The organism is Streptomyces sp. NPDC054841, from assembly GCF_053611045.1.
This window is the reverse complement of record NZ_JBSGZO010000016.1, coordinates 1-47,115: the sequence shown is the minus strand read 5'-3', so window position 1 is coordinate 47,115 and position 47,115 is coordinate 1. Positions and strand designations below refer to the sequence as shown.

The following is a 47,115-nucleotide window of genomic DNA, read 5'->3' as shown; positions in this document are numbered from 1 at the left end:
GTTCGGTGCGCTTGTGCGTGGCGCCACGACCTTCGTTGCGTGGCGCCACGACCTTCGTTGGCCGGGGGCGCTACGAAAGTGGGCCGCGGGCGGCGCCGGTCACTGTCTAGGGTGCGGGCGTGGACGCGTCATCGAACATATGGGCTGGGGTACGGGCAGGACTGCGGTGGCTTGCCCCGCCGGGGATGTGGTCCCGGCGCAGGATCGCGGGCGAGACCGTCCTCGCGCTCCTCCTGGGGCTCATCGGCGCCGGGCTGGCCGATGTGCTGGGGGCCACCGGGTGGGCCGCGCTCGGCGAGGGCGCCGCGACGGCCCTGCTGTCGCTGCTGCGGCGCAGGCTGCCCGCGAGCGTCCTGGTGGTGACCTCCGGGCTGGCGCCGGTGTGCTACGGGTTGCTGCCACTGATGTTGCTCGTCGGCTGGTCGGCCGGCCGGCGGATCGCGGGCGCGGGCCGAGCACTGATCGCGTTCAGCGTCGCGTACGCGCTCCACATCGCCGTCACGCTCATCAGCGAGTGGCCGCCGCACATCCCCATGATCATCGTCCTGTTCACCACGCTCGCCTTCCTGGCGACGACGGTCGTGCCCGGTCTGGCCAGCCGCTACTGGACGCAGCGCAGGACCCTGCTGCAGACCCTTCAGGAGCGCAACACCCAACTGCTCCGTGAACGCGCCATGGTGGCCGGGCAGGCGCGGCTGCGCGAGCGGCAGCGGATCGCCCAGGACATGCACGACAGCCTCGGGCATCAGCTGGCGCTCATCTCCGTGCACACCGGCGCTCTGGAGGTCGACCGTGAGCTGACCTCCCACCAGCGGGAGGCGGTCGGGGTGCTCCGCGAGGCCTCGGTGACCGCGATGCACGAACTGCGCGAGGTCGTAGGGATCCTCAGGGACGGGGTGGAGGCGCCCGCGCCCGTGGACGAGTCGGGGCGTGCCGCGCGCGGGACAGCCGGGATCGAGGGGCTTGTCGAGGCGGCCCGGGCCGCGGGCACCATGGTGGAGCTGCGGCGTACGGGAGAGGGCAGGCCGCTCGCGGCGGCAGCCGACCATGCGGCGTACCGCATCGCCCAGGAGGCGCTCACCAACGCGTACAAGCATGCGCCCGGCGCTGCCATCACCGTGGAGCTGCGGTACGAGCCCGACTCCTTCGTCGTCGAAATCGTCAACGAGCCTGCGTCCGCCGGTGGCGTGGGCGAGGTCGTCAGCGGCGGCCAGGGGCTGACGGGCCTGCACGAGCGCGCTCGGCTGGTCGGCGGCATGGTGCACGCGGGGCCGGCCTCAGGTGGCGGATTCCGGGTGGCGGGCGTGCTGCCCTACGGCGTCGTGGAGGCCGCGCGCCCCCTGGGTGCCGAGCCCTTCGTCGATCAGACGGACGACTTCCGGCAGCAGTCGGCGGTGGTCCCGCTCGGGAACGGTGTTCCGGTCATGGACTGGACCCTTTCGGAGAAGGAGTTGGCGATGGGCGGCAGGATCGGGACCCGGAGCAGGAGCGGCGGGATTGCGCTGGGGTGCGGCATCGCGGTGGCAGCTCTGGTGCTACTGGTCGTGGTGGGTGTCTTGGGGGTGTTCTTCCTGATGGGTTCCATGAACGACGCGATCATCGACCCCGGCAAGTACGAAGCGGTCGAGGTCGGCATGTCGGAGAAGGCCGTACGCGACAAGCTGCCGAGCGGCGACTCGATGGCGACGGCGGGGCTGTACGACAAGGGGCCGAAGAAGCCGGAAGGATCGCGGTGCCTGGTGCTGATGTCGTCCGAGACGGGAGACAGCCTGGAGGAGGAGCCGGTGTTCCGGTTCTGCTTCAAGGACGGCAAGCTGATCGAGAAGAAGTCGTACAGCGTGAAGCGTTAGCGACGTGGAGCGCTGACGACGTGACGTGCCGGCGATGTGAAGTGCTGGGCCGGCGCTCGGTCTTGGGCTTGGCCGTGGGCCGGGCAGTGAACCGGTCCACGGCCCGGGTGGTGGGCCGGTCCACGGCCCGGGTAGTGGGCTGGGGCGTGCGCCCGGCAGAATGCCAGGCCCGGGCGCCGCGGTGTCGCCTCGGGTGGGAGCAAGTACTGAGGATGCAGAGGGAGTTCCTGTGACCGGTTCGCCGATCCGGGTCGTGATCGCCGACGACGAGCCGCTGATCCGCGCCGGCATCCGGATGATCCTCACCTCCGACCGGGAGATCGAAGTGGTGGCGGAGGCGGCGAACGGCCGCGAGGCCGTCGACCTGGCTCGGTCGCACAGTGCGGACGTGGTGCTGCTCGACATACAGATGCCGGTCATGGACGGTCTCACCGCGCTGCCGGAGCTGCGCCGAGCGGTGCCGGCGACACGGGTGATCATCCTCACGACCTTCGGCGAGCGGGAGAACGTGCTGAGGGCGCTGGAGCACGGCGGTGCCGGGTTCCTGCTCAAGGACACCGCGCCCGCGGAGCTGATCCGCGCGGTGCGGGCGGCGGCCGCCGGAGACGCCTATCTGTCGCCCGGCGCCACCCGGCATGTGGTGGACCAACTGGCCTCGGGGCGGGCGGCGGCGCGTGGCGAGGAAGCCAGGGCGAGGGTGACGGCGCTGAGTGAACGGGAGCGGGACGTGCTGGCGCTGCTCGGCGAGGGGCTGTCCAACGCGGACGCGGGGCGGCGGCTGCACATGAGCGAGGCCACGGTGAAGACCTATGTGAGCCGGATCCTGGCCAAGCTGGAGTGCGAGAACAGAGTGCAGGCGGCGTTGCTGGCGCGGGACGCGGGGCTGTAGCGGCGCCGGGTCCGGCGCGGCCCTGGCTGCGACGGCCACTGGCTGTGGTTGTGGGCGTGGCTGCGCCGTGGGCGTGGCTGTGGCTTTGGGGCTGGGCTGGGCCGTGCCGGGCTGGGGCGCGGGCTCTTGGTCGTACGCTGCGATGTTTCACGTGGAACATCGACGGCGGAGGGGCAGGGACGGCTGAGCCGCCCCCGCCGTAGCCGTCACGCGGCGAGTCGTGCCGCCAGTTCCTTGGCCTTCTGCGTGGCCTCTTCGAACGCCTTGGTGCGGGACGCCTCTGCGAGCGGGATCAGCTGGGCCATCTCCGGCTTGGTCGGGGCGAGCGTCAGCTCGGGAACGATGAAGTCGACCTCGGCGCCGAGCATGCCGGTGAAGACCTTCTCCAGGTAGTTCTGGACGAACTCGAAGTCCTCACGCGGAGTGCCGGGGGCGTACGAGCCCCCACGGCTGGCGACCACGGTGACCGGGGTGCCCGCCACAGGCCCGTCCGGGCCCGCGTTGTGGCCCACGATGATCACCTGGTCAAGCCACGCCTTGAGCGTGGAGGGGATCGTGAAGTTGTACATGGGTGCCCCGATCAGTACGGCGTCGGCCGCGGCGAGTTCGGTGGCGAGCTCGGCGCGGAGCGCGTTGCCCGCTCCTGCGGAGACCGCGGCGAAGTCCAGGTGGGGCAGCGGGTTCGCGGCCAGATCGCGGTAGACGACCTTGCCCTCCGGGTGCTCCTCCAGCCAGGCCTTCACAAAGGCGGCGGTGACGTCGCGCGATGCGGAGCCCTGGGGGAAGACGGCGGAGTCGATGTGCAGCAGCGTGGCCATGAGTTTCTCCATGAGGGGGCGGGCGGCGAATGGAGGGCGCACCCGTGGATAGGTTCCGTGCGTAACTACAAATACCATAGGTACTTACTTTTCCTCACCCCCTCACGGGATGGCAGTACTCTGGATCCATGGCTGAACACGGGGAGCACACGTGCAAGAAGGTCGACGGGGGGATCACGCGCGTCTTCGGGCTGTTCGGCAAGCGCTGGACCGGGCTCATCGTGGCCGTGCTGATGCAGCGGCCCGTGTACTTCGCGGAGCTGCGACGGGCGATCCCGGGCATCAGTGAGCGCATGCTCTCCGACCGGCTGACCGAGCTCGGCGCGGCCGGGCTGGTCGTGCGGGAGGTCGACGAGGGGCCGCCTCTGCGTGTCGCCTACCGCCTGACGGAGGCCGGTGCGGCGCTGGAACCCGCGCTCAAGGAGCTGGGGCGCTGGGCGGAGGCGTATCTGCCGGACGGTGTGCGCGGCGGCGGAGCGTGCTGACCTGACCGGACGCGGCTCTCGACCTGTTGGGGCGGGGTGTTCGCGAGGTTATCCACAGGGGGAGACGGCTGCCGGGCTGGACGGTACGGTCATGGGCGGTTGATGTTGTACGGCGACGGGGGAGGCGGTCCCGCCATGGGTGAGGTGGAAGCGGTCATGCCGGTCCAGCGGACGGCTTCGGGAGACGTGCGCGTTCCGGAGGTCCCTGGCTTCGCCCCGCGCATCGCGGGCACGGTGCCGGACTCGCCGAAGGAGGCCGGCAAGGCGCTGCGGGACCGGGTGCCGCGCTCGTCGCACGATTCGCTGGTGATGCCGGCGGGGCGGCCGGACGCGGTGCGGGCCGTGGAGGAGTCCAGCCGCGGCCGGGTACCCGAGCTCGCGCCGATCCGGGTGGGACGGATGGCTGCGACCCCCTTCGCCTTTCTGCGCGGCGCTGCCGGGCTGATGGCACACGATCTGGTGGGCACGCCGGTCACCGGCGTCCCGGCGCAGATCTGCGGCGACGCGCACGCGGCGAACTTCGGCCTTTACGGCGACGCGCGCGGACGCCTTGTGATCGATCTGAACGACTTCGACGAGACCGTGACCGGGCCGTGGGAGTGGGACCTCAAGCGGCTCGCCACCTCGATCGTGCTGGCGGGGCGCGAGGCGGGCGCCGACGAGGAGACCTGCCGCAAGGCCGCGTTCGACGTGGCCGGGGCGTACCGGCGGACCATGCGCCTGCTGGCCAAGCTCCCGGTCCTGGACGCGTGGAACGCGATCGCGGACGAGGAGCTCGTCTCCCACACGGACGCACGGGACCTCCTCGGCACGCTGGAGCGGGTCTCGGAGAAGGCCCGCAGCAACACGAGCGCGCGGTTCGCCGCCAAGTCGACCGAGGCCGGGCCGGACGGGGGCCGCCGGTTCGTGGACGCCCCGCCCGTGCTGCGCCGGGTGCCGGACGCGGAGGCGGCCGCTGTCGCGTCGTCGCTCGGCTCGTATCTGGAGACCCTCTCCGAGGACCGGCTGCCGCTCCTCGCCCGGTACGCGATCCACGATGTGGCGTTCCGCGTCGTCGGCACCGGAAGCGTGGGGACCCGGTCCTATGTGGTGCTGCTGATAGACCACCGGGGCGAGCCTCTTGTGCTCCAGGTGAAGGAGGCGCGGGCGTCCGCTCTGCTGCCGTATCTGAAGGCCGCCGGCTTCGACGCATCCGAGGTGGAGCACGAGGGACGCCGCGTGGTGCTGGGGCAGAAGCGGATGCAGGTCGTCAGCGACATCCTGCTGGGCTGGACGACGGTGGAGGGCCGGCCCTTCCAGGTGCGGCAGTTCAGGAACCGCAAGGGCAGCGTCGACCCGACAGCCCTCGCGGCCGACCATGTGGACGACTACGCACGCATGACGGGCGCGCTGCTGGCCCGCGCGCACGCGCACAGTGTCGATCCTCGGCTGGTCGCCGGCTACTGCGGGAAGAACGAAGAGCTGGACGAGGCCGTGGCGGGCTTCGCCGTGGTGTACGCGGACCGTACGGAGGCGGACCACGCGGAGCTGGTGGCGGCCGTGCGCAGCGGTCGGATAGCCGCCGAGCTCGGGGTGTGACGGGCTTGAGGCCCGGCCGCCCGCCGGGGCGGCCGAGCCTCTGCCATACGCTGGGCAGGTGACCCAGGACGCTCCCGGGGGCCCGACGACCCGGAACGACGACGAGCAGGACGACCACCGCGTGGACGAGCAGAACGTGCAGGGCGCGCAGAACACGCAGGGTTCGCATGGCGTGCGGGATGCGTCGGCGGGCGGTGAGCGCCCCGAGGCGCGGCTGGAGAAGGCCGTGCGCGCGGCGGAGCAGGCGCTGATCGAGTTCGAGATCGCGGTGGAGACCTTCCGGGTCGAGGTGGAGAACTTCTCCCGCCTGCATCACCAGAAGCTCGGCCCGATGTACTCCCGGCTGGACGAGCTGGACGCCCTGATCGCGGAGGCCCGCGCGGCAAGGAGCGGCGACCCGGAGGACCTGCGCAAGGCGCAGGAAGCCCGGGCCATCGTGATGCCGATGCCCGGCGTCGAGGAGCTCTTCCACAGCTGGATCGATTCGGACGGCCTCTCGGCCGAGGCCGCCGCGATGCTGACCGACCGGGCCGTGCAGCCGCCGAAGCGGGTGCGGCCCACCGAGGAGGTCCGCAAGCTCTACCGTGAGCTCGCCCGCAAGGCCCACCCGGACCTGGCGCAGGACGAGAAGGAGCGGCAGCGCCGGGAGGAGTTCATCACCCGGGTGAACGCCGCGTACGGTCGAGGGGACGAGGCCTTGCTGCGGGAGCTGTCGCAGGAGTGGGATGCCGGACCGGTGCCGCAGGAGCCCCGGCTCAGCGAGAGCGAGGAGCTCTACGCCCGCCTTGAGTGGCTGGCGCAGCGCAAGGAGCTGCTGACCGTGGTCGCCCGGGAGCTGGAGGAGAGTGCGATCGGCGCGATGCTGCGGATGGCGCCCGACGACCCGGACCGGCTGTTGGAGGAGATCGCCGAGCAGCTGCTGGCGCAGGTCGCGGAGCGTGAGTCCGAGCTCGCCGGACTGGTGGAGTAGGTTTCCAGGGAGGTTCCGCACGCGCCTCGCGCGTGCGGAAGGGCACGAGACAGCCACGACAGGTACGAGAGAAGGCCAGACCCATGAATTTCGCCCCACTGCCCTCGGTGGACGTCGCGTCCGTGCCGGCCGACGGTCTGGTGCTCGACGTCCGGGAGGACGACGAGTGGGCGGCCGGTCATGTCGAGGGTGCGCTGCACGTTCCGATCAGCGATTTCGTCGCCCGCTTCGGTCAGGTCACCGAGGCCGTGGCCGAGGGTCGGCGCGCCTATGTGATGTGCCGGGTCGGCGGCCGGTCCGCCCAGGTCACCCAGTATCTGGTCCAGCAGGGCATCGACGCTGTGAACATCGACGGCGGGATGCAGGCCTGGGACGCCGCCGGACGCCCGATGGTCACGGAGGACGGCAGCCCGGCGTTCGTCCTGTAGCTCCCGCGCCTGAGTGAGGGCGCTGCGGCGCCCGGGGCCGTCAGCCCAGGGGATGGGCGGCGAGCAGGTCCCCCAGGGCCTCCTCGTGGGCCGCGGCCGGACCGAGTGAGAGCTCCAGTTGCTTGGCCCAGGCGTGGTACCGGTGCAGGGGGTAGTCGGTGTCCGCGCCGAATCCGCCGTGCAGATGCTGCGCGGTCTGGACGACCCGGCGCACGCCTTCGGACGCCCAGATCTTCGCCACCGCCACATCGCCGGACACGGGCAGCCCGCTCCCTGTCGCCGTGCCCTGCTGCTGGGAGACGCTCAGCCGCCAGGCGGCCTGCCAGAGGGTGGCCTCCATGGCGCGCAGATCGATATAGCGGTCGGCGGCCTGCACGGCGACGGCCTGGAAGGTCGCGACGGGGAAGCCGAACTGCTCGCGCTTGCCCGTGTATTCACTCGTCATCGCCAGCACGCGTTCACCAAGGCCGAGGGCGAGGGCACAGGTGCCGGTGGCGAGCAGTCCCCGCAGCCACTCCCAGGCTCCCTCGACGTCGATCAGCTCGGGGCCGTCGATGCGTACAGCGTCGAGCCGGACTTCCGCGAACAGTTCGCCGTTGGTGGAGATCTGCTCGGCGAAACCGACCCCGTCCAGGCCGCGAGGGACCAGGGCGACCACTGCGCGGCCGTCCTCGGCGTGGGCGGGCACCGCGATCCGGTCCGCGCTCTGTGCCCAGGGCACCCCGGTCTGGACTCCGTCGAGGGTCCAGGCGGTGCCGTCGCCGGGCTCGCGGCGGGCGGTGACGGCACGCTCGGCAGGGTCGTGGCCGGTGCGGCCGTTGGCGCCGACGGTCAGCACCAGTTCGCCGCGGCCGACCCGGGGGAGAATGCCGGCGCTCAGCTCCGCGCTGCCGTAGCGCTGTACGGCCATCGCGACCGCGCTGGTCTCCAGGAGCGGCACTCGGGCCAGCACCTTCGCCGATTCGCGCAGCACCAGGCAGAGTGCGATGGGGTCCAGGCCCGCCCCGCCGTGCTCCGGTGCGAGCACCAGGCTCAGCAGGTCGGCGTCCGTGAGCCTCGCCCACAGCGGCCGGTCGAAGTCCTCGGCCACCGCGCCCTGGGTGAGCGCGGGGCTCGGCACTCCGTCGGGCGCGACGCCCGAGAAGACCGCCTGAGCCGCCTCGACGGCCGCCTGCTGCTCCTCGGTGAAGGTGAAGTCCACAGCCCTGTCCTCCCACGCACCGGCACCTGACGGGTCGTCAAGATAGAACAGGTTCTATCGGAAGGGAATGGTGCCGACGGCGCGGAGCGGAACAGTGCTGTCAGCGGTCGAAGTCCAGCTCCACCTCGGACGTCACCGGATGCGACTGGCAGGCCAGCACATAGCCCGCCTCCGTCTCCTCCCGCTCCAGGGCGAAATTGCGGTCCATTCGCACGTCTCCCGAGACCAGGAATGCCCGGCAGGTCCCGCACACCCCTCCCTTGCAGGCGTACGGCGCGTCGGAGCGGGCCCGTAGGACCGTCTCCAGCAGCGACTCCCCTTCCTGCACCGGCCATTTGCCCGAGCGGCCGTCCAGCGTCGCCGTCAGCGTGCTGTGCGCGGGCGCGGCGACGGGGGCCGGAGCCGGTGCGCTGTCCACATGGAAGATCTCCTCATGGATACGGCTCCGGTCGACGCCCAGCTCGCGCAGCGCCCGCTCGGCGCCCTGGACCAGACCGAACGGCCCGCAGAGGAACCAGCCGTCCACCTCCGGTACCGGAAGCAGCGCGGGCACCAGAGACGTCAGCCACTCCTGGTCGAGCCGGCCGGACGGCAGACCCGCCTGCTGCTCTTCCCGGGAGAGCACCGTGACCAGCTGAAAACGGTCCGGGTAGCGGTCCTTGAGGTCGGCCACATCGTCCAGGAACATCGTCGAGGCCGCGGTGCGGTCGCTGCGGATCAGACAGAACCTGGCCTCCGGCTCCCGCGCCAGCAGCGTCGCCGCGATCGACAGCACCGGCGTGATTCCGCTGCCACCGACGATCGCCGCGAAGTGCCCGGCGCGCGGCTCCAGGACGAACCGGCCCATCGGCTGCATGACCTCGACCGTGTCCCCGACCGAGAGCTCCTTGAGCGCGTATGTCGAGAACTCGCCGCCGTCGACCAGCCGGATACCCACGCGCAGCACAGGATCCTCGCCGGCAGGGGCGGCCGGTGCGCAGATCGAGTACGTACGCCGGATCTCCTCGCCGTTCGCCCCCGTCCGGCGGATGGCGATGTGCTGGCCGGGCGTATGGCGGAAGGCGTCGCGCAGCTCGGCGGGGACCGCGAGGGTGACGGCCACCGAATCGTCCGTCAGTCGCTCGACCTCGCTGACCCGGAGCGGATGGAACATCTACAACTCCTTGAAGTGGTCGAACGGTTCGCGGCAGGCCGTACAGCGGCGCAGTGCCTTGCACGCGGTGGAGGAGAACCGGCTCAGCAACTCCGTGTCCGTGGAGCCGCAGTGCGGGCAGCGCACGGTGAGAGTGAGCGGGACCGGCCCTTCCGTGCCGCCCGGGCGGGGCGGGGCTATCCCGAACTCCGTGAGCTTGCGCCGTCCCTCCGCGCTGATGTCGTCCGTCGACCAGGCGGGGGAGAGCACTTTGACCACAGACACTTCCGGTATGCCGTGGTCGTGCAGCACCCGCTCGATGTCCGAGGACATGGCCTCGATGGCGGGGCAGCCGGTGTATGTAGGGGTGAGCTCGACCTCGACCCTGCCGGGTCCGAGTATCTGCACTCCGCGGAGCACGCCGAGCTCCTCCAGAGTCAGCACGGGCAGCTCGGGGTCGGGCACGGACCCGGCCAGCCTGCGCAGCTCGGCTTCCAGCAGTGTGTCGGTCACCATGACGCCCCCGGGTGGCTACGGTGCAGATGCTGCATCTCGGCCAGCATGCGCCCGAACGGCTCCGTGTGCAGTCCCTGCCGGCCGGCACCCGCCGACCAGGCTCCGGTGTCCGCCGTGTCCGGAACGGTCAGCGTGGCGCGCTCCAGTACGGCGGTGACCGACTCCAGCCAGCCTGCCCGCAGCGCCTGCCAGTCCACCTCCAGGCCTTCCACCGGCTGGAACATCTCGCCGGTGAACCGCCACAGTGCGTCACAGGCCCGCTGCATCCGCTCATGGCTCTCGGCCGTGCCGTCGCCCAGCCGCAGGGTCCACTGCTCGGCGTGGTCCTGGTGGTAGGCGACTTCCTTGACCGCCTTCGCCGCCAGACCCGCGAATTCGCTGTCGCCCGTCGCGAGCGAGCCGAACAGCAGCCGCTGGAAGGTGGAGAAGTAGAGCTGGCGGGCGATCGTGTGGGCGAAGTCGCCGTTCGGCTGCTCGACCAGCTGGAGGTTGCGGAAGGCCCGCTCCTCGCGGAGGTAGGCCAGCTCGTCCTCGTCGCCGACGAGGGAGAGCAGCGTCCTTGCCTGTCCCAGCAGGTCGAGGGCGATATTGGCCAGGGCGACCTCTTCCTCCAGGACCGGGGCGTGCCCGGCCCACTCCCCCAGCCGGTGCGAGAGAACCAGTGCGTCGTCGCCCAGTGCGAGTGCGGCGGTCACAGGTGCTTCACTCCTTCCGGGATGTCGTAGAAGGTCGGGTGCCGGTACGGCTTGTCGGCGGACGGCTCGAAGAACGGGTCCTTCTCGTCCGGGGACGAAGCGGTGATCGCCGCGGAGGGCACCACCCAGATGGAGATGCCTTCATTGCGCCGGGTGTAGAGGTCGCGGGCATTGCGCAGGGCCATCTCGGCGTCCGGCGCGTGCAGGCTGCCCGCGTGGGTGTGGGACAGTCCGCGGCGGGAGCGCACGAACACCTCCCACAGCGGCCAGTCGGTCGAGCTGCTCATGCCGTCGCCTCCACCTGCGCCTCGTCGCGCTTCTCGTTCGACACGGTCTTCGCGGCATATGCCGCGGCCGCTTCACGGATCCAGGCGCCTTCCTCGTGGGCCTGGCGCCGCTGGGTGATCCGCTGTTCGTTGCACGGGCCGTTGCCCTTCAGGACCTGCCAGAACTCGTCCCAGTCGATCGCGCCGAAGTCGTAGTGACCGCGCTCCTCGTTCCATCGCAGATCCGGGTCCGGCAGGGTCAGCCCCAGGGCCTCCGCCTGCGGGACGCAGATGTCGACGAAGCGCTGGCGCAGCTCGTCGTTCGAATGCCGCTTGATCTTCCAGGCCATGGACTGCGCCGAGTGGGCCGATGCGTCGTCCGGTGGGCCGAACATCATCAGGGACGGCCACCACCACCGGTCCACCGCGTCCTGTGCCATCTCGTGCTGCGCGGGGGTGCCCTGCGAGAGGGCGAGCAGCAGCTCGTACCCCTGGCGCTGGTGGAAGGACTCCTCCTTGCAGATCCGGACCATCGCGCGGGCGTACGGACCGTAGGAGCAACGGCAGAGCGGCACCTGGTTGGTGATCGCGGCGCCGTCGACCAGCCAGCCGATGGCGCCGACGTCGGCCCAGGTCAGCGTCGGGTAGTTGAAGATCGACGAGTACTTCTGGCGGCCGGAGTGGAGCTTGTCCAGCAGCTCGTCGCGGCCGGCTCCCAGCGTCTCCGTGGCGCTGTACAGATACAGGCCGTGGCCCGCCTCGTCCTGCACCTTGGCCATGAGGATGGCCTTACGGCGCAGGGAAGGCGCGCGCGTGATCCAGTTCGCCTCGGGCTGCATGCCGATGATCTCGGAATGCGCATGCTGCGCCATCTGGCGGATCAGCGATGCGCGGTAGTCATCGGGCATCCAGTCGCGAGGCTCGATGCGCTCGTCGGCGGCCACGGCGGCATCGAACCGCGCCTGGTGCGTCATAGCCGCAGTCGTCTCTGCAGTCACTGCCGTCATCGGGCCCCCTACCGACCGATCGTTCGGTTGAATGACTTCAATGGTGAGTCGACGGCCCGTAAGGTGTCAACCCTGTGGATAACCGCGGTGGACCAATGGGGATCGGGGCGGGATGGACTCGTACGACGACGAGGGCGCCAAGCGCGTCGAGGCGGCTTCGGCTGCCGGGTCCGGAGAGATACGCGAAACGGGCGGGACTGACGGGACCGACGGGGCGGACGAGGCAGGTGCCAGGGGCGGAATAGAGAGCCTCTCCCTGCCTTACCAGGTGGTGGCCGCGGTCGCCCTCGCGCTCGTCGGAGTCCTCGCCTGCATCCACCTGGCCATGGTCTTTCTGCACGTCGCGCCCTCGAACACCATGACCAAGCAGCACGGCAAGTTCGTCGACGGCTGGATCTACCCCGAGTTCGAGCAGAACTGGAAGCTCTTCGCCCCCAACCCGCTGCAGCAGAACATCGCCGTGCAGGTGCGCGCCGAGGTCGCCGGCGATGACGGCAGCCGCAGGACCACCAAATGGATCGACCTCTCGGCCGAGGACGGCGAGGCGATCCGCGGCAATCTCCTCCCCAGCCATGTCAACCAGAACGAGCTGCGCCGCGGCTGGGACTTCTATGCCAACTCGCACACCGACGACAACAAGCCCAATGGTCTGAGGGGTCAGCTCTCCGAGCGCTACATCCGCCGCATCGTGATGCTGCGCCTGGAGAATCATGGCCTCGGCGGCCGCGTCGAGCGCATCCAGCTCCGCTCCGCCACGCGCTCCGTGCACGCACCGGTGTGGAGCGAGGAGAAGACGGACACCCGGCCGTTCTACCGGGTGCTCCCCTGGTGGACGGTGACCTCCGCGGACCTGCCACTCGGCGCGCGGAACAGCACGGCGGCAGGCTCCGGCAGCACGGAGGCGGGCAAGTGACCCAGACCCTCGACCGCAGGCTGGCAGGCGCCATCCAGCGCGTGACCTCGACGGCCCTCGGCCCGTACCAGAGCGCCGTCGTACGCATCGGCTTCTCCGCCACCTGGCTGTTCTTCCTGCTGCGTGAGTTCCCCCACCGCCGGGAGCTCTACGGACCCGAGGGCCCGTGGGGCTGGGACATGGCCCAGCAGCTGATCGCCGGCAACCACGCCTTCACCGCGCTGATGTGGTCCGACAGCGTGGTCTGGTTCGAGGCCGTGTACGCCGTCGCCGTGCTCTCCAGCGCGCTGCTGATGCTCGGCTGGCGTACCCGCGCCATGTCGGTCCTGTTCATGGTCGGTGTGCTGTCGCTGCAGAACCGGTCCATCTTCATGGGCGACGGCGGCGACAACGTGATCCATCTGATGGCGATCTACCTGGTCTTCACTCGCTGTGGTCAGGTGTGGTCCCTGGACTCCCGGCGCTCGGCGCGTGGTGCGGCACGGGACTGGGCGGGGCCGGTGCTGTGGTCGGGCCTCGGCGTACTCCTCCTCGTGGGGACGGTCCTGGACCGGATCGGCAGCGAGTGCTGGATTCCCCTCCTGCTCTGGGCGGTGTGGGTCTTCCACGGTGTCTGGTGGGCGGTCGATCGTCACGCGCCGCAGAGCGAGCCGCGAAGGCTGCTCGACGTTCTCGCCAACCTCATCCACAATGCCGCGCTCGTGGTGATCATGGCCGAGGTCTGTCTGATCTACGCCACGGCCGGCTGGTACAAGATCCAGGGCTCGCGCTGGCAGGACGGCAGCGCCCTGTACTACCCGCTCAAGCTCGACTACTTCACGCCATGGCCCGCGCTCTCCGACATCCTGGGTGCCAGCGGTCTGATCGTCATGGTGCTGACGTACGGCACGGTCATCGTGCAGGTCGCCTTCCCGTTCACGCTGTTCAACCGGAAGGTCAAGAACGTCCTGCTGGTGGCGATGATGCTGGAGCACGCCGGAATCGCCCTGCTGCTCGGTCTGCCGTTCTTCTCGCTCGCGATGATCGCCGCCGACTCGGTCTTCCTGCCGACCTCCTTCCTGCGCCGGCTCGGGGGCTGGGCGGCACGGGGCCGGGACCGCGTGCTCTCACGTCCGGCACGGGTCCCCGAGCAGCGCGGCGCGCCCGAGGACCAGGACACCCGTACCCTCGTCGGGTGAGCAGCGTGACCCAGGAACCCGTTCAGTACGACGACGGCTACGGCCCCGAGATCGGCGTCGGCCCCCATCCGCGCCCCTGGCCGGAGGGCGGTCACTACGACCCCGAGCTGCTCGCCGACGGGGACCGGCGCAATGTCGTCGACCGGTACCGGTACTGGACGCGGGAGGCGATCGTCGCCGATCTGGACACCCGGCGGCATGACTTCCATGTGGCCGTGGAGAACTGGGGCCACGACTTCAACATCGGCTCCGTCGTCCGGACGGCCAACGCCTTCCTGGCGAAGGAGATCCACATCGTGGGGCGGCGGCGCTGGAACCGGCGGGGTGCGATGGTCACCGACCGGTACCAGCATGTACGCCACCACCCGGACACGGAGTCGCTGACCGCCTGGGCGGCGGCCGAGCAGCTGCCGATCATCGGGATCGACAATCTGCCGGGCGCCGTACCGCTGGAGCGGACCGTGCTGCCCAGGCGGTGTCTGCTCCTCTTCGGACAGGAGGGCCCCGGGCTGACCGAAGAGGCGCGCGAGCACGCCTCGATGGTGTGCTCGATCGCCCAGTTCGGCTCGACCCGCTCCATCAACGCGGGGGCGGCTGCCGCGATCGCGATGCACGCGTGGGTGCAGCGGTACGCGGACGTGCCGGCGGCGCTGTAAACCAAGCGGTGAATCCCGCGGCGTCCGGGGCGGGGATTCTCTCCCTTGCCCCGACCGCCCTCATATCTGGGGTCTTCACCCCGGAACCCCGCGCTCCGGCGTCCCCTGTGCCCTGCGGGGTGCAGGGGACGCCCAGTGCAGCGGGCGCTCTCAGGCGCCGGCCGCGGTCCGCGGGGTCATGCCTGGCGGCGGACCTCCACCACACGGAAGCGGTTCGAGACGAAGGCGCCGTCGCACAGCGCCGCGTTCGCCGCCGGGTTGCCGCCGGAACCGTGGAAGTCGGAGAAGGCCGCCGTCTGGTTCACATAGACCCCGCCCGTCAGGTTCAGCGAGAGCTGCGCGGACTCCTCCAGGCAGACCTCCTCGACAGCCCGCTCGGTCTCCGCCGAGGTCGTGTAGGCGCCGACGGTCATCGCGCCCTTGTCGCGCACCGTGCGGCGCAGCAGCTCCACCGCGTCGGCCGTCGAGTCGACCGCGACCGCGAACGACACCGGGCCGAAGCACTCCGACATGTACGACGCCTCGTCGTCGGGCTTGGCGCCGTCCAGCTTCACGATCACCGGTGTGCGCACCACGGCGTCCGGGAACTCCGGGTTGACGACCTCGCGTGAGGGCAGGGCCACCTCGCCCAGACCGGCCGCCTCCTCCAGCCGGGCCTTCACATCGGGGTTGACCAGGGCGCCCAGCAGCGCGTTCGCCCTGGCGTCGTCGCCGAGCAGGCCGCCCACCGAGGCGGCGAGGTCGGCCACCACCTCGTCGTAAGACTTCTGGCCGTCGTCCGTGGCGATGCCGTCGCGCGGGATCAGCAGATTCTGCGGGGTGGTGCACATCTGGCCGCTGTACAGGGAGAGAGAGAAGGCCAGGTTGGCCAGCATTCCCTTGTAGTTGTCGGTGGAGTCGACCACCACCGTGTTGACACCGGCCTTCTCGGTGTAGACCTGCGCCTGGCGGGCATTGGCCTCCAGCCAGTCTCCGAAGGCGGTGGAGCCCGTGTAGTCGATGATCTTGATCTCGGGGCGGACGGCGAGGGTCTTCGCGATGCCTTCACCCGGGCGCTCGGCGGCCAGCGCCACCAGGTTGGGATCGAAGCCCGCCTCGCCCAGCACCTCGCGCGCGACCCGCACCGTCAGTGCCAGGGGCAGGACCGCACGGGGGTGCGGCTTGACGAGGACCGGGTTGCCGGTGGCCAGAGAGGCGAACAGGCCCGGATACCCGTTCCACGTCGGGAACGTGTTGCAGCCGATCAGGAGCGAGATACCGCGCGGCGCGGCGGTGAAGGCCTTCCGCAGCTCCAGAGGGTCGCGCTTGCCCTGGGGCTTGGACCAGTCGGCCGCCTGCGGGGTGCGCGTCTGCTCCTCGTAGGCGTACGCCACCGCCTCCAGGCCACGGTCCTGGGCGTGCGGGCCGCCCGCCTGGAACGCCATCATGAAGGCCTGGCCGCTCGTGTGCATGACAGCATGCGCGAACTCATGAGTGCGCGCGCTGATCCGCGACAGGATCTCAATGCAGACCAAGGCGCGGGTCTCGGGGCCCGCCTCGCGCCAGGCCGCCATGCCCGCGCGCATCGCGGGCAGCAGGACGTCGATGTCCGGGTGCGGATACTCGATGCCGAGCTCCGGGCCGTAAGGCGACACTTCGCCGCCGGTCCAGCCGTCGGTGCCGGGCTGGTCGAGCTCGAAACGGGTGCCGAGCAGGGCCTGGTACGCCGCGAGGCCGTCGGAGGCGCTCTGGGAGCCCCCCTCGCCGTACGCCTTCGGATGCTCAGGATGCGGTGACCAGTACGCCCGCGAGCGGATCGCTTCGAGGGCCTGGTCGAGCGTCGGCCGGTGGGTCTCGGTCAGCTGCATGAAAGACCAACTCCTCGATGAGCTGGGCAGGGGAACGCGGACAGAGTTAGAGTAACCGAACGATCGGTCGGGACAAGGGGGGTCCGCGGAACCTGTGGACAAGTCATAGGGGAGGATCACAGCCATGACCGTCACCGATGCCACCACTGGCACCAGCGGCACCAACGCCATCGCGCCGAGTCGTACCGTCGCCGTCGTCGGCGCCGGGACCATGGGCCAGGGCATCGCGCAGGTCGCGCTGCTCGCCGGCCATCGTGTGCGCCTCTACGACGTGGTCCCCGAGCAGGTGGAAGCGGCCGCCGGTGCGATCCTCGCCCGACTGGAGAGGCTGGTCGAGAAGGGGCGGCTGGCCGAGGACGCGCGCGACGCGGCGGCGCTGCGGCTGGAGCGGACGACCGACCTCGCGCAGCTCGCCGACAGCGCGCTCGTCATCGAGGCGATCGTTGAACAACTCCCCGTCAAGCAGGAGCTCTTCGGCGCACTGGAGAAGACCGTCGCCGACGACTGCATCCTCGCCACCAACACCTCCTCCCTCTCCGTCACCGCCATCGCGGGCGCCCTGCGCCGGCCCGGCCGATTCGTCGGACTGCACTTCTTCAATCCCGCCCCGCTGCTCCCCCTGGTCGAGGTCGTCAGTGGATTTGCCACCGACGCGGACGTGGCCACGCGCGCGTACGCGACGGCGAAGGCCTGGGGGAAGACCCCGGTGCGCTGCACCGACACCCCGGGTTTCATCGTCAACCGCATAGCCAGGCCCTTCTACGCGGAGGCCTTCGCCGTCTACGAGGAACGCGGCGCCGATCCCGCCACCATCGATGCGGTCCTGCGCGAGTGCGGCGGCTTCAAGATGGGCGCGTTCGAGCTGACCGACCTGATCGGTCAGGACGTCAACGAGGCGGTCACCCGCTCCGTGTGGGAGGCGTTCTTCCAGAGCGCGAAGTTCACGCCGTCCCTCGCCCAGCGCCGTCTGGTGGAGTCGGGCCGCCTCGGCCGCAAGTCGGGCCGGGGCTGGTTCTCGTACGAGGAGGGGGCCGAGCGTCCTGAGCCGCATACCGCTCCGGCGACCGAGCCGCCCTCGCACATCACCGTCGAGGGCGACCTGGGCCCGGCCGGGGAGCTGCTCGCGATGTGCCGCGAGGCCGGCATCACCGTGCGTGAGGAGGAGGAAGACCGGGGGACCCGCATCCTGCTGCCGAGCGGCGGGCAGCTGGCGCTCGCCGACGGTCAGACGTCCGCCGAGTTCCGCGATGTCGTCTACTTCGACCTGGCGCTCGACTACCGGGCGGCGACCCGGATCGCGCTGTCCGCGTCCGAGGTCACCGAGTGGGAGACGCTACGGCAGTCGATCGGCCTGTTCCAGGCTCTCGGCAAGAGCGTCAGTGTCATCGGCGACGTACCGGGCATGATCGTCGCGCGTACGGTCGCGATGCTGGTGGACGTGGCGGCCGACGCCGTCGCCAAGGGTGTCGCGTCCGCCGAGGACATCGACACGGCGATGCGGCTCGGCGTCAACTATCCGATCGGCCCGGTCGAGTGGGGCCGCAAGCTTGGCCGCGCCTGGGCGCACGAGCTGCTCGACGAACTCCACGCGCGCGTGCCCACCGGCCGCTATGCGCCATCCCTGGGGCTCTACCGCCTGACGTACGTCGAGATGAAGGGCGAGTAGGTCCTATGACGACCGCCAAGCGCGACACGTACACCCCCGAGACGCTGCTGTCCGTCGCCGTCCAGGTCTTCAATGACCGCGGCTACGACGGCACCTCCATGGAGCACCTCTCCAAGGCCGCAGGGATCTCCAAGTCGTCGATATACCACCATGTGGCGGGCAAGGAGGAGCTGCTGCGGCGCGCGGTCAGCCGGGCGCTCGACGGGCTCTTCGGGATTCTCGACGAGCCGGGCGCGGTGCGTGGGCGGGCCATGGAACGGGTCGAGTACGTGACCCGGCGCACCGTCGAGGTGCTGATCGCCGAGCTGCCCTACGTGACGCTGCTGCTCCGGGTGCGGGGCAACACCCGGACCGAGCGCTGGGCCATGGAGCGACGCCGCGAGTTCGACCACCGCGTCGCCGATCTGCTGAAGGCCGCCGCCGCGGAAGGCGATCTTCGCGCCGACATGGACATGCGGCTCGCGACCCGGTTGCTCTTCGGCATGGTCAACTCCCTGGTGGAGTGGTACCGGCCGCAGGCCGGCAGCGGATATGACCGGGACCAGGTCGCCGACGCGGTCGTACGGCTCGCCTTCGACGGGCTCCGCACCAGCCACTGAGGCGGGCTCCGCACCGGCCACTGAGGCGGGCTGCGCACCTGTCCTGACCCCTGTACCTGTATCCGTACCGGACCCGGCCGACCCGCTCAGCGGGTCGGATCCGGGTCCAGGTCCGTCTCCTCGAAGACCAGCAGCGTGCGTGTGGAGAGCACCTCGGGGATCGACTGGAGCTTGGTCAGGACGAGCTCGCGCAGTGTGCGGTTGTCCGGCGTGTGGACCAGCAGCAGGACGTCGAAATCGCCGCTGACCAGGGCGATGTGGGCAGCTCCAGGCAGCGCTTGAAGTTGTTCGCGCACCGTCCGCCAGGAGTTCTGCACGATCTTGAGCGTGATGTACGCCGAGGCGCCGTGCCCGGCGCGCTCGTGATTCACGCGGGCGCTGAAGCCGCGGATCACTCCGTCGTCGATGAGCCGGTTGATCCGGGCGTACGCGTTGGCGCGCGAGACATGCACCCGCTCCGCCACGGAGCGTATCGAGGCGCGACCGTCCGTCTGAAGGATGCGGAGGATGTCGCGGTCGATCGCGTCCAGTGTCCGCGGCGGGGGGCCGTGCCCGGCCCCGGGCACGGCTTCGTACACGGTGCGGTCCCCGTCATCGGCCATTTGTTCAGCTGTCACGTCCCCCCGCCTCTCTGACATGGACGACCTGTTCCTATCCCAGGCTGTGGAGAACCGTTTGTCCACAGGCTGAAGGTGCCTGTAGCCAAAATGCGCCCACGACCGAACAATCGGTAGGTGAGGCGCCTCACACTCAGCGCCCTTCATGGGTCCTTATGCCCGCTCCCACGAGGAGGTGCTCGCGTTGAAGAAGAGCAGCATGACGGTCCAGGAGCGGCCGGGTGCGGCCTACAGGCCCACCCCGCCCCCTGCCTGGAAGCCGCGCACCGACCCTGCGCCGCTGCTCCCCGACCCGGAGCCGTACCGGGTCCTCGGCACCGACGCCGCGGCCGGGGCCGACCCCGAGCTGCTTCTGCGGCTGTACGCGGAGCTGGTCCGCGGCCGCAGGTACAACGCGCAGGCGACCGCACTCACCAAGCAGGGCAGGCTCGCCGTCTACCCGTCGAGCACCGGCCAGGAGGCGTGCGAGGTCGCCGCCGCGCTCGCCCTGGAGGAGCGCGACTGGCTCTTCCCCAGTTACCGGGACACCCTCGCGGCCGTGGCCCGCGGCCTCGACCCCGTCCAGGCACTGACGCTGCTGCGCGGCGACTGGCACACCGGCTACGACCCGCGCGAGCACCGCATAGCGCCGCTCTGCACGCCGCTCGCCACCCAGTTGCCGCACGCCGTGGGCCTGGCGCACGCCGCGCGCCTCAAGGGCGACGACGTCGTCGCGCTCGCCATGGTCGGCGACGGCGGCACCAGCGAGGGCGACTTCCACGAGGCGCTCAATTTCGCCGCCGTATGGCAGGCCCCGGTCGTCTTCCTCGTACAGAACAACGGCTTCGCGATCTCTGTCCCGCTCGCCAAGCAGACCGCAGCGCCCTCGCTCGCGCACAAGGCGGTCGGCTACGGAATGCCCGGACGCCTCGTCGACGGGAACGACGCGGTGGCGGTGCACGAGGTGCTGACCGAGGCGGTCGCGCGGGCGCGGCGAGGCGGCGGCCCGACCCTCGTCGAAGCCATCACCTACCGCATCGACGCGCACACCAACGCCGATGACGCCACCCGGTACCGGGGCGACAGCGAGGTCGACGCCTGGCGCGAGCACGACCCGATCCGGCTGCTGGAGCAGGAGCTGACCGGGCGCGGGCTGCTCGACGAGGACACCGTACGGGCGGCCGGCGAGGCCGCCGAGACGATGGCCGCACAGCTGAGGGAGCGGATGAACGCGGATCCGGTGCTCGACCCGATGGACCTGTTCGCGCATGTCTACGCCGAGCAGACCACCCAACTGCGTGAGCAGGCGGCACAGTTGCGCGCCGAGCTGGACGCCGAGGATGCCCACGGCGGCCACAGCGCGGAGGGTGACGCACGATGAGCACGGCAACCGTCAGGCCGTCCAAGCCCGCCACGATGGCGCAGGCTTTGCAGCGCGCGATGCGCGACGCGATGGCCGAGGACCCGTCCGTCCACGTCATGGGCGAGGACGTCGGCACGCTCGGCGGTGTTTTCCGGGTCACGGACGGTCTCGCCAAGGAGTTCGGCGAGGACCGCTGTACGGACACACCGCTGGCCGAGGCGGGGATCCTCGGGACGGCCATCGGCATGGCGATGTACGGGTTGCGCCCCGTCGTCGAGATGCAGTTCGACGCCTTCGCCTACCCCGCCTTCGAGCAGCTGATCAGCCATGTCGCCCGGATGCGGAACCGCACGCGCGGCGCGATGCCGCTTCCGATCACCGTGCGCGTGCCGTACGGCGGCGGGATCGGCGGAGTCGAGCACCACAGCGACTCCTCCGAGGCGTACTACATCGCGACTCCGGGGCTCCATGTCGTCGCGCCGGCCACGGTCGAGGACGCGTACGGGCTGCTGCGGGCCGCGATCGCCTCCGACGACCCCGTCATCTTCCTGGAGCCGAAGCGGCTGTACTGGTCGAAGGCCGACTGGTCGCCGGAAGCTCCGGCCGCCGTGGAGCCGATAGGACGCGCGGTGGTGCGGCGCCCGGGGCACAGTGCCACGCTCATTACGTACGGGCCGTCCCTGCCGGTCTGTCTGGAGGCCGCCGAGGCCGCGCAGGCCGAGGGCTGGGACCTTGAAGTCGTCGATCTGCGCTCCCTCGTGCCCTTCGACGACGAGACGGTGTCCGCGTCGGTGCGGCGCACCGGCCGGGCGGTCGTCGTCCATGAGTCGACCGGGTTCGGCGGGCCGGGCGGGGAGATAGCCGCGCGGGTCACCGAGCGCTGCTTCCACCACCTGGAGGCGCCGGTGCTGAGAGTTGCCGGCTTCGACATCCCGTATCCGCCGCCGATGCTGGAACGTCACCATCTGCCGGGTGTGGACCGGGTACTGGACGCCGTGGCGCGGCTGCAGTGGGAGGCGGAGAGCTGATGGCCCAGGTGCTCGAATTCAAGCTGCCGGACCTAGGTGAAGGCCTCACCGAGGCGGAGATCGTGCGGTGGCTGGTCGCCGTGGGCGATGTCGTCGCGATCGACCAGCCGGTCGTCGAGGTCGAGACGGCCAAGGCGATGGTGGAGGTGCCCTGCCCCTACGCGGGCGTGGTGACCGCGCGCTTCGGTGAAGAGGGCACGGAGCTGCCCGTCGGGGCTCCCTTGCTCACCGTCGCGGTGGGTCCGGCGGAGCCGGTGCCCGGGCCCTCCGGGACGACGTCGTCGACGTCCGGGGCGACCGGGGCGGCCGGGGAAGAGTCGTCCGGCAATGTGCTCGTCGGCTACGGCACGGGTGCGCCGGCGGCGCGCCGCCGTCGGATCCGGCCGTCCGCGCTGTCGGGCGCCGCGCCCGCCGCCGCCGGTCCTGTGGGCGCGGCGAACGGGGCGACCGCCCCGTCACCCGCCGCGTCCGGCGCGGACCCGCGGACCGGGGCGGCGTCGTCGGACACGGCCGCCTTCGCGGGCCATGAGCCCGCCTGGGACAGCGCTGTGGAGAGCCCGGCGCCCGATGCGCCGCGCGGTGGTGCGGTGTGGAGCGCTGCCGTCGCTCAGCCGACCGGGCGTGCCGCCGAAGGTCCCGTGGCGGTGATTTCGCCACTGGTGCGGCGGCTGGCCAGGGAGAACGGCGTCGATCTTCGCGAGCTGCAGGGGTCGGGCCCCGACGGACTGATCCTGCGCGCAGACGTGGAGCACGCGGTCCGGGCCCTTGCCTCCGCCGCCGGGCCGCAGCAGGTCGCGCCGCAGCCGGTCGTGCCCGCTTCGGCGCCCGCCGCAGTGCCCGTCACGGCAGGCGTCGAGCGGATCCCGCTGCGCGGGGTTCGCGGGGCCGTCGCCGAGAAGCTGTCCCGCAGCCGGCGCGAGATACCGGACGCGACCTGCTGGGTGGACGCCGACGCGACCGAGCTCATGGCCGCGCGCCGGGCGATGAACGCCGCGGGCGGGCCGAAGATCTCGCTCCTCGCGCTGCTGGCCCGGATCTGCACGGCCGCGCTCGCCCGCCATCCCGAGCTCAACTCCACGGTGGACCTGGACGCCAGGGAGATCGTGCGGCTGCCAGAGGTGCATCTCGGCTTCGCGGCCCAGACCGACCGCGGCCTGGTCGTTCCCGTGGTCCGGGACGCGCACGGCCGCACGGCCGAGTCGCTCACCGAGGAGTTCGCGCGGCTGACCGACAAGGCCCGGCAGGGCAGCCTCACACCCGCGGACCTCACCGGCGGCACGTTCACCCTGAACAACTACGGGGTGTTCGGCGTCGACGGGTCCACGCCGATCATCAACCACCCGGAGGCGGCGATGCTCGGGGTCGGCCGTATCGTGCCGAAGCCCTGGGTGCATGAGGGCGAGCTCGCGGTCCGGCAGGTCGTGCAGCTCTCGCTCACCTTCGACCACCGGGTGTGCGACGGCGGCACGGCGGGCGGTTTCCTCCGGTACGTGGCCGACTGCGTCGAGAGTCCCGCTGTGCTGTTGCGCACGCTGTAGCTCCTGCCGGTTCTCCGTCGGTTCCGTATGGGTGATCGCGGCCCATACTTCTGGAGTGACTGCGGATGCGGAGTACGACGCGATCGTGCTCGCCGGAGGTGCTGCCAAGCGTCTCGGCGGGGCGGACAAGCCTGGAGTGAGCGTCGGCGGGCGGGCGCTGCTCGACCGGGTGCTCACGGTGTGCCGCGGCGCCGGCCGCACCGTTGTGGTCGGCGGCCGGCGGGCGACCGCGCGCCCGGTTCTCTGGGCGCGCGAGACCCCGTCCGGCGGTGGGCCGCTCGCCGCGCTCGACGCCGGGCTGCGGCAGACGTCGGCGCCCACCGTTCTCGTGCTCTCCGCCGACCTTCCCTTTCTCGGGGAGGGGACGGTGCGGCAGCTGCTCGACGCGCTGGGCACGGGTGAGCAGGAGGCGGCGCTGCTCACCGACGCCGAGGGCCGCGACCAGCCGCTCGTCGCTGCCTACCGGGCCGAGCCGCTGCGCCGGGAGATGGCCCTGATCGCCGCCGAGTACGGCAGCCTCGCGGGGCTGCCGCTGCGGTTGCTCACGCAGGAGCTCGACCTCGACCGGATCCCCGCGGAGCCGCTGGCCGCCTTCGACTGCGACACCTGGGAGGACATCGCCGCCGCCCGGGCGCGTATCAGGGAGCATGGAAACGTGCTGGACGAATGGATCACCGCAGTCAAGGACGAACTCGGCATCGACCTCGACGTCGACACCGGCGTACTGCTCGACCTGGCCCGGGACGCCGCCCACGGTGTAGCCCGGCCCGCCGCGCCGCTCACCACCTTCCTGGTCGGCTATGCGGCGGCCAAGGCGGGCGGCGACGGCGTCCAGGCCGTGGCCGAGGCGGCCCGCAAGGCCACGGCGCTCGCCGCGCGCTGGGCCGCAGAGGCCGCAGAGGCCGCAGAGGCCGCAGCGGCCGACGAGGCCGCCGGCAGCGGGCAGGGGAAGGCCGAAGGGCCCGCCGACCCAGGCCCGAACGACGAGGCGGGCACCTGATGTCAACGTGGGAGCGTGGACTCGACGCTCCGGGTGTCGCCGTGCGGGGCCACGGACCGGACGCTCCGGGTGCCGCCGGACACGGCGACACTCTCGACCGTTCGGGCGCTGCCGGGTACGGCGGCGGACTCGACGTGCCGGGCGGTGCCGCAGAGGCTGGTGCGGGTCCGGCGGACAACGGTCGCGCTGAGGCCGGTACCAGTCCGGCGGACAACGGTCGCGCAGAAGCCGCGGCGACGCCCTCAGGTGCCGCTGACGCTGACGACGGCGTCGAGGACGCGCTCGCCCTGGTGGGGCGGCAGCCGGGCTGGTCATCGGGCTCCGGGGACGGAAACCCGTCGGCAGCCGGTCAGGGACGCCCGCCCGCCGAACGGCACCCTGCCGCACCCTGGGGCAAGGCTCGTGCGCTCGCCGCGCGTGCCGGCCGTGCCACCGCGCTCCGTACCCGCCGCGATCCCCTCGACGGGGCGCTCGGACGGGCGCTCGCCGCGCCGCTCGCCGCGCTCACCGATCTGCCGTCCTTCGACACTTCCGCCATGGACGGCTGGGCAGTCGCCGGACCCGGCCCCTGGACCGTGGAGAGCAGCGACAGCGGCATCCTCGCCGGACACGGCGAGCCGGAGCCGCTCGCCGACGGCACGGCCGTACGGATTGCCACCGGCGCCCGGATCCCGCCCGGCGCCACCGCCGTGATCCGCAGTGAGCACTCCCGCACCGACGACAGCGGCCACCTCCACGCACAGCGCCAGGTGACCCACGGTCAGGACATCAGACCGCGCGGCCAGGAGTGCCGCTCCGGCGACCAACTCCTCCCCGCCGGAACGCTGGTGACCCCCGCCGTGCTCGGACTCGCCGCGGCCGCCGGCTACGACGCGTTGCACACGCTCATGCGACCGAGCGTCGAAGTGCTCGTACTGGGCGATGAACTGCTCACGGAGGGACTGCCCCAGGACGGTCTGATCCGCGACGCCCTCGGGCCGATGATCGGTCCCTGGCTGAGGGCGCTCGGCGCCGACGTTGTCGCCACCCGACGGATCGGTGACGATGCCGACGCGCTGCACCGGGCCGTCACGAACTCCGAGGCCGACCTCGTCATCACCACGGGCGGCACGGCCGCCGGGCCCGTCGACCATGTCCATCCGGTGCTCCGCAAGACGGGCGCCGAGCTACTGGTCGACGGTGTCGCCGTGCGCCCAGGGCATCCGATGCTGCTGGCCAGGCTCGCGCCCGGCCGGCACCTGGTGGGACTGCCAGGGAATCCGCTCGCTGCCGTCTCGGGGCTGCTCACACTCGCCGAGCCGCTGCTGCGCGAGAGGTCCGGGCGGGCAACCCCGGCCCCTTATCGCGCGTCCCTACGGGACGAGGTGCATGGTCATCCGTATGACACCCGGCTCGTGCCCGTGGTGCGTCGTGGCGACAGGCTCGTACCGCTGCACTACAACGGTCCGGCCATGCTTCGGGGCATCGCGGCCGCGCACGCTCTCGCCGTCGTTCCGCCTGGCGGGGCGCGCTCCGGAGACGAGCTGGAGGTCCTCGATCTGCCCTGGTAGCCGACCACCGAAGGGTGTTTCACGTGAAACTTCCCGGTCATGACGTCATGGCCCGGAATGCCGAGGAACAGCTGGCCGCTGCGCGGGTCAACATGCCGCGCCGTGTCGTCGAGCGTCCCCTGCGCCAGGTCGGCAAGCGCCTGCTGATGGCGCTGTTCGTGCTGGTGCTCACGGTGTTCATCGTCTGGCTCGACCGTGGCGGCTACCACGACAACGCCGACGGGCGAGTCGACTTCCTCGACTCCGTCTACTACGCGACCGTCACCCTCTCCACCACGGGTTACGGCGACATCGTCCCGCACAGCGACAGTGCCCGGCTGGCCAATGTGCTGCTGGTGACGCCGCTGCGCGTGCTGTTCCTGATCATCCTGGTCGGCACCACTCTTGAGGTCCTCACCGAGCGGACCCGGGAGGACTGGCGGCTGAGTCGCTGGAGGGCCACTTTGCGTGACCACACCGTAGTCATCGGCTTCGGTACGAAGGGACGTTCCGCGCTTCAGACCCTGTGCGCGACGGGTCTGAAGAAGGAGCAGGTCGTCGTAGTGGATCCGAGTTCAAAGGTCATCGAGGCGGCCAACGCGGATGGGTTCGCGGGGGTCGTCGGCGATGCGACCCGCAGTGATGTGCTGATCCGTGCCGAGCTGCAGAAGGCGCGCCAGATCGTCATCGCCACTCAGCGCGATGACACGGCGGTCCTGGTCGCGCTGACCGCGCGGCAGCTCAACCGGGGAGCGAAGATCGTCGCAGCGGTGCGCGAGGAGGAGAACGCTCCTCTGCTGCGCCAGTCCGGTGCCGACGCGGTGATCACCAGTGCCAGCGCGGCGGGCCGGCTGCTCGGGCTGTCCGTGCTGAGTCCGTACGCGGGCACGGTGATGGAGGACCTGATCCAGCAGGGCAGCGGGCTCGATCTGGTCGAACGGCCAGTGATAAAGAGCGAGGTCGGCAAGAGCGTCCGGGAGACGGACGACCTGGTGGTGAGCGTGCTGCGGGGGCACCGGCTGCTGGGTTACGACGACCCCAAGGCCAGCCCGTTGCAGCTCACGGATCGCCTGATCACCATCGTGCGGGCGGAGAACAGCCATCATCCGGTGCCCGGCACGGACTGACAACGCGCGACCCGCGCGGACCGAGCCGCGTTCGGCACGGACTGACAACGTGCCCCGCGCGGACCGAGCCGCGCCCGGAATGGACCGAGCCGCGCCCGGCACGGACCGCCCCCGGGCCGCGTGGTCTCGGCGGGCGCGGCAAGGTCGCCCGGCGCGTACCGGGTGGTCGGAGTAGCCTCGCGGCCATGCATGCGATCACGATTCCCGAACCAGGTGGTCCCGAGGCGCTGGTCTGGGCGGAGGTGCCCGACGCTGTGCCCGGCGAGGGGGAAGTCCTCGTCGACGTTGTCGCGAGCGCGGTCAACCGCGCGGATCTGCTGCAGCGACAAGGCTTCTACGAACCGCCGCCCGGCGCGTCCCCGTACCCCGGGCTGGAGTGCTCGGGCCGGATCGCGGCGCTCGGTCCCGGAATCTCCGGGTGGCGTGTCGGCGATGAGGTGTGTGCGCTGCTGGCCGGCGGCGGATACGCGGAGAAGGTGGCCGTTCCGGTGGGACAGCTGCTGCCGGTGCCGGAGGGCGTCGACCTGGTCACGGCGGCGGCGCTGCCGGAGGTGACCTGCACGGTCTGGTCCAACGTGTTCATGGTGGCGCATCTGCGGCCCGGTGAGACGCTGCTGGTGCACGGCGGCGCGAGCGGGATCGGCACGATGGCGATCCAGCTGGCGAAGGCGGTCGGGGCCCGGGTCGCGGTCACGGCGGGCGGCCCGGAGAAGCTGGCGCGGTGCGCGGAGCTGGGCGCGGACATTCTGATCGACTACCGCGAGCAGGACTTCGTCGAGGAGCTGCGGAAGGCGACGGACGGGGCCGGGGCGGACGTCATTCTCGACATCATCGGCGCGAAGTATCTGGACCGGAATGTGCGGGCGCTGGCCGTCAACGGCCGTCTCGCCGTGATCGGGCTGCAGGGTGGCGTGAAGGCCGAGCTGAACCTCGGGGCGCTGCTGGGGAAGCGGGCGGCGGTGACGGCGACGTCGTTGCGGGGGCGGCCGCTGACCGAGAAGGCGGCGATTGTGGCGGCGGTGCGCGAGCATGTGTGGCCCCTCGTCGAGGCCGGGACGGTTCGAGCGGTGGTTGATCGCACCGTGCCGATGCCGGAGGCGTCCGAGGGGCACCGGGCGCTGGATTCGGGTGCCCACGTGGGCAAGGTGGTGCTGGTCGCGCCCACGGCTGAGGGGTGACCCACGGCTGAGGGGTGACCCACGGCTGAGGGGTGACCCACGGCCGAGGGGTGACCCATCGCTGAGCTCTGAGCAGAGGGGCAACGAGCCCCGACAACGCCGCGGGCCCCGTTCCCCCCGAGGGGAGCGGGGCCCGGCCGCTTGCGTCGCCGGAGGTACGTGCGTGGCTGGAGTACGTGCGTCGCTAGAGGTAGGGGCCCGAGCGGATCGCGCCGTGGGGGTTGTCGTCGTCGTGAGGGGCACCCGGGGGGAGGGCGCGGCGCATCTGTTCGAGCTGGGCGCGGGCCGCCATCTGCTGGGCGAACAGCGCCGTCTGGATGCCGTGGAACAGGCCCTCCAGCCAGCCGACCAGCTGGGCCTGGGCGATGCGCAGCTCCGCCTCCGAGGGCACCGCCTCGTCCGTGAACGGGAGCGACAGGCGCTCCAGCTCCTCGACGAGCTCCGGAGCGAGGCCGTCCTCGAGCTCCTTCACCGAGCTCGCGTGGATCTCCTTGAGCCTGACGCGGCTCGCCTCGTCCAGAGGCGCCGCCCGCACTTCCTCCAGCAGCTGCTTGATCATGCTGCCGATGCGCATGACCTTCGCAGGCTGTTCGACCATCTCCGTCACCGGGACCTCGCGCGACTCGTCGTCACCGTCACCGCCGCCGAGCGCCATACCGTCCTGTCCCAGGATGAGGACATGGGGGCTCTCCTGCGACCGTTCATTCCTCGGCATCTCCATGCCGTCCATTCTCTCGCACAAGTGGTTCACCACACGGTGTGCCCCCGTACCGGGGTGATCCACCCTGGTACGGGGGCACAGGTCCATCACGGATGGGCTCAGGTCGCCGCGCGGCGGGCCAGGGCCCCGCGGGAGCGGGTGACCAGGGCCGCCAGGACGGCCGCGCCGAGCGGGACGGCGATCAGCAGGGCGGCGAGGGTCTCCCAGGGGAGGATGATCGGGACGTTCGGCGGGCTGTCGACCCCGCCGAAGCCCGAGTCGAGGGCCTCCTCGTACCACTTCAGCTCCTGGCGGTGCTCGGTCAGTCGCAGTCCGACCGCCGGCAGCACACCCGCCGCCGAGCCGAGCACCACACCCATCGCCGCGACCACACCGCACTGGAAACCGCTCAGCGTGCGACGGACCCGCGGCGGGGCGCCGACGGCAGCCAGCGTCTTCAGGTCCGCCTCGGCATCGGCCTGGGCGAGCCCGGTCGCGATACCGGCCGCACCGATGGTGATCAGCCCGGCGAAGACGGTGAGCGCCAGCAGCACGATGCCGCTGTCGCTGGTGTAGCCCTCCTCGATGTGGAGGGCGACATCGGCGCCGGTCTTGTCGAGCTCACCGTCCAGCTTCTGCCGCTGCTCGCTGCTCGGCATCCGGTCGGTCGAGTAGTACGCCCCGAAGGGGACGGCGGTGATGCCGGAAGCCTTGGCTGCGGCCGGCGGAAGGATCAGCGACAGCCCGTACGCGTTCACGTCTCCGGCGACCTGGTGAGCGGGGAAGGTCTTGACCGGTCCCGGAGCTTCCTTGCCCTCCTCCATCGCCTTGTCGGCGGCTTCGTTGTCGGTGATCAGACGGATGCCGATCGAGCCGCTCTTGTCGACGTTGCGCTTGTCGAAGGAGACGATCTTGCCGTCCGCCAGGGCCTTCGCGGCCGCGGGGTCGTCGATCGCGAGCACCTTCAGCAGCTTCGCGTCACCGACGATCACACCACCCGGCAGGGTGATCAGCCCTTGGTTCTCCTTGCAGCGCCAGTCCTTGGCGAGCGCGCGACGCTGGGCCTTGGTGAATTTCTCGGCCGGGTCCTCATTCCCGGTCGAACTCCACAGCGGGCACTGGTGCGCCTTGGGTACGACGACCTCGTAGCGGCCACAGCCCTCGGTACCGCCGCCGTACTGCCCGCAGTTGACGTTCCCGACGACGATGCGGTCCACGTCGGCCTGCACATCGACCGGCAGGTATTTCTGCACGGCCGCCCGGGCCGCCGGGACGTCCCGGCCGCCGGGCTCGTCGAGCCCCAGAAAGACCGCGCCGTGCGGCAGCTCCGCCTCGTAGGCGGCTTCCTCCTGGGCGTCCTTGCTCGCGGCGTACGTGGCCACGGCGACGGTTCCGGCCACCGCGGCCAGTACCGCGGCCACTGCCGGAGCGGTGCGGCCCCGGTTGCGTACGGCGTCGCGCAGCGCGAGCCGCGGCGAGAGCGGCAGCCAGCGGCCTGTCCGGCCGAAGAGGCCGACCAACGCGGGGGTGAGGGCCACGATGCCCAGCTCGGCGAGCGCGCTTCCGCCGGCGACGACGACGAACTGGTCCGTGTAGACGGACCCGTACAGAGCGATCGCCGCCCCGAGCAGTACCGCGACCAGCCCGATCACGGGAAGCACCCTGCTGCTGCGGCGGACGCCCCGACGCCCTGTGAGGGAGGCCAGAACGGTCTGCCGGGAGGCGGTGACCGCCGGGACGATCGCGGCCAGCAGACCGGTGATCACCGCGAGCAGCCCGATGCCGAGCAGCTCCAGCGGCCGGATGTCGAAGTCGCCGAAGCGCGCACCCATCTGCTCCTCGAGCAGGGGGCGCAGGGCAAAGGTCAGGACAAGACCGAGGACCGTGCCCACGACCGCCGCCGCGAAGCCGATCACCAGACCGCCGGACAGGACGATGGCGCGGATGTGGTGGCGGGCGCCGCCATTGGCACCGACCAGTCCGAGCTGGCGGCGCGACCGCCGGGCGCCCACGGCGAAGGCGGGACCGGCCAGCAGGCAGATCTCCAGCATGGCGAGGCCGACGACGGTGCCGACCGCGGCGAGCGCCGCCGCCTGCGCGGCCGTGCTCTCCACGTAGTCGCCGCCCCCGTCTTGCTGGTCGTAGAGCGGTACGTCCGAGTCGGCGGGCGGGGCGAGCTGAACGGCCCGCGACATCACCGTCACACCCTTGGCGTTGGCCTCCTTGACCATGTTCCACGTGAAACTGCCCGGAACGCTCACCAGATAGCTCGTGTTCTTCTCGGCGCCGGGCAGCTTGTCCGCTGCGAGCGCCTTGTCGAGCGGGTCGAGCAGGGCGCCGGGGACCGCATTGACCTGATCGGTCTTGAGAGAGTTGGGCAGCTCGTACGAGCCGACGATCGTGTACTCCCGGTCGAGGCTGCGCGCCGAGAGCTTCGAGCCCACGCTCAGCCCGCTGGACTCCAGGAAGTGGGTCGTCGCGGCGACCTCGTCCGTCCCCTTGGGGAACCGGCCGTTGACGAGCGTCATGATTCCCGCGGCCATCGGGTCCGCGGCCTTGAGCTCACGGATCTCGGTGTTCAGCAGGCCGTGCGCCGTGCGGAGCTTGCCGAAGCCGTTCGAGTCCTCCAGCCACTCGGTGCCTGCCGGGAAGGCCTTCTTGACGTCGTGGTCGCCCGTCGGCCACGGCTTGTCCTCGAAGTCCCCCACCGGGGCGTAGTTGTCGCCGTTGGGGCTCTGGTAGATCGGTGCACCGCCCATACCGGGGTCGGTGAAACTGGCGTCTGCGGCACCGAGCTTGCGCTCCATGGTCTGCTCGGTGGAGAGCTCGGCGCTGCGCAGTGTCAGATCGGCCGCGCTCACCCCGAGGATCGGCAGGGCGATCATCGACAGGACGAGGAAGCTGCGCCCCTTGGAGCGGATGGCGTCGCGGCGGGCTATGCGGACCGCGGCACGCCAGGAGTGGTACCAGTTCTTCACCGTTCGGCCGCCTGCCCGGTCAGCAGGGAGTCCGCTTCGCTACGGACGGTCTGGTCGACGACCGCGCCGTCGCGGAGGAAGACGACCCGGTCGGCCCAGGCCGCGAAGCGCGGCTCATGGGTGACGAGGATGCCCGCCGCGCCCGCGTCGCAGCGGGCGCGCAGCAGGGCGAGGACGGATTCGCCGGTCTCGGAGTCCAGGGCTCCGGTCGGTTCGTCGGCGAGGACGAGGCGGCGGTCGCCGACGAGAGCACGGGCGATCGCCACCCGCTGCTGCTGGCCGCCGGACATCTCGTCCGGGAACCGGTCGGCGAGATGGCCGAGGTCCATCTCGGTGAGGGCGGCGACGGCTTCGGCGCGGGCCTTGCGGGCGGAGGTGCCGTCGAGTTCCCGCGGCAGGGCGATGTTCTCGGCGGCAGTGAGCGCCGGGATGAGGTTGTAGTCCTGGAAGACGTATCCGATGCTGCGGCGGCGCAGGGCGGCGAGGGTCTTGCGGTCGGCAGCGGTGATGTCGGTGTTCTCGACGATCACACGGCCCGAGGTCGGGGCGTCGAGGCCGCCGGCGATCGTGAGGAGCGTGGACTTGCCGGAGCCGGACGGGCCCATGACGGCGACGAGTTCACCGGGGAACACATCGAGGTCGATGCCGCGCAGGGCGTGTACTTCGGTGGCGCCGCTGCCGTGAACGCGGGTCAGGTTCTGCAGTTGCAGCACTGGCTGTCGGGACTGCCGGGACTGCCGGGACTGCTGGGAGTGGTCGGACATGGAGGGGTCCCCCCTTGGGCGTACGCGGAAGGCGCACGCGAGCGGATGTGCGGAGAGCGGACGTGCAGAGAGCGGATGAGAAGACGGGACGGGGCACCGGGACTCAGCCCCGCCGCCCCCGGTGGTCGTGGGCCGGAGCCGGAGCCTGGGTGGGTGGGGGTGCAGGCTCCGGATTGCGGGCCGCCGTGGAGAGCCGGATGAGCCGGGCCTCGCAGTGGTCGAGCCAGCGGGCCTCCGCCTCGGTCTGGAAGATCAGCTGTTCCAGTACGAGCAGCCAGGCGATCTCGTCCCGCCCTGAGGGGGCGGTCTCCAGTGCCTGAGCCTTGAGCCGGGTGTAGTCCTGCATCGCCTTCACGGTGTGGCGGCGCTGGGACTGGATGACGTTGCGGATGTCGACCGCGGGTGCCCCGACCGCCATGGCGAGCTTGATCGCCAGCTCGTCGCGGGCCGGGCTGGTCCGGTCGACCGGCCGCTCGAACCAGGCTTTGAGTTCCTCGCGCCCGGCTTCCGTGATGACGTAGAGCGTGTGGCCGGCCTCGTCCTCGCCGTCCTGAACGACCATGCCGTCGCGCTCCAGCCGGCTGAGGGTCGTATAGACCTGGCCGACGTTGAGCGGCCAGGTGGCTCCGGTGCGGGACTCGAACTCCGTGCGGAGCTGGGACCCGTAGCGGGGGCCGCGTTCGAGGAGGGCGAGGAGGCCGTGGCGAATCGACATACCCAGTATGTATACCGGGTATGCCGAGTACGGCAACCATCCTGAGACGGACCTCGCGTGTAGGTCGTACGAGGGACGGATGGGTCGGTGGATGGCTTGAGAGGTGCGCCTGGTGTGGCCTACGGGGTCTCAGCTGCGGCGCAGCCGCAGTCCCATGTACCCGAGGCCGATCCCCATCAGGGCGCATCCGGCACCCAGTGTCAGTACCGGGATCTGTCGCTCGAGCGGCTCGGCGACGGCATGCACGGCCCCCTGGCCGGAGGCGGGGTCGGTGAGTGCCGGGGTGGGTGCCGGGGGCGGCGGAGCGGAGGGCGGCATGGCGGCGTCCACGTCGTCCACGTCGTCCATGTCGTCCGTGTGCTGCGCCGTCGGCTCCGCCTCGTGCTCGTGCTCGTGATCGCGCTGATGCTCGTCAGGGTGTTCACGCTCATGCCGCCGATCGGGCGACCGGGTCGCGCTGTCGGAGGGGGCGGCCGTACGGCCGGGGCGCTTGCGACCCTCCCCCGCCTGCCGCCCGGCGAGTGACGGTGAAGCGGACGTGGAGGCCTCCGGGGCCGGCTTCCTGGCGGGCCCCTCGGCAGGTTTGTCGGCGGCGTTCGGGGCGGCCTCAGGGGCGTCGTTATCGGCTCCGGGCCGCCACTTCGTACCGCTGTCCTGCGCCGAACCGGGTTTGTCGTGCCTTTCGTCGCCACTCCTCTCCGGGAGTGACGGGCGTGAGGTCTGCCTCGGCGCAAGCCCCGTCGGGGCGGGTCCGGGGCCGTCTCCGGGGGCGTCCTCACCGGAGTCCTCGGCATGCGCCCTTGGAGCGTGGTCCGTCTCACGGGCGTCCCTGGTATCCCTGGCGTCCCTGGCGTCCCGGGAGTCCTCGGTATGGGTCGCGGGACTGCCGGCGTACGCGTACGTCGTCGCGACGGGTATGGCCAGCGCGAACGCCGCGATGGTCGTCGCGCAGTGCATACGGAACTTCGGAGCCACCGGATGACCCCCTCCCGAGCCAGGTCGCCGAGATGTCGGACTCAGCGTCACATGCAGGGGTGTTTCCGGCATCTCGGGCAAAAAGAACGCCCGGCAAGCGAACGGCCCGGCACACACACGTGTACCGGGCCGTCCGAAGGAACTCCGAAGAGCGTGGCGAGCTACTGGGACTCGGCCGGGTCACCCGTGGAGACCTCCAGGGTGAACTCGACATCGTCCGCCGAGACCTCGGTGCCGGCCGGCGGGTACTGCGTGATGATCGCGCCCTCGCCGTACACGGCCTCGTTGACCGGGCGCTCCGACTTCACCGACCAGCCCGCGGCCTGGATGCACTCCTTGACCGAGGCGACGTTCTTGTACGTGAAGTCGGGCACGACGACCTTTTCCGGGTCCTGGCCCTCGTCGGGGGAGGTGCACGCCTCCTTGTCGATCGTCTTGCTCAGGTCGGGTCCCCTGTGCCCCGCCACCGCCGAGTCGCTCGGCGACGGGGTGCCGCCGCCCCCGTCCCCGTTGCCACCCGTGATCACCTTGATCGCGATCAGGCTGGCGATGACCACGACCGCCACCACGACCGAGCCGAGGATCAGCGGCATCCGAGAGTTGCCCGAGCGGCGGGCCGAACCGACCGGCTGCTGGGGCGAGATGCCGTACGGCGCCGGAGAGGGCGTCGGGGTCCGGTACGCGGGGGCGGGCGCCGGGGCCGGCGCCTGCTGCGGGTAGCCGTAGGTCGGAGGAGGTGTCGAGGCCCCTTGAACCGGACCCGGACCCGGACCCGGACCCGGACCCGGAGCCGTGGTCGGCGGGCCGTAGGGACCCGGCTGGTACGGCTGCTGCACGCTCTGCGGCGGCGGCGCCGGAGCCGACTGGTCCACCGGCGGGAACACCGCGGACCCCACACCCGCGCCGCTGTTCGTCGGCGCACCCTGCACGATCACCGGCGCGCCCGTCTGACCCGCGCTCGCGACCCGCAGGCACTCGTCATGCATCGCGGCAGCGCTCGGGAAGCGCTCGTTCGGGTTCTTCTTCAGCGCCCGGCCGACCAGCGCGTCCATCGCCGGGGTCACCGAGCGGTTGATGGAGGACGGAGCGACCGGCTCCTCCTGCACGTGGGCGTACGCGATCGCGAGCGGCGAGTCCGCGTCGAACGGCAGCCGGCCCGTCAGCAACTGGAAGAGCATGATGCCGACCGAGTACAGGTCGGAGCGCGCGTCGACCCCGCGCCCCAGCGCCTGCTCCGGCGACAGATACTGCGGAGTACCGACGACCATGCCGGTCTGCGTCATCGACGTGACGCCCGACTGCATGGCGCGCGCGATACCGAAGTCCATGACCTTGACGACGCCGCGCTTCGTCACCATCACGTTGCCGGGCTTGATGTCCCGGTGGACCAGGCCGATTTCATGGCTGGTCTCCAGGGCCGCCAGCACATCCGCGGTCACCTTGAGCGCCTTGTCCGCGGGCATCGCGCCGTGCTGCCGGATGTCGGCCTGCAGCACCGATCCGAGAGGCTGGCCCTCCACGTACTCCATGACGATGTACGGCATCACGCCGCCGTCGCCGGCGGAGCCGCTGAATGTGACCGTGTCCTCGCCGGTGTCGAAGACCGACACGATATTGGTGTGGGACAGCTTGGCGACGGCCTGTGCCTCGCGCCGGAACCGCTCGCGGAAGGACTGTTCGCGGCCGAGTTCCGTGTGCAGCGTCTTGATGGCGACCTGCCGGTCCAGCGCGCTGTCGTACGCCAGATACACGGAGGCCATACCGCCTTCGCCCAGCAGGTCGCGAAGCTGGTAACGGCCGCCCGCTACCGAACCGCCCGCATAGCGGCCGCTCTGTGCGCCGTCCTGGCTCATGACTGTGCTTCCCCCTAGACGCGCACCGTCGAGCGGTGACAGCGGTGATCCGTATTACGGGCCAAGTCTGCCCGAGGGCACGGACACGTCAAGCCAGGTGCCCGTTCCGTGACCGTACGCACAAGAAGCGTCCCGTAAGCGTTACAGGAACGGCACGCGATTTGCGTGGGTGCACCGGCAACGGGTTCTATGGCCGGTCCATCTCGAACCGGCATGCCACGAGAAGCCTGTAGCGTGACGTGGCAAAGCACCCGAGGGACGCTCGCGCAAGGGCAGCGCGGCAAGATACGACGGCGAGGACTGATGGCACCCGAACCCGAAGCAAGTGGCGGAGGAGTGTCGGATGCCGCGGACTCCTGGGGCGTCGGCGGACTGGTCGGCGACGGCCGCTACCGGCTGACCCACCGTCTGGGCCGCGGCGGCATGGCCGAGGTGTTCGCGGCCGAGGACGTACGGCTCGGCCGTACCGTCGCCGTGAAGCTGCTCCGGGCCGACCTCGCCGAGGACCCCGTCTCCAAGGCGCGCTTCACACGTGAGGCGCAGTCGGTCGCCGGACTCAACCACCATGCCATCGTGGCCGTGTACGACTCCGGCGAGGACGTGGTGGGCGGCCAGTCCGTCCCCTACATCGTGATGGAGCTGGTCGAGGGCCGCACCATCCGCGATCTGCTCATCAGCGCCGACGCGCCGCCGCCCGAGCAGGCGCTCATCATCGTCTCCGGTGTGCTGGAAGCGCTCGCGTACTCGCATCAGCACGGCATCGTGCACCGCGACATCAAGCCCGCGAACGTCATCATCACCAACGGCGGTGCGGTGAAGGTGATGGACTTCGGCATCGCGCGCGCCCTGCACGGCGCGCAGTCGACGATGACCCAGACCGGCATGGTCATGGGCACGCCGCAGTACCTCTCCCCGGAGCAGGCGCTCGGCAAGGCCGTCGACCACCGTTCCGACCTGTACGCGACCGGCTGTCTGCTGTACGAACTGCTGGCGCTGCGTCCGCCGTTCACCGGCGAGACCCCGCTCTCCGTCGTCTACCAGCACGTCCAGGACATGCCGGTGCCGCCGTCCGAGGTCTCGGACGTGGCCCCGCCGGAGCTTGACGGCCTGTCGATGCGCGCGCTCGCCAAGGACCCGGACGACCGGTTCCAGAGCGCCGAGGAGATGCGCGGACTGGTGCAGTACGGGCTGCAGATGCTCCAGCAGCAGGGCAGCCACACAGGCGCGTGGAACACCGGCCCGGTCGAGCTGCACGAGGTCGGCCACACCGCGGTGATCGGCATGGGGGCCACGACCGCGATGGGTCACCCCATGCACGGGGACACCTCCCAGGGCCCGATACTGCCGCCGCGCAACCCGGACGACGGGGCGTACCACGGCGGCGGGCTCGGACAGGGCGGCGGCAGGGGCGGCGGCCGCGGCAAGGTGTGGCTGTTCGTCGCGCTCGCGGTGATCGCGATCGTGGCGGGTGTGGCCTTCGCGGTGGACCGGGCGAACAACACCGGGACCAAGGACAAGGACGACACCAACGTCACCGACACCACCCCGACCAAGTCCAGTGTCTCGCCCACGCCGTCGGAGACGGAGAGCGAGGAGAGCGAGGAGCCGGACTCGTCGACGGGCGGCAACGAGGAGTCCTGGACGCCGTCCAATCCCCCCACGGACAACCAGCCGTCCACGCCGGAGACCCCGACCGACGGCGGCCCGTCCGGTACGCCGTCCACGACCGAGGGCACGGACTCCGGTACGAGCACGGGCACGGACTCCGGCACGACCGAGGGCACGGATTCCGGTACGAGCACCGGCACGGACTCCGGCACGACCGAGGGCACGGATTCCGGGACGAGCACCGGCACGGACGCCGGGACGAGCACCGGCACGGACACGGGTACGACCACGGGCACGGACGCCGGGACGACCGTCGGCGCGGACGCCGGTACGACCGCCGGCTGACCGGGCCCCTGCCTTCGCCCTCACCCTGCGAAGGCCTCGCACACCGCCTCGTACTCCCGCGTCCACCACACCGCCAGGGCCGACACCGCAGGAAACTGCGGGTCGGCCCTTCGGTCGTGCAGCTGGTAGCGCCAGCGCAGTATCCAGAAGTCGTTGAGCCGCTCCCACCACACCCGGTGCACCGCGGCCGCCAGCTCCGCGCAGTCCGCCCCCGCCGCCCGCCGGTAGGCGCGCGCGTACGCCCGTACCTTCGCCAGCTCCAGCTCTCCCGCGGGCTGTACGAAGAAGATCGCCGCGGCCCGTACGGCCTCCTCGGCGCGCGGCTGCACTCCCAGCCGGTCCCAGTCGACGATCGCGGCGGGCTCGGCGCCCTGGTACAGCAGGTTCAGCGGGTGGAAGTCGCCGTGCACCCAGCCGCTGGCGGCGCCCGGGGGCGGCCGTCGGTGCGCGTGCCGCTCCAGCAGGGCGCGGCGCTCCAGCAGCCGGTGCTCGGCGAGCGCGTCGAAGGTGTCCCGGGGGCGGTGGCCGCGAGCCAGGTCCAGCAGTCGGTCGATGAGGGCGAAGGTCTCGTCGGGGTCGGCGCTGTCGTGCTCCCGGCTGTGGTCCCGGCTGTGGTCATTGCCGTGGCCGTGGCCGTGGCCGTGGCTGGGGTCGTGGCCGTGCTTCGTGCCGGGCGGGCCCGACTCCATCACCCGCTCCAGACCGGTGTGCACCAGACCCAGCAGCGCTCCGAGCCGGCGCGATTCGAGGGTGGTGAGCTGGGCGCCGTCCCGGTGCCGGCCGTCGATCCAGGGGTGCAGGGCGTAGCAGCGGCCGCCGATGACCGCGACGGTGTCGCCGGCCGTGTCCGTGACGGGCGGGGCGACCGGGACGCCGAGCGACTGCAGCCGCTGGGTGGCGAGGTGCTGGCGGGCGATGGTGTCGCGGTCGGCGGTCGGCGCGTCGAGATGGTGCTTGAGGAAGTAGGCGCCGCGGGTGGTGGCGAGGCGGTAGCCGCGGTTCAGGAGGCCCTGGGTGACGGGCTCGCAGGAGAGGGGTTCGCCGGCATTTTCGTACCGGCGCAGGAGCGCGCCGAACGGAGGCGGGGCAGTAGCAGATGAGCGCGGCACTCGCCAGATGTTAGATCACTCAGCGTGTCGATGGAGTCGCCGCCCGAAATAGCCCGAGGGCCTTTGGTCCCGAGCGCGTCAGCCGATCCCGAACGCGTCACCCGGACGATCCCGTCCGTCCGGGTGATCCTTCCGCCGCCGCCCGGATCAGGGCCTTACGGACCTCAGCGCCGCTCCGCCTGCATCCTCGCCACATACGCCGCGGCCTGCGAGCGCCGCTCCATGCCCAGCTTGGCGAGCAGGCTGGAGACGTAGTTCTTGATGGTCTTCTCGGCCAGGTGCAGCCGCTCGCCGATGGCCCGGTTGGTCAGACCCTCGCCGATCAGATCCAGGATCTTGCGCTCCTGGTCGGTGAGGCTCGCCAGCTTGTCGTCGGCCTTGGGGTTGTTGGCGTCGCGCAGCCGTTCGAGGACGCGCGCGGTGGCGACCGGGTCGAGGAGCGACTTGCCCGCCGCCACGTCCCGTACGGCGGTCAGCAGTTCGGCCCCGCGGATCGCCTTGAGGAGATATCCCGAGGCCCCGGCCATGATCGCGTCGAAAAGGGCTTCGTCGTCCGCGTACGAGGTGAGCATCAGGCATTTGATGTCCTCGTTCCGGGAACGGATCTCACGGCACACCTCGACCCCACTGCCGTCAGGAAGGTGCACGTCGAGCACTGCCACATCGGGGCGGGTCGCGGGAATCCTGGCCAATGCGTCCGCGGCGGTACCGGCCTCGCCGACGACCTCGATGTCCTCCTCGACGGACAGCAACTCATAGACGCCGCGCCGCATGACCTCGTGGTCATCGACCAGGAATACGGTGATTTGTCCCTCTTCGTGCACGAAAGAAGTCTCACATATTCACTCTTCCAATGCCCGGGGTGCCCGGGATAACGTGCCGGTGTTCCGGCAGCCTGCAGGGCTGTGACCAGTGGTTGTTCCCGCATTTCTCGATTTACTTGGAAATCCAAGCAAAATCGCAGGTCAAATGGGGTTTCGCAGTAATGGACCCCACTGGGTAACGTGCCTTTGGCAGGGCGCTCGCCGGGGCACCTGTCACGCCTGTTCCCGGCCGAGCCGCACCCACCCCGTGCACCGACGGATACAGGCGAGCCGCACTGGACCCCGGCGGACCCCGGGGGCCGGACCGACGGAGGAGCACGCACGTGACCGTGGAGAGCACTGCCGCGCGCAAACCGCGCCGCAGCAGTAAGCGCGCCAGCGCCAGCGCCGCGAAGAAGCCGCAGACTTCCGAGCCCCAGCTGGTACAGCTGCTGACGCCCGAAGGTGAGCGGGTCGAGCACCCGGACTACGACATCGACCTCAGCCCCGAAGAGCTCCGCGGGCTCTACCGGGACATGGTCCTCACCCGCCGCTTCGATGCCGAGGCGACCGCCCTCCAGCGCCAGGGCGAGCTGGGCCTGTGGGCCTCGCTCCTCGGCCAGGAGGCCGCCCAGATCGGCTCCGGCCGTGCGCTGCGCGACGACGACTACGTCTTCCCGACCTACCGCGAGCACGGCGTCGCCTGGTGCCGCGGGGTCGACCCGACGAACCTGCTGGGGATGTTCCGTGGCGTGAACCACGGCGGCTGGGACCCGAACAGCAACAACTTCCACCTGTACACCATCGTGATCGGCTCGCAGACGCTGCACGCGACCGGCTACGCGATGGGAGTCGCCAAGGACGGCGCCGACTCCGCGGTGATCGCCTACTTCGGTGACGGTGCCTCCAGCCAGGGCGACGTCGCCGAGTCGTTCACCTTCGCCGCGGTCTACAACGCCCCGGTCGTGTTCTTCTGCCAGAACAACCAGTGGGCGATCTCCGAGCCCACCGAGCGCCAGACCCGCGTGCCGCTCTACCAGCGCGCGCAGGGCTTCGGCTTCCCCGGCGTCCGCGTCGACGGCAACGACGTGCTGGCCTGCCTCGCCGTGACCCGGTCCGCGCTGGAACGCGCCCGCCGCGGTGAGGGCCCGACGCTGGTCGAGGCGTTCACGTACCGGATGGGTGCCCACACCACCTCCGACGACCCCACCAAGTACCGGCACGACGACGAGCGGCAGGCCTGGGAGGCCAAGGACCCGATCCTGCGTCTGCGCACGTACCTGGAGAACGAGGGCCACGCCGACGAGGCGTTCTTCACCGCGCTCGACGAGGAGAGCGACGTGCTCGCCAAGCGCGTCCGCGAGGCCGTCCGTGCCATGCCCGACCCGGACCACATGGCGATCTTCGACAATGTCTATGCCGACGGGCACGCCCTCGTCGACGAGGAGCGCGCGCAGTTCGCCGCGTACCAGGCCTCCTTCGCCGACGCGGTCGAGGAGGGCAAGTAAGCCATGGCCGTAGAGAAGATGTCCCTCGCGAAGGCGCTCAACGAGTCGCTGCGCAAGGCCCTCGACACCGACCCCAAGGTCCTCATCATGGGTGAGGACGTCGGCAAGCTCGGCGGAGTCTTCCGTATCACCGACGGGCTCCAGAAGGACTTCGGCGAGGAGCGGGTCATCGACACCCCGCTCGCCGAGTCCGGCATCGTCGGCACCGCGATCGGTCTCGCGCTGCGTGGCTACCGCCCGGTCGTGGAGATCCAGTTCGACGGTTTCGTCTTCCCCGCGTACGACCAGATCGTCACCCAGCTCGCGAAGATGCACGCCCGCGCGCTCGGCAAGATCAAGATGCCGGTCGTCGTCCGTATCCCCTACGGCGGTGGCATCGGCGCGGTCGAGCACCACTCCGAGTCCCCGGAGGCCCTCTTCGCGCATGTCGCGGGCCTCAAGGTGATCTCTCCGTCGAACGCTTCGGACGGCTACTGGATGCTCCAGCAGGCCATCCAGAGCGACGACCCGGTGATTTTCTTCGAGCCGAAGCGGCGCTACTGGGACAAGGGCGAGGTCGACACCGAGGCCATCCCCGGCCCGCTGCACGCCGCCCACGTCGCCCGCCCCGGCACCGACCTCACGCTCGCCGCATACGGGCCGATGGTGAAGGTCTGCCTGGAGGCCGCCGCGGCCGCCCAGGAGGAGGGCAAGTCGGTCGAGGTCCTGGACCTGCGCTCGATGTCCCCGATCGACTTCGACGCCGTCCAGAAGTCCGTCGAGAAGACCCGTCGGCTGGTCGTCGTCCACGAGGCCCCGGTCTTCTACGGCTCCGGCGCGGAGATCGCCGCCCGCATCACGGAGCGGTGCTTCTACCACCTGGAGGCGCCGGTGCTGCGGGTCGGCGGATTCCACGCCCCGTACCCGCCGGCCCGGCTGGAGGAGGAGTACCTTCCGGGTCTGGACCGGGTGCTCGACGCCGTCGACCGCTCGCTGGCGTACTGAGGAGAGGGTCGTGACGACGATGACTGAGAACGCGGCTCGCTTCCGTGAGTTCAAGATGCCCGACGTGGGCGAGGGACTCACCGAGGCCGAGATCCTCAAGTGGTACGTACAGCCCGGCGACACCGTGACCGACGGCCAGGTGGTGTGCGAGGTCGAGACGGCCAAGGCGGCCGTCGAGCTGCCGATCCCGTACGACGGCGTCGTGCACGAGCTGCGCTTCGACGAGGGCACCACGGTGGATGTCGGCACCGCGATCATCACGGTGGACGTGGCGCCGGGGTCGGGCCCGGCCGAGGAGCCGCCGCCGGCGGCCACCGAGCCCACGCTCGCGGCCGCCGAACCGGAGGCCGAGGCCAAGCCCGCGGCCCGCCAGCCGGTGCTGGTCGGCTACGGCGTGGCCGAGTCCTCCACCAAGCGCCGCCCGCGCAAGGGCACCTCGGTGCCCGAGCAGGCGCAGGCCGCGCAGGTCCGGGCGGCCGTGCAGGCCGAGCTGAACGGACGGGGGACCGCCGCACCCGCCGCGGCGCGGCCGCTCGCCAAGCCGCCGGTCCGCAAGCTGGCCAAGGACCTCGGCGTGGACCTCGCCACGGTCGTACCGAGCGGGCCCGACGGGATCATCACCCGCGAGGACGTCCACGCGGCGGTGGCTCCCGCGGCCCCCGCCGCCGCCCCGGCGCCGGTGCAGCCGGTGCAGGCGCCCGCCCCGGCCGCGGAGCCCGTTGGCGTGGCCGGCGCCCGCGAGACCCGTGTCCCCATCAAGGGCGTACGGAAGGCCACCGCGCAGGCGATGGTCGGGTCCGCCTTCACCGCGCCGCACGTCACCGAGTTCATCACGGTCGACGTCACGCGCACGATGAGGCTGGTCGAGGAGCTCAAGTCCGACAAGGACATGGCGGGGCTCCGCGTGAACCCGCTGCTGCTCATCGCCAAGGCGCTGCTGGTCGCGATCAAGCGCAACCCGGAGGTCAACGCCGCCTGGGACGAGGTGAACCAGGAGATCGTGCTCAAGCACTACGTCAACCTGGGCATCGCCGCGGCCACCCCGCGCGGTCTGATCGTGCCGAACATCAAGGACGCGCACGACAAGACCCTGCCGCAGCTGGCCGAGTCCCTGGGCGAGCTGGTGGCGACGGCTCGTGAGGGGAAGACGACCCCCGCGGCCATGCAGGGCGGCACGGTGACCATCACCAACGTCGGCGTCTTCGGTGTCGACACCGGTACGCCGATCCTCAACCCGGGCGAGTCCGCGATCCTCGCGGTCGGCGCGATCAAGCTCCAGCCCTGGGTCCACAAGGGCAAGGTGAAGCCCCGCCAGGTCACCACTCTGGCGCTCTCCTTCGACCACCGCCTGGTCGACGGCGAACTGGGTTCCAAGGTCCTGGCGGACGTCGCCGCGATCCTGGAACAGCCGAAGAGGCTCATCACCTGGGCCTGACCCGGTCATCACCCGGGCCTGACCGGCTCATGAAAGAGGTCCCGGGACGCGGCGCGCGTCCCGGGACCTCTTCCGTTCGTTCAGGCGTGATCAGTCACGCTGTGCGCCGGCCGGGAGCGAGCGCAGCTCCATCGTCCGGGCGGTGGTGGAGCCGAAGCCGTAGTCCAGCAGCTTCGCCGCGTCGTTGAAGCGGTCGGTGCCGTTGAGGATGACGCCGACGTAGGTCTTGCCGTTGCGGGTGGCGGCGAAGACGAGGCACGGGCCCGCGGCCGTACCGGTGCCGGTCTTGACGCCGATGGCGCCGCTGTAGGAACCGAGCAGCTTGTTGGTGTTGTACCAGGTGTACGTGCGGGTGCCGCCGGTGCTCGTCGTCGCGGTGGTCTTGTACGACGTCACCTTGACGACGTCACGGAAGGTGGCGCTGCTCATCGCGTGGCGGGCGAGCTTCGCCAGGTCCCACGGGGTGGTGTAGTTGTTCCCCGTGGTGGAGATGCCGTCGAACGAGTCGAACTTGGTGTTCACCAGGCCGAGCTGGGTGGCCTTCTTGTTCATCTTGCCGATGAACGACTTGGTGCGGGCGGCGGTCGTCGTGCCGGTGCCGTAGGCGTCGGCAAGGGCGTACGCGGCGTCGCAGCCGGACGGCAGCATCAGCCCGGACAGCAGCTGGCGGACCGTCAGCTTGTCACCGGTGCGCAGGTCCGCGGTGCTCGCGCCGTTCCTGACGACGTAGTCCCGGTACTCCTGCTTGATGGTGACCTTCTTGTTGAGGTCCACGCCCGGAGTGGTGAGGACCGTTATGGCCGTCACCAGCTTCGTGGTGCTCGCCATCTGGCGGCGCGTGTTGTTGGCCTTCCCGTAGATGGCCTTGCCGTCCGCCTGGTCGAGGAGGAAGCCGCCCTTACCGCTGATGGTCGGGATCGGCACCGCCGCCTGCGCGGGCGCGGCCAGGGGCGAGGCCGTCAGCAGCAGACCGCCCGCGAGAGCGACGGTGGCGGCGCGGCGCAGGCCCTTGTGGCTGAGTATCAAAGGAAACGCTCCGATTTGTCGCGAATGCGTCGGAAGTCGCAACTTCCAAAGTCGATTTGGGACCCGAGGGAAAGGAGGGTCCCGATACAAGACACACGAGTGGGACAGATGGATGCACGGATGTTGCACAGATCTCGCGCGAACATCATCGGGGCTTCCGGCGCCGCCCCGTGTCCGGGACACGCCCCCGCACCCGGACACGCCCCGGGGACCGGTCCGCACACGTCCCGCGGGAGTCCTGACTGCGCCCTGGATGAGTCCTGGATGCATCCTGCATGCTGGACAGAGACTCCTGTTGCACCCTTGTTGTATCTAAGCTGTGCACATGCCCGCCGCCTCCATCAGACAGCCCCCTGCCGCCGAGCGCGTCTACGCCCACATCAAGCAGGCCGTACTCGACCGCCGCTACGAGGGCGGCACGCTGCTCACCGAGGGCGAACTGGCCGAGGCCGTCGGAGTCTCCCGCACCCCCGTGCGTGAAGCGCTCCTCAAGCTGGAGATGGAAGGGCTGCTGAGGCTCTATCCGAAGAAGGGCGCCCTGGTGCTCGCCGTCTCCGCCCAGGAGATCGCCGACGTCGTCGAAACCCGGCTGCTGGTCGAGGAGTTCGCCGTCCGCAAGGCCGTACCGGCTCCGCCGCGGCTGATCGAGCGCCTCGAGGAGCTGCTGGAGGAGCAGAAGCAGCGCGCCGAGTCCGGCGACCTCGCCGAGGTCGCCGTCACCGACCGCTGTTTCCACGCGGAGATCGTCCGCCACGCCGGGAACGAGATCCTCTCCCGCCTCTACGACCAGCTCCGCGACCGCCAGCTGCGGATGGGCGTCGCCGTGATGCACTCGCACCCCGACCGGATCGCCAAGAACATCGCGGAGCACGCCGAGATGCTGGAGGCCATCAGGGCCGGCGACACCGAGCTGGCCGCGCACTGTGTGCGCCAGCACCTGAGCTGGGTCAAGGTGCTCGTCCGGGGTGAGGAGCGATGAGTTCGGCAGGACCGGGAGGTGCCGTCTCACTGCCCGGTGACCCGCCGGGCGGACGCCGGGCCCTCGTCGTCTGGGGCATCGGCGTCGCCGTCTACTTCGTCGCCGTCGTCTTCCGTACGTCCCTGGGCGTCGCCGGACTCGACGCCGCCGACCGCTTCGACGTCAACGCCTCCGCGCTCTCGACCTTCTCGATACTCCAGCTGCTCGTCTACGCCGGCATGCAGATACCCGTCGGCCTGATGGTCGACCGGCTCGGCACCAAGAAGGTGCTGACCCTCGGCGTCGTCCTTTTCACCGCGGGACAGCTCGGCTTCGCGCTCTCCCCCTCGTACGGCACGGCCCTCGCCTCGCGCGCGCTGCTCGGCTGCGGCGACGCGATGACCTTCATCAGCGTGCTGCGCCTCGGCTCACGCTGGTTCCCGGCCCGGCGCGGGCCGCTCATCGCGCAGATCGCCGCGCTGTTCGGCATGGCCGGCAATCTCGTCTCGACCATCTTCATCTCCCGGCTGCTGCACGGCCTCGGCTGGACCGCGACGTTCGCCGGCAGCGCGGCGGCCGGAGTGCTCGTCATGGTGCTGCTCGTGCTCTTCCTCAAGGACCATCCCGAGGGATGCGAACCGGCCCCCGCCGAGCACGCCGGAGCCGCCTTCGTCCGCAAGCAGATCGCCCTGTCCTGGCGTGAGCCCGGGACCCGCCTCGGTATGTGGGTGCACTTCACCACCCAGTTCCCCGCCATGGTGTTCCTGCTGCTGTGGGGTCTGCCCTTCCTCGTCGAGGCACAGGGGCTGTCCCGGGAGACCGCGGGCGAACTGCTGACCCTGGTGGTGCTCTCCAACATGGTGGTGGGTCTGGTGTACGGGCAGATCATCGCCCGGCACCATGCCGCGAGGGCGCCGCTCGCGCTCGGCACGGTCGCGGTGACGGCCGCGGTATGGGGCGCCACCATTGCCTACCCGGGCGACCGGGCCCCGATATGGCTGCTGCTCATACTCTGCACGGTCCTCGGCGCCTGCGGCCCCGCCTCGATGATCGGCTTCGATTTCGCCCGCCCCGCGAACCCGCCGGAGCGCCAGGGCACGGCCTCCGGAATCGTCAACATGGGCGGGTTCGTCGCGTCCATGACCACACTGCTGGCCGTGGGCGTCCTGCTGGACGCGACCGGCGACAACTACCGGATCGCGTTCTCGTCGGTGTTCGTCCTGGAGGCCCTGGGCGTGCTCCAGATCCTGCGGCTACGGGCACGCACGGTGCGGCTGGAGCGGGAACGGCTGGTGGCGAGC

At 70.8% G+C, this 47,115-nt stretch carries 42 protein-coding genes; 24 read left to right on the top strand and 18 right to left on the bottom strand.

Annotation, left to right across the window (positions count from 1 at the left end):
- Positions 1 to 185 precede the first annotated feature (185 nt).
- Entirely contained in the window at positions 186 to 1,850 is a 1,665-nt protein-coding gene (locus ACWGI8_RS04340; RefSeq protein WP_453658582.1) for a sensor histidine kinase, read from the top strand.
- A gap of 229 nt (positions 1,851 to 2,079) precedes the next feature.
- On the top strand, positions 2,080 to 2,739 hold the full coding sequence (locus tag ACWGI8_RS04335; RefSeq protein ID WP_453658578.1) for a response regulator transcription factor: 660 nt from the start codon (positions 2,080 to 2,082) through the stop codon (positions 2,737 to 2,739).
- 206 nt (positions 2,740 to 2,945) lie between these two features.
- Here ACWGI8_RS04335 and ACWGI8_RS04330 read toward each other — a convergent pair whose 3' ends face one another.
- Complete coding sequence (locus tag ACWGI8_RS04330) at positions 2,946 to 3,557, bottom strand: FMN-dependent NADH-azoreductase (protein WP_453658577.1); 612 nt, start codon at positions 3,555 to 3,557, stop codon at positions 2,946 to 2,948.
- A gap of 128 nt (positions 3,558 to 3,685) precedes the next feature.
- Between ACWGI8_RS04330 and ACWGI8_RS04325 the strand changes: the two genes are divergently transcribed.
- The 4 genes from ACWGI8_RS04325 to ACWGI8_RS04310 all read left to right on the top strand — a co-directional run bounded on the left by ACWGI8_RS04325 (position 3,686) and on the right by ACWGI8_RS04310 (position 7,018).
- Positions 3,686 to 4,042 (top strand): winged helix-turn-helix transcriptional regulator, encoded by a 357-nt coding sequence (locus tag ACWGI8_RS04325; RefSeq protein WP_453658576.1) that lies wholly within the window; start codon positions 3,686 to 3,688, stop codon positions 4,040 to 4,042.
- 135 nt (positions 4,043 to 4,177) lie between these two features.
- Complete coding sequence (locus tag ACWGI8_RS04320; RefSeq protein ID WP_453658575.1) at positions 4,178 to 5,620, top strand: DUF2252 domain-containing protein; 1,443 nt, start codon at positions 4,178 to 4,180, stop codon at positions 5,618 to 5,620.
- A 58-nt stretch (positions 5,621 to 5,678) separates the two neighbouring features.
- Positions 5,679 to 6,590 (top strand): J domain-containing protein, encoded by a 912-nt coding sequence (locus ACWGI8_RS04315; RefSeq protein WP_453658574.1) that lies wholly within the window; start codon positions 5,679 to 5,681, stop codon positions 6,588 to 6,590.
- Positions 6,591 to 6,673: 83 nt separating this feature from the next.
- Entirely contained in the window at positions 6,674 to 7,018 is a 345-nt protein-coding gene (locus tag ACWGI8_RS04310) for a rhodanese-like domain-containing protein (RefSeq protein WP_453658573.1), read from the top strand.
- 40 nt (positions 7,019 to 7,058) lie between these two features.
- Here the strand turns inward: ACWGI8_RS04310 and ACWGI8_RS04305 are convergent, their stop codons facing one another.
- From ACWGI8_RS04305 to paaA, 6 genes are all read right to left on the bottom strand, one after another.
- Positions 7,059 to 8,219, bottom strand: coding sequence for an acyl-CoA dehydrogenase family protein (locus tag ACWGI8_RS04305; RefSeq protein ID WP_453658572.1), 1,161 nt, complete (start codon positions 8,217 to 8,219; stop codon positions 7,059 to 7,061).
- A gap of 100 nt (positions 8,220 to 8,319) precedes the next feature.
- Positions 8,320 to 9,372 (bottom strand): 2Fe-2S iron-sulfur cluster-binding protein, encoded by a 1,053-nt coding sequence (locus tag ACWGI8_RS04300; RefSeq protein WP_453658571.1) that lies wholly within the window; start codon positions 9,370 to 9,372, stop codon positions 8,320 to 8,322.
- The gene (gene paaD, locus ACWGI8_RS04295) at positions 9,373 to 9,867 is read right to left on the bottom strand and encodes a 1,2-phenylacetyl-CoA epoxidase subunit PaaD (protein WP_453658570.1); all 495 of its coding nucleotides are present in this window, start codon (positions 9,865 to 9,867) and stop codon (positions 9,373 to 9,375) included. It abuts the gene before it with no gap.
- Positions 9,861 to 10,562, bottom strand: coding sequence for a 1,2-phenylacetyl-CoA epoxidase subunit PaaC (paaC, locus tag ACWGI8_RS04290; RefSeq protein ID WP_453658569.1), 702 nt, complete (start codon positions 10,560 to 10,562; stop codon positions 9,861 to 9,863). The genes paaD and paaC overlap by 7 nt, the downstream gene beginning before the upstream one ends.
- Positions 10,559 to 10,849 carry a 1,2-phenylacetyl-CoA epoxidase subunit PaaB gene (paaB, locus tag ACWGI8_RS04285; protein ID WP_453658568.1) on the bottom strand — a complete coding sequence of 97 codons (291 nt, stop codon included), beginning with the start codon at positions 10,847 to 10,849 and terminating at the stop codon, positions 10,559 to 10,561. The genes paaC and paaB overlap by 4 nt, the downstream gene beginning before the upstream one ends.
- The gene (gene paaA / locus ACWGI8_RS04280; RefSeq protein WP_453658567.1) at positions 10,846 to 11,835 is read right to left on the bottom strand and encodes a 1,2-phenylacetyl-CoA epoxidase subunit PaaA; all 990 of its coding nucleotides are present in this window, start codon (positions 11,833 to 11,835) and stop codon (positions 10,846 to 10,848) included. Before paaA ends, paaB begins: the two co-directional genes overlap by 4 nt.
- Positions 11,836 to 11,947: 112 nt before the next feature.
- Between paaA and ACWGI8_RS04275 the strand changes: the two genes are divergently transcribed.
- Genes ACWGI8_RS04275 through ACWGI8_RS04265 form a run of 3 tightly spaced genes read left to right on the top strand, consistent with a single transcriptional unit; the run spans position 11,948 to position 14,582 of the window.
- On the top strand, positions 11,948 to 12,748 hold the full coding sequence (locus ACWGI8_RS04275; RefSeq protein ID WP_453658566.1) for a DUF5819 family protein: 801 nt from the start codon (positions 11,948 to 11,950) through the stop codon (positions 12,746 to 12,748).
- Complete coding sequence (locus ACWGI8_RS04270; RefSeq protein ID WP_453658565.1) at positions 12,745 to 13,926, top strand: HTTM domain-containing protein; 1,182 nt, start codon at positions 12,745 to 12,747, stop codon at positions 13,924 to 13,926. The genes ACWGI8_RS04275 and ACWGI8_RS04270 overlap by 4 nt, the downstream gene beginning before the upstream one ends.
- A complete protein-coding gene (locus tag ACWGI8_RS04265; RefSeq protein ID WP_453658564.1) occupies positions 13,923 to 14,582 on the top strand; it encodes a TrmH family RNA methyltransferase in 660 nt (219 codons plus the stop codon). Before ACWGI8_RS04270 ends, ACWGI8_RS04265 begins: the two co-directional genes overlap by 4 nt.
- Positions 14,583 to 14,758: 176 nt before the next feature.
- On the opposite strand, the gene paaN is transcribed toward ACWGI8_RS04265, so the two are convergent.
- On the bottom strand, positions 14,759 to 16,429 hold the full coding sequence (gene paaN, locus ACWGI8_RS04260) for a phenylacetic acid degradation protein PaaN (RefSeq protein WP_453658562.1): 1,671 nt from the start codon (positions 16,427 to 16,429) through the stop codon (positions 14,759 to 14,761).
- A 124-nt stretch (positions 16,430 to 16,553) separates the two neighbouring features.
- On the opposite strand from paaN, the gene ACWGI8_RS04255 reads away from it, so the two are divergent.
- Together ACWGI8_RS04255 and ACWGI8_RS04250 are read left to right on the top strand one after the other, a co-directional pair.
- On the top strand, positions 16,554 to 18,095 hold the full coding sequence (locus ACWGI8_RS04255) for a 3-hydroxyacyl-CoA dehydrogenase (RefSeq protein WP_453658560.1): 1,542 nt from the start codon (positions 16,554 to 16,556) through the stop codon (positions 18,093 to 18,095).
- 5 nt (positions 18,096 to 18,100) lie between these two features.
- A complete protein-coding gene (locus ACWGI8_RS04250; RefSeq protein ID WP_453658558.1) occupies positions 18,101 to 18,694 on the top strand; it encodes a TetR/AcrR family transcriptional regulator in 594 nt (197 codons plus the stop codon).
- Positions 18,695 to 18,780: 86 nt separating this feature from the next.
- Here ACWGI8_RS04250 and ACWGI8_RS04245 read toward each other — a convergent pair whose 3' ends face one another.
- Positions 18,781 to 19,296 carry an Lrp/AsnC family transcriptional regulator gene (locus ACWGI8_RS04245; protein ID WP_453658581.1) on the bottom strand — a complete coding sequence of 172 codons (516 nt, stop codon included), beginning with the start codon at positions 19,294 to 19,296 and terminating at the stop codon, positions 18,781 to 18,783.
- A gap of 214 nt (positions 19,297 to 19,510) precedes the next feature.
- On the opposite strand from ACWGI8_RS04245, the gene pdhA (ACWGI8_RS04240) reads away from it, so the two are divergent.
- The 7 genes from pdhA (ACWGI8_RS04240) (at position 19,511) to ACWGI8_RS04210 (ending at position 28,053) form a co-directional block, all read left to right on the top strand.
- Positions 19,511 to 20,671 carry a pyruvate dehydrogenase (acetyl-transferring) E1 component subunit alpha gene (pdhA, locus tag ACWGI8_RS04240; protein ID WP_453658580.1) on the top strand — a complete coding sequence of 387 codons (1,161 nt, stop codon included), beginning with the start codon at positions 19,511 to 19,513 and terminating at the stop codon, positions 20,669 to 20,671.
- Positions 20,668 to 21,681 carry an alpha-ketoacid dehydrogenase subunit beta gene (locus tag ACWGI8_RS04235; RefSeq protein WP_453658556.1) on the top strand — a complete coding sequence of 338 codons (1,014 nt, stop codon included), beginning with the start codon at positions 20,668 to 20,670 and terminating at the stop codon, positions 21,679 to 21,681. The genes pdhA (ACWGI8_RS04240) and ACWGI8_RS04235 overlap by 4 nt, the downstream gene beginning before the upstream one ends.
- On the top strand, positions 21,681 to 23,219 hold the full coding sequence (locus ACWGI8_RS04230) for a dihydrolipoamide acetyltransferase family protein (protein WP_453658554.1): 1,539 nt from the start codon (positions 21,681 to 21,683) through the stop codon (positions 23,217 to 23,219). Before ACWGI8_RS04235 ends, ACWGI8_RS04230 begins: the two co-directional genes overlap by 1 nt.
- Before the next feature lie 55 nt (positions 23,220 to 23,274).
- On the top strand, positions 23,275 to 24,219 hold the full coding sequence (locus tag ACWGI8_RS04225; RefSeq protein ID WP_453658552.1) for an NTP transferase domain-containing protein: 945 nt from the start codon (positions 23,275 to 23,277) through the stop codon (positions 24,217 to 24,219).
- Positions 24,219 to 25,769, top strand: a complete 1,551-nt coding sequence (locus tag ACWGI8_RS04220) for a molybdopterin molybdotransferase MoeA (RefSeq protein ID WP_453658550.1) — start codon at positions 24,219 to 24,221, stop codon at positions 25,767 to 25,769. Before ACWGI8_RS04225 ends, ACWGI8_RS04220 begins: the two co-directional genes overlap by 1 nt.
- A 47-nt stretch (positions 25,770 to 25,816) precedes the next feature.
- Positions 25,817 to 26,875 carry a potassium channel family protein gene (locus ACWGI8_RS04215; RefSeq protein WP_453658579.1) on the top strand — a complete coding sequence of 353 codons (1,059 nt, stop codon included), beginning with the start codon at positions 25,817 to 25,819 and terminating at the stop codon, positions 26,873 to 26,875.
- Positions 26,876 to 27,060: 185 nt separating this feature from the next.
- Positions 27,061 to 28,053: an NAD(P)H-quinone oxidoreductase gene (locus tag ACWGI8_RS04210; RefSeq protein WP_453658548.1), complete on the top strand. Its 993-nt coding sequence runs from the start codon at positions 27,061 to 27,063 to the stop codon at positions 28,051 to 28,053.
- A 184-nt stretch (positions 28,054 to 28,237) separates the two neighbouring features.
- On the opposite strand, the gene ACWGI8_RS04205 is transcribed toward ACWGI8_RS04210, so the two are convergent.
- The 6 genes from ACWGI8_RS04205 to ACWGI8_RS04180 form a co-directional block, all read right to left on the bottom strand.
- Entirely contained in the window at positions 28,238 to 28,774 is a 537-nt protein-coding gene (locus ACWGI8_RS04205; RefSeq protein WP_453658546.1) for a bacterial proteasome activator family protein, read from the bottom strand.
- Positions 28,775 to 28,872: 98 nt separating this feature from the next.
- The gene (locus ACWGI8_RS04200) at positions 28,873 to 31,731 is read right to left on the bottom strand and encodes an FtsX-like permease family protein (protein ID WP_453658544.1); all 2,859 of its coding nucleotides are present in this window, start codon (positions 31,729 to 31,731) and stop codon (positions 28,873 to 28,875) included.
- Positions 31,728 to 32,495, bottom strand: a complete 768-nt coding sequence (locus ACWGI8_RS04195; protein ID WP_453658542.1) for an ABC transporter ATP-binding protein — start codon at positions 32,493 to 32,495, stop codon at positions 31,728 to 31,730. The genes ACWGI8_RS04200 and ACWGI8_RS04195 overlap by 4 nt, the downstream gene beginning before the upstream one ends.
- 103 nt (positions 32,496 to 32,598) lie before the next feature.
- Positions 32,599 to 33,210, bottom strand: coding sequence for a PadR family transcriptional regulator (locus tag ACWGI8_RS04190; protein ID WP_453658540.1), 612 nt, complete (start codon positions 33,208 to 33,210; stop codon positions 32,599 to 32,601).
- A gap of 129 nt (positions 33,211 to 33,339) precedes the next feature.
- Positions 33,340 to 34,185, bottom strand: coding sequence for a hypothetical protein (locus tag ACWGI8_RS04185; RefSeq protein WP_453658538.1), 846 nt, complete (start codon positions 34,183 to 34,185; stop codon positions 33,340 to 33,342).
- A 161-nt stretch (positions 34,186 to 34,346) separates the two neighbouring features.
- Positions 34,347 to 36,038 carry a protein kinase domain-containing protein gene (locus ACWGI8_RS04180; protein WP_453658536.1) on the bottom strand — a complete coding sequence of 564 codons (1,692 nt, stop codon included), beginning with the start codon at positions 36,036 to 36,038 and terminating at the stop codon, positions 34,347 to 34,349.
- Between the two features lie 303 nt (positions 36,039 to 36,341).
- On the opposite strand from ACWGI8_RS04180, the gene ACWGI8_RS04175 reads away from it, so the two are divergent.
- Positions 36,342 to 37,991 (top strand): protein kinase domain-containing protein, encoded by a 1,650-nt coding sequence (locus ACWGI8_RS04175; RefSeq protein ID WP_453658534.1) that lies wholly within the window; start codon positions 36,342 to 36,344, stop codon positions 37,989 to 37,991.
- Positions 37,992 to 38,011: 20 nt separating this feature from the next.
- On the opposite strand, the gene ACWGI8_RS04170 is transcribed toward ACWGI8_RS04175, so the two are convergent.
- Positions 38,012 to 39,100, bottom strand: a complete 1,089-nt coding sequence (locus ACWGI8_RS04170) for a phosphotransferase (protein WP_453658532.1) — start codon at positions 39,098 to 39,100, stop codon at positions 38,012 to 38,014.
- 164 nt (positions 39,101 to 39,264) lie between these two features.
- Positions 39,265 to 39,924 (bottom strand): response regulator, encoded by a 660-nt coding sequence (locus ACWGI8_RS04165; RefSeq protein WP_453658530.1) that lies wholly within the window; start codon positions 39,922 to 39,924, stop codon positions 39,265 to 39,267.
- 323 nt (positions 39,925 to 40,247) lie between these two features.
- On the opposite strand from ACWGI8_RS04165, the gene pdhA (ACWGI8_RS04160) reads away from it, so the two are divergent.
- The 3 genes from pdhA (ACWGI8_RS04160) to ACWGI8_RS04150 are packed head-to-tail and all read left to right on the top strand — an operon-like array spanning position 40,248 to position 43,830.
- Entirely contained in the window at positions 40,248 to 41,411 is a 1,164-nt protein-coding gene (pdhA, locus tag ACWGI8_RS04160) for a pyruvate dehydrogenase (acetyl-transferring) E1 component subunit alpha (RefSeq protein ID WP_453658528.1), read from the top strand.
- Positions 41,412 to 41,414: 3 nt separating this feature from the next.
- A complete protein-coding gene (locus ACWGI8_RS04155; RefSeq protein WP_453658526.1) occupies positions 41,415 to 42,395 on the top strand; it encodes an alpha-ketoacid dehydrogenase subunit beta in 981 nt (326 codons plus the stop codon).
- Between the two features lie 10 nt (positions 42,396 to 42,405).
- On the top strand, positions 42,406 to 43,830 hold the full coding sequence (locus ACWGI8_RS04150) for a dihydrolipoamide acetyltransferase family protein (RefSeq protein ID WP_453658524.1): 1,425 nt from the start codon (positions 42,406 to 42,408) through the stop codon (positions 43,828 to 43,830).
- A gap of 90 nt (positions 43,831 to 43,920) precedes the next feature.
- On the opposite strand, the gene ACWGI8_RS04145 is transcribed toward ACWGI8_RS04150, so the two are convergent.
- Complete coding sequence (locus tag ACWGI8_RS04145) at positions 43,921 to 44,856, bottom strand: D-alanyl-D-alanine carboxypeptidase family protein (protein ID WP_453658522.1); 936 nt, start codon at positions 44,854 to 44,856, stop codon at positions 43,921 to 43,923.
- A gap of 325 nt (positions 44,857 to 45,181) precedes the next feature.
- On the opposite strand from ACWGI8_RS04145, the gene ACWGI8_RS04140 reads away from it, so the two are divergent.
- Both ACWGI8_RS04140 and ACWGI8_RS04135 read left to right on the top strand, forming a co-directional pair.
- The gene (locus tag ACWGI8_RS04140) at positions 45,182 to 45,835 is read left to right on the top strand and encodes a GntR family transcriptional regulator (RefSeq protein ID WP_453658520.1); all 654 of its coding nucleotides are present in this window, start codon (positions 45,182 to 45,184) and stop codon (positions 45,833 to 45,835) included.
- Positions 45,832 to 47,115 (top strand): MFS transporter (locus ACWGI8_RS04135; RefSeq protein WP_453658518.1); only part of this gene is annotated, 1,284 nt, incomplete at its 3' end. The genes ACWGI8_RS04140 and ACWGI8_RS04135, both read left to right, overlap by 4 nt.

What these genes read in the sequence shown, in the direction of transcription:
- ACWGI8_RS04140 (WP_453658520.1), top strand. Translation starts at nt 45,182, where the DNA reads ATGCCCGCCGCCTCCATCAGACAGCCCCCTGCCGCCGAGCGCGTCTAC.
- ACWGI8_RS04190 (WP_453658540.1), bottom strand. Translation starts at nt 33,210, where the DNA reads ATGTCGATTCGCCACGGCCTCCTCGCCCTCCTCGAACGCGGCCCCCGC.
- paaD (WP_453658570.1), bottom strand. Translation starts at nt 9,867, where the DNA reads ATGGTGACCGACACACTGCTGGAAGCCGAGCTGCGCAGGCTGGCCGGG.
- ACWGI8_RS04195 (WP_453658542.1), bottom strand. Translation starts at nt 32,495, where the DNA reads ATGTCCGACCACTCCCAGCAGTCCCGGCAGTCCCGGCAGTCCCGACAG.
- ACWGI8_RS04215 (WP_453658579.1), top strand. Translation starts at nt 25,817, where the DNA reads ATGGCCCGGAATGCCGAGGAACAGCTGGCCGCTGCGCGGGTCAACATG.
- paaN (WP_453658562.1), bottom strand. Translation starts at nt 16,429, where the DNA reads ATGCAGCTGACCGAGACCCACCGGCCGACGCTCGACCAGGCCCTCGAA.
- ACWGI8_RS04230 (WP_453658554.1), top strand. Translation starts at nt 21,681, where the DNA reads ATGGCCCAGGTGCTCGAATTCAAGCTGCCGGACCTAGGTGAAGGCCTC.
- ACWGI8_RS04220 (WP_453658550.1), top strand. Translation starts at nt 24,219, where the DNA reads ATGTCAACGTGGGAGCGTGGACTCGACGCTCCGGGTGTCGCCGTGCGG.
- pdhA (WP_453658580.1), top strand. Translation starts at nt 19,511, where the DNA reads ATGACGGTCCAGGAGCGGCCGGGTGCGGCCTACAGGCCCACCCCGCCC.
- ACWGI8_RS04250 (WP_453658558.1), top strand. Translation starts at nt 18,101, where the DNA reads ATGACGACCGCCAAGCGCGACACGTACACCCCCGAGACGCTGCTGTCC.
- ACWGI8_RS04275 (WP_453658566.1), top strand. Translation starts at nt 11,948, where the DNA reads ATGGACTCGTACGACGACGAGGGCGCCAAGCGCGTCGAGGCGGCTTCG.
- ACWGI8_RS04340 (WP_453658582.1), top strand. Translation starts at nt 186, where the DNA reads ATGTGGTCCCGGCGCAGGATCGCGGGCGAGACCGTCCTCGCGCTCCTC.
- ACWGI8_RS04155 (WP_453658526.1), top strand. Translation starts at nt 41,415, where the DNA reads ATGGCCGTAGAGAAGATGTCCCTCGCGAAGGCGCTCAACGAGTCGCTG.
- ACWGI8_RS04205 (WP_453658546.1), bottom strand. Translation starts at nt 28,774, where the DNA reads ATGGAGATGCCGAGGAATGAACGGTCGCAGGAGAGCCCCCATGTCCTC.
- ACWGI8_RS04320 (WP_453658575.1), top strand. Translation starts at nt 4,178, where the DNA reads ATGGGTGAGGTGGAAGCGGTCATGCCGGTCCAGCGGACGGCTTCGGGA.
- ACWGI8_RS04310 (WP_453658573.1), top strand. Translation starts at nt 6,674, where the DNA reads ATGAATTTCGCCCCACTGCCCTCGGTGGACGTCGCGTCCGTGCCGGCC.
- paaA (WP_453658567.1), bottom strand. Translation starts at nt 11,835, where the DNA reads ATGACGGCAGTGACTGCAGAGACGACTGCGGCTATGACGCACCAGGCG.
- ACWGI8_RS04210 (WP_453658548.1), top strand. Translation starts at nt 27,061, where the DNA reads ATGCATGCGATCACGATTCCCGAACCAGGTGGTCCCGAGGCGCTGGTC.
- ACWGI8_RS04300 (WP_453658571.1), bottom strand. Translation starts at nt 9,372, where the DNA reads ATGTTCCATCCGCTCCGGGTCAGCGAGGTCGAGCGACTGACGGACGAT.
- paaB (WP_453658568.1), bottom strand. Translation starts at nt 10,849, where the DNA reads ATGAGCAGCTCGACCGACTGGCCGCTGTGGGAGGTGTTCGTGCGCTCC.
- ACWGI8_RS04255 (WP_453658560.1), top strand. Translation starts at nt 16,554, where the DNA reads ATGACCGTCACCGATGCCACCACTGGCACCAGCGGCACCAACGCCATC.
- ACWGI8_RS04245 (WP_453658581.1), bottom strand. Translation starts at nt 19,296, where the DNA reads ATGGCCGATGACGGGGACCGCACCGTGTACGAAGCCGTGCCCGGGGCC.
- ACWGI8_RS04180 (WP_453658536.1), bottom strand. Translation starts at nt 36,038, where the DNA reads ATGAGCCAGGACGGCGCACAGAGCGGCCGCTATGCGGGCGGTTCGGTA.
- ACWGI8_RS04325 (WP_453658576.1), top strand. Translation starts at nt 3,686, where the DNA reads ATGGCTGAACACGGGGAGCACACGTGCAAGAAGGTCGACGGGGGGATC.
- ACWGI8_RS04235 (WP_453658556.1), top strand. Translation starts at nt 20,668, where the DNA reads ATGAGCACGGCAACCGTCAGGCCGTCCAAGCCCGCCACGATGGCGCAG.
- ACWGI8_RS04175 (WP_453658534.1), top strand. Translation starts at nt 36,342, where the DNA reads ATGGCACCCGAACCCGAAGCAAGTGGCGGAGGAGTGTCGGATGCCGCG.
- ACWGI8_RS04330 (WP_453658577.1), bottom strand. Translation starts at nt 3,557, where the DNA reads ATGGCCACGCTGCTGCACATCGACTCCGCCGTCTTCCCCCAGGGCTCC.